The organism is Sagittula stellata E-37 (assembly GCF_039724765.1).
Classification (GTDB): domain Bacteria; phylum Pseudomonadota; class Alphaproteobacteria; order Rhodobacterales; family Rhodobacteraceae; genus Sagittula; species Sagittula stellata.
In genome coordinates this window covers 1,742,653-1,799,083 of record NZ_CP155729.1, presented here as the reverse complement: position 1 = coordinate 1,799,083, position 56,431 = coordinate 1,742,653, and the positions used below count along the sequence as shown (strand labels likewise).

Genomic DNA, 56,431 nt, shown 5'->3' with positions numbered 1-56,431 from the left:
CTCCGATCCCGGCGGCACCACCGCCGTAAGCTGTTGCGGCGCCAACCCCGGCATGGTGAGCTGGTTCGTCAAAGAGGCGCTTCTCCAGCTCGCCTCCGACCTAGGGCGCGACGCCACCGCTCCTGACGGGCGCGACGGCTGGGCGAAGCTGATGCGCGATCTGGGCGTGAAGGGCGTCCACATCGCCGAGCGTGACACCCAGATCTGCACAGAGCCGCGCCCCAAGGGTGTGTTCGTCAACACCTGGTCGGTCGATGGCTTCATCTCCGAAGGGTTCCAGCCCGCCGAACTCGGCTGGGGCACGCACGAGGAATGGATGCCGGAAGACGGCCACACCCACCTGTCCGGCTGTCGGTCGGCGATCTGGCTCAACCGGCCCGGCGCGACCACACGGGTGCGGACATGGTGCCCGAGCCTTGGCGCGCAGTTCGGGTTCCTCGTGACGCACAACGAGGCGGTATCGATCTCGGACTACTTTACGGTCGGGCCTTCCGATGCGCCGGAATACCGCCCGACGTGCCATTACGCCTACCATCCCTGTGACGACGCGGTGCTTTCGCTGCACGAAACCTTCGGCTCCGGCGAGATCCAGACCGAGAAGCGCATTCTTCAGGTCGACGATATCGTGGATGGCATCGACGAACTGGGCGTGCTGCTCTACGGCCACGAGAAGAATGCGCTCTGGTATGGCTCACGGCTGTCCAACGAAGAGACCAAGTCTCTGGCCCCCTACCAGAACGCGACGGGCATGCAGGTATCGAGCGCCGTGCTGGCGGGAATGGTATGGGCACTGGAGAACCCGCAGGCCGGGATCGTGGAAGCCGAGGAAATGGACCACGCGCGCTGCCTCGAAATCCAGCGGCCCTACCTTGGCCCGGTGGAGGCGCATTACACCGACTGGACCCCGCTCGACACCGTACCGGGCGCCTTCCCGGAAGACAGCGATCCGGACCATCCCTGGGCATTCCGCAACGTGCTGGTGTCGTCCTGACGGGCGCACCCGGCGCGGAAAAGCGTTGAACGTCGCGCCCTTTCGCGCAGAACACGGCACGTTTTTTCCCGGCTGGTCGTGTCCCGGTCGAACCCCGGGAAAACGAAACGGCCGGCGCAAGACGCGCCGGCCGTCATAGTTTGAGATGCTTGCGTCAGGCCCTGCGGCGCGCGGCGATCAGCATCCCGGCGAGGATGGAAACCGCTCCAATCCCCATAAGCCAAGGCGTCAGTGCGCTGTCGTGCGGATGAAGGTGGACGCCGTCGTGGGCCAGTACCGGCGAGGCACAAACGGCCAGAAGCCCGAAGCCAAGGTGTTTCATGTTTCGATCTCCCGTTTCCGTTGCAAAAGAAAATCCCTGATATCGGTGACGGACTTTTCGTCCATCGACACGTAGACTAGGGACATGTTGGTGCGCTCACGGACCATCTGGCCCGGAAACGGCAGATAACTCAGTTCCCGCGAGCCGAAGGACGGCGAGGCGGTGCCCACCTGCCAATCGGTCTTAAGCTCCACGTCCACCAGCTTCAGCGCTTTGGCGCCGCCTGCCCCTGGCCGTTCGAAGGGCACGCCGGCCAGCTTCAGGTAGCTGGTCTTGTCCTTGGCCTGCATGAAGCCCTCGATGAATTGCACGGCAAGCACCTGAAGATCGGCGGCCTCGTCGTGGTCGTGCATGTGGGAATGCAGGTGGTCGGGATGCGGATGGTTGTGGCCCGGCCCATGTGTATGGCCGTGGTCGTGGTGTTCGTAGTGATGATGATGGTGGTGGCCATGCGGGCCGTGATCGTGTGGCATCGCGAACCTCAGAAATGCGGTTTTCTGTTGGACCAGCGCTTGCCCTCGAACGCGCCGTGCGGAATTGCCACCGGCTTGTCGATGTGCGTCTTGTGTGCGCCGAGCTTGCCGTTGGCAACGAGTCCCCCCAGCACATCCACGATCACCCGCGTGCCCATCAGGGCCGTGATGTCCGAGGTGTCATAGGGCGGCGAAACCTCGACCAGCTCCATGCCGCAAATACCTTCCGCGGCAATGCCCGACGCCAGTGCCAATGCTTCCCGAGGCAGGAAACCGCCCGGCTCCGGCCAGCCTGTGCCCGGCACGAACCCGCAGTCGATCGAGTCGATATCGAAGGACATGTAGACCATGTCGACCCCGTCCCAGGCCATCTCCAACGCCATTTCGATGGTCTTGTCGACGCCCATCTTTTCCATGTCGCTCATGGTGATGATGTTGGTTTCACGCTCGCGCGCGACCTTCACCGCCTCGCGCGGGACCTGCCAGCCGCCGATGCCGATCTGAACGAGGTTCTTGGCCGGCACATTGGGCAGGTTGGTGGAATGGAACCACGGCGTCGTGTGCATCCGCTCGTCCAGGTCCTTTTCCTGGATGTCGGCATGGCGGTCGAAGTGCACAATGCCGATCTTCTTCGACGTACATTCCGCGATGCCCCGCACGCAGGGAAACCCGATGGAGTGGTCGCCGCCGATCATGATCGGGAGGGAGCCGGAAGAGAACACGTGGGACACGGCGCGGGAAATCTGGTCGAAGCTCTTCTCGATGTTCGCCGGAATAGTGAAAACGTCGCCCGCATCGCACAGCGTCATCTGCTCGCGCAGGTCGACTCCGATCTCGTAGTTGTAGGGCGTATAGAGCGCCGAGATCTTCCGCACCCCCTGCGGCCCGAACCGTGTGCCGGGCCGATAGGTGGTGCCGCCGTCGAAGGGAATGCCCAGAACGGTGGCGTCGTAGTGCGCGACCTCAAGCACGTCCTCGGCGTAGGGCGCCTTCAGGAAGGTGTTGATACCGGCGTAATGCGGCAACTCGCCCCGCGCGAAGGTCGGGATCGACTTGTCGTCGATGCTGTCGGCGCCAGTCAGACCCATGCGCAATGCCCAGCGGCGTTCCTCGTCCCAGCGGCCCTCAGGCAGCTCGCCCTCCTTCTGCATGGCCTTCCATCCGGCCAGCTTTGTCAGGTCCGGGTGGTGGTGCCTTTTCTCGCGCCCGGTGTGACGCTCGGACATTGCACGGGGATCGCGGCCGCAGGCCTCGGCGTGGTGAAGCTCAGAAAACATCTCTGTCTCCGTCTCTTACCCCTGTCAAAGGGGTGACTTGTTCCGGGCCTTGGCGTCGTCCCGTGCAAGGGGCCCGGCGGCCTGCACGGTGGGTTCGTCGTCCTCGTCGGGAAGCTGTGTCATCCCTGATAGCCACGGGATGCCGTCCAGCAGGTCCTGGTGCGGCTCGTGCCCGTTCGAGGACTCGAGGTCGTGGGTGATGGTCGCGCCAAAGCGATGAGGACGTTCGGGATCGCGGCGAACCTTGTCGAAAATCAGGACGCGGTCGCCCAGCTTGAACGCCTCTTCTATGTCGTGCGTGACCATGAAGACGGTCATGTTCGTCCGCTCGCGCAATTCGGTCAGGAAGTCGTGCATCGACAGCCGCGTGCCCGGGTCGAGCGCGCCGAAGGGTTCGTCCAGCAACAGGATGCGCGGTTCCGCGACCAGCGCCTGCCCGATGGCAAGCCGCTGCTGCATGCCCCCGGACAGCGTCGCGGGATAGTGCAGCGCTACATGGCCCAGCCCGATCCGGTCGAGCGTGACCTGCGCCCGCGCACGCGTGTCCTTCAGCCTTTTGCCGAAGAACCGCCCGAACGGGGTGCCGAAGCTCTCGGCGGCGACCACGTTGTCGCGCACGGTCAGGTGCGGAAAGACCGAGTAGCGCTGGAAGACGACGCCCCGTTCGCGCCGCGGTTCCTGTGCGGGTGCACCGCCCTCGATGCTGATCTCGCCCTTGGTGGGCTGTTCGTCCGCCAGCAGCATCCGCAGAAAGGTGGATTTGCCACAGCCGGATGCCCCGATGATCGAGATGAAGGCGCCCTTCTCGACCTCCACGTTGACCCGTTCGAGGATCGGGCGGTCGCCATATTGCTTCCAGACATTTTTTGCGACGACGAAACTCACAGCCCTGCCTCCAGCCACGGGAACGCCTTGCGCGACAGCGTCCGCAATCCCCAATCGATAAGGAAAGCCAGCAGGGTGATCCACGCCACGTAGGTCAGGATCACGTCCATCGCGAGGTACCGACGCACGAGGAAGATCCGGTAGCCGAGCCCGACGTCAGAGGCCACCGCCTCGGCTGCGATCAGGAACAGCCAGGCGGAGCCGAGCGACAACCGCACATTGGCGATGAGGCGCGGCAACACCTGGGGCAGCGCCACGCGCAGCGCGATCACGAAGGTCGAGGCCCCCAGCGTCTGCGCCTTGACGATCTGTTCGTGCGGGATGTCCAGAACCTTCTGCGACAGGTCCCGTGTCATGAAGGGCGTTATGCCGATGACGATCAGAACCACCTTCGAGGTCTCCCCCAGCCCGAAGACGATGAAGAGGATCGGCAGCAGTGCGAGCGGCGGGACCATGGAGATCACCGCCACGAAGCCGGAGAACGTCCGCCGGACGTAGGGCAAAAGACCGATCCCCATGCCGATCACCAGCGACAGGGTCGCCGCGATGGCCACCCCGCCCAAGAGCCGGATCAGCGACGCCCAGGTGTCCTTCCACAACAGGATTTCGCCGGTTCGCCTGTCGCCTTGGGTAAACAGCCGTACCGCCGTGTCCCCGATGGTCGAGGGCGCGGGCAGCAGTTTGTCCGCCGGGTTGGCCGTCAGGCGGATGTCCGATGCGACGGCATAGGCTATGACGACCAGCACGAAGGGCAACGCTGCCAGCGCAAAGGCCGTCGGGCGTGAGGGGATGCGGTTGATGAGCCTCATGGCTGTCAGGCCCCGGCGCGATGCCCGGGGCCCATGTCCTTACAGTTCGCCGTCCGCGGCCATCTGCATGTAGGTCGTGTCGAAACGGAACTTCACGTTGTTCTCGTCCCCGGTCACCGACCCGTCCGGATAGGCCACACCGACGAAATCGGCAGAGGGCGCGCCTTCGCCCAGAATGCCCTTATCGAACAGGAATTCCGCAACTTCCGTCATCGTGCCGGGCAACTCGGGTGACGACGCCTGCGCCACGGCTTCGGCCGGATCGTAGAACATCTCGGTCGCGGCCAGTTGCGCCTTGTAGCCCTCAAGGTCGGTGCCCGACGCTTCGGCCAGTTCGGTCAACACCTCTTCGTCACCCGCCGCCATCAGGCTCATGACTTCGTACCATGCGCCCGCCACCGCTTTGCCGAAGGCCGGATTGTCGGCCAGCGTCTCGGTATTGACCACCATCAGGTCGAGGATCTCGCCCGGGATCATGGAGCTGTCGAAGACCGAATTCGCCTTGTCGCCCGTGGCAAGGATTTCCGACACCAGCGGGTTCCATGTCACCACGGCCTCCACGTCAGACGTCGAATAAGCTGCGATCATGTCCGCGTCCGACGTGTTGATGACCCCGTCGAGGTCACGCTCGGACAGGCCCACGGTGTCGAGCCCGCGCGCCAGCAGATAGTGCGACACCGACAGCTCCACGAGGTTGATCGGCTTGCCCTTCAGATCGGCAAGCGTGCCCTCGCCCTTCAGGATCACCGCGTCGTTGCCGTTGGAATAGTCGCCCACGATCAGCGCGGTGGTGTCCACGCCGCCGCCCGCCGGGATGGACAGCGTGTCCATGTTGGTCGCGGATACCCCGTCGAACTGTCCTGCCGTGTACTGGTTGATCGATTCCACATAATCGTTGATCTGCACGATCTCGACGTCGATGCCGTATTTCTCCGCCCACTTGTCCATGATGCCGGAGGTTTCCAGATAGCCCCACGGCATCCATCCGACATAGATCGACCAGGCGAGCTTGAACTCCGTCTTCTCCTCGGCCGCCAGTGGCAAGGCCGTGCTCGACAGCAGGGCAGCAGAGAGCGCGGCAGCGGTCAGAATGGCTTTGGTCATAAGTCTTCCCCGTTGTGCGTCCCGCCGTTTTCAACGTGCGTTTCACCCCGCTGGCGGAACAAAGAGATCAGGCGCGGACGAAACCGACGCAGTGAAGTCTCCCGGGATTTTGCCCCGCCGTGTGCCCTGCGGGAGTTTGCCCGCCGGGTGGCATTTCTCGGACCGAACCCGCCGTATGGCGGTGGAACCCTAAACGCCCTGCCCCCTCATCAAGCGACAGTCACCGGCGCTGCGGCAACAGATCCGACGACCGGACAGGGGCATTTGCGCCCACGGCACAATAAAGCGGCGAGTTTTTCCCACGCTCGCCCAAACCTTGAGCAATCACCGTCCGATGATACGGGAGGGGCGCGCGACTCCGACGTGCCGATCACGACCCATTCGCCGAAACAGGCATGTATGGTTGCGGAAAATGCCCCACAGGCCCACTGCGACTCGGGCGTGTGGGCCGCGCCACACTGCCTGTTGCGTGGGCAACGGACAGGAGGCCAAAGCCGGTGCACGACCGGAACCCGTCAGGAATTCAGGACTTTCCATAGCCCCGGTCCCCTTCGCCGGTTCCGCTGCGCCCGGACATGTGCCAGACTGACCACAATTCCATTTACGCATTTTGTGGTGACCCAAGATGACAAGCAAAGCTGTTGAGGCAGACCCCGCCCTGCCGCGACGTGCATTCATTGCCGCAGCGTTGTCCGCAGTGGTCGCCGGAGGCGCGGTCGCGCTCGCCATCATCGGGCAGACCACCATCGCAAGGACCGAGAGCTTCCGCTTCTCGCGCGGCACGTCGCTGGCAAACGGAGAAGAGGAACGGCTGCGCGGTGTCCTGGCCTCTGCTCTGCCCGATGACCGAAAGCATGTCGTCATCGTGGGGCACACCGGCACGACAGGCGATGCCGACGCCAACCTCGAACTGAGCGAAAAACGCGCCCAGGTGGCCGCGCAGATAGCCCGGGCCATGGGTCTGCCGGACGACCGGCTGACGGTAACCGGGATCGGCGGGTCCGCGCCCCTGCCACAGGACGACGGCGAAAGCGACCGGGCGCACCAGTCCCGAATGGCGCGGGTCGACGTGACCGTGCAGGTGCGTAGATGACACCCGGGCGTTCCCTCCGGCTTGCGGCCATGCTTGGCGCACTTGTGGCAGCGGGGTTCGCCTGGTTCGTCAGGATGCCCCTGCCCTTTCCCGGTTTCTCCGCCGCCGCAGCAGCAGGGCTTGCCGCGTTAGCGACGCTGGCCATCGCGGCGTGGATGCCTGCCAGTTGGCTATGGTCCGAAGCCGAACGCCTGCGCATGGCGTTCCGGGCGCGGCATGGCCTGTCCGACATGGCCGCAGAGCGCGCACTCGACATGATCACGAAGGCCCACCTGCGGGCGGCCAAAATGCGCGCCTCTGCCGCCGTCATGCGCGAGGACATCGCGGGCGAGGTCGATCGTCTCGCCGACCGGCTCGACGCCGCCGCGCGCGAGATCTTCTACAGCCCTGACCGCCAGCGCGACCTCTCGGCGGTGCTCCTGCGCTCCGAACTGATCGAGGAAGCCGCCGCCGCCCATGCCGCGCTCCGCCGTCGCAAGCACACGTCAACGGAGGACGTCTCGCGCGAGAAGCTGCGCGCCGCCGTCAACGCGATGAACGCCGCCTTCGACCAGACCGATCTTCTTGCGGCCCGCGGCCTTCTCGAAAACGTCGAGGTCGCCTCGGATGTCGCGGAACGCCTGCTGACCCCGGCGCGCCACATGATGCCAGCGGACGAAGCAAACACCCCACATTGAACCGGAGGTTTTCTTTCATGAACACATTTTCCTCTGCCCTCCTCACCGCCCTCGTGCTTTGCGGACAGGCCGCGCTTGCCGCGCCCGGAGACCGGCTGGCCGAGACGGTGACCGACGGGGTACGCGACTGCCCATCGGGATGGATCGAAGAAATGCCACTGATCGCGTGGGGCGCCGATGGCGTGGTCGCCTATGCCAACGGCGCGTCGCTCGAAAACGACGGTGGGATGCTGGGTGACGCCGGTCTGCCGCTGTCGCTGACCGTCGAGGACAGTTTCGAGGCGCAGCTCAGGGCTTACCTCGCCTGCGAGACGCCCTACCTGCGCGGCACGCTCGGGATGCTGGCCTCCGCCACACCGGTGACCGAGTTCGACGCGCGGACCGAACAGATCGTCTTCTTCAAGCACTCGTTCTCGGCCGGGGACGGCATCGTGGCGGCGGACGGGATCGACCGTATTGCCGACCTCAAGGGCAAGCGCATCGCCATCCAGGCCAATGGACCGCACGTCGATTTCGTCGGACGTATCCTTGCGGATGGCGGCCTGTCCTTCGATGACGTGGAAATCGTCTGGGTCGCGGACCTGACCGGTGACGGCGACACGCCCTCTGCCGCCATGGCCGACGGACGGGCCGACGCCGCCGCCGTCATCCTGCCGGACGCGCGCTTCCTGACGTCTGGCGGAACGGTCGGCACCGGCGCCGAAGGTTCCATCAAGGGCGCCACAATCCTGATCTCGACGCAAGAGGCGGCTTCCGTCATCGGCGACTACATCGCCGTCCGCGCCGACTACTTCGACGCTCATCGCGACGACATCGCACAGATGGTCAACATCTTCTTCCGCGCGGAAGAAGAGATGCGTGCCTTCATGGCACAGGACGGCAGCCCGCAGCAGGCGGAGATGGCCGACCTCATGGCCAATGAGTTCCTTGGCGGTCTGCCCCGCGAAGAAGGCGTCTTCCTCTGGCAGGACGCGATCACGGACGGCTGGTCCGGCAACGCCAAGCACTTCGGCGATCCGGCAGAGCCGCGTCGTTTCGACGTCCTTCTGGGAGAGGTCAATGTCGCGCTCCGCGGTGCCGACCGGCTGGATTCACCCGCCAATCTTGCGACGGCGGAATGGGACTACACCGCCCTGACCGACGGGTTGACCAACCTCGACGAACGCCAGGTCGCCGCCTTCAACCCGGAGGCCGCCGCAGCAGCGGTGCAGAAGTTGCGCCGCACCGGACAACTCGACGCCAACACGAAGATCGACTTCGAGGTGTATTTCGAACCCGACAGCACGACCTTCCCGATCGAGCTCTATGCCTCCGACTTCGAAGAGATCCTGCGCCTCGCGTCCACCTATTCCGGGGCGATCATCACGGTCGAGGGCCACTCCGACCCGCTGCACTTCCTTCGGCGTGAACAGGACGGCGCGGACAATGCGGAGCTGCGCGCGATCCGGACCTCCACTCAGAACCTCTCGCTCGACCGGGCGATTGCGGTGGTGGATGCGCTGACACAATACGCGGCCGACCTGGGCGTAAAGATGAACCGCGACCAGTTCACGGTGGACGGCGTCGGCATTTCCAGTCCGCTCCACAATCCACCGAAGACGGAGGCCGAGTGGCGGGAGAACATGCGCGTGGTGTTCCGCGTGCTGACCGTGCAGGCCGAAGCCACCACCTTTTCACCGCTGCAATGAGGAGGAGACGACATGAAAATCGCCAAGATTGCCATTCCGGCCGGGATCGTCGCCATTGCGGCCGTCGTGATTTTTCGCAGCCAGTCGAACTTGGACTGGGTCACCATCACACATGATCCCGTCCCGCCCGACTGGGCGGCCATCGCCGCCTGGCCGTCGCTGGAGGCGGATCTGGTCGACGCCCTCCCGGACCCGAACCGCCGCATAACCGCCATCGTTCTGGATGACAGCGGGTCCATGGGATCGGACATGGAGGCCGCGAAGCAGGCGGTCGTCGATGCCCTGAGCGCCATGCAGGACACCGACCGGGTCGCGGTTGTCGCGCTCAACGCCGGTGTCGTGCTCCCCTTCGCATCTGTCGCCGACGCACGACGGACATTGCCGGCAGCTCTTGCTCCGATCCGCGACACCGGGTCCACGCCTCTCACACGCGCGATCCTCGACACGCAGGCGATGCTTGAGGCAGAGGCAAGCTCCGTCCGGGGTTTCGGCACCTTCCGAATGATCGTGACCACCGACGGCGCCGCCGACGATGGCGAGGCGTTGCAGCGGGCCATCGAGGACCTTGCCGCAAAGACACCGATACAGCTGACAACCATTGGTATCGGCATACGCGGCAACCATGTGTTGCGCCGCGCGGACCTTGGCAGTTTCGTCGATGTCGCCAACGTGGCGGCGTTGGAAGGCGCGCTTCAGGCGGCGGTGGCCGAGAATGACAACTTCGCCGCCATCACCGAGTTCACAGATGGGGAGGGCTGACCCATGGGCCGACGCATCGACCTGAACTGGGACGAATGGAACCCCGGGCTCGATACCGACGAGATGACCATCGCCGGCGTGCTCGCCACCCTGCCTGCGGCCGAACCCCAAGACGTCCCCGAGATCATCCGCCGCTACGAGAACCCGGAAAGCCCGGAGGCCCTGCCCGGCGCGATATCCTTGCCGCGCCACGACTGCATCCACGTCCTTCTGGGGCGTGGGCTACACGTCCAGGACGAAGCCTTCGTCATCGGCGCCACCATGGGGGCAGCTTCGGACATAACCGACGAGGCCATCGACACGTTCATTCGCGTGTCGACCACGGAATACCCGAAACACTGGCGGTTCGAAGAGGCGCACATCGCCTCCTTCCGGCTGGGCGTCGGATTTTCCATCGACAACCTGCCGGGCCGCAACCTTCACCTGATCCCCTTCGAGCAGGAGCCGTGGCAGTCGATGCCGGTGCGCGAAGCCCGCAAGACGCTCGGTATCGTCAAAGAGGAGTTGCGCGCCTACTTTCGTATGGCGGAGATGTACGTGCCGGGCACACGCGCGTCCCGGCGGCTCGATACCTCTGCGCATCGGGACGACGTGCGCATCGGTCACCGCGAAACGGACTGAGGGATACGGGGGCGTCGCGCCCCATGCATGGCCCGGCCACGCATCGAATCTGCGCCTCCGGTCAGGTCGCGTGTGCCTGTCGGGAAGCGCGGTCACGGTTGTCTCCGGAAAAATGGGCTGCGCCGTTTCGAATGGCACAGCGCGAGACAATCGCGGCACGTATGCCGAGCGACATGCAAAGGACGCTGGGCGAATAATGGGGCGGCGGGGCCAAGCCCCTGCCGCCCTCTTCGACGTCTTGACGGACTGCGCGGTCACTCACCCCCGGCAGCCGTGCCAACCATGCGCAAAATTCGCATGGCGTGTCCCGCAAACGCATACTCGGCAAGAACGAAACAACTCAACCGATGCGTCACGAAACGTGACACGCCGAAGCAACCCAAATAACTTCAACCAACAAACGCGCCACGCACAGGCGCCGCTGAGGCGGGCCCCGCGGATGGACACGCATCCGGGGGCGCGCGGAAAATCAAATGCCGTCGTCGGTCCACGCAACCACAAAGACCATGTCCTGGTAGTCCATGTCACCTCCGCCAGTCAGGTCTTCGATGCCGACACGCAGGCCGCCCCCGCCATCGACAGCACCGGAGAGGAAATGCTCCGTACCGTCGGCGTTCAGACCCACTTCCGAGAAATAGGTGGTGAGACCCGTGTCGACTCCGCCCTCCAACAGGTTGCCCGATGCGTCGATGGAAAGTGGACCGGACAGCCCTGCCGCCGCCGATGCGGCATTCTGGATGAAGAAGAATTCCAGCACACCGTCGTCCACGATGTTGGACATCGTCGCGGTTGCCCCGGCCCCTGCGGCCTTGGCGTCGGCGAAAAGGACCTGGACGTCGGAAATGCTGCCGTCTGCGCGGCGCACGTAGGCCCCGATCGCGTTGTCGTAGGCTGAGGTCGATGCATCGAGTGTGACCGTGTAGTCGCGCGTGCCGTTGCCGGTGAAGAACCCGTCCGGACCGAGTCCGTTGACCATGCCACCCGACACCGCGGTGCCTTCGCCAAGGTCGCTTCCGTTGCCCTCCAGTTCATCGAGCAGAATCAAGTCAAACCCGCCGCCCGCCGCTTCGGCCAGGACAAAGCTGTTGGCGGCAAGATCCGCCGTCACCTGGAACTGGACGCCACCGAATGTCACGCTCCCTGTCGATGCGTCCACCACAAGGTCGGATGGATCGAGCCCGGTCGCATCGGTCACCGTGATCCGCCCGCCCGGCTGCAGGCCGGTGATCGTCGTCCCGTTCAGGGCGGCGAGCGTCATAGGCGCGGGGGGCGGAGCGGCGTCCACCTGCACGAAAACTGTCCCTGTGTCGGTGTCCGTGCCGTCTGAGACGCGGAAGACAAAGCTGTCGCTGCCCGAGAATCCAGCGTCGGGCGTGTAGACCGCAGACCCGTTGGCCGACACCGTGACGCTGCCGTTGGCCGGGCCGCTGTCCAGTGCAAAGACAAGCGTGTCCCCGTCCGCATCGAAGGCCGAAAGCGCGGTGGTCAGGGCGTTTCCGGAAACGACGGTGCCACTGCCGTCCTGCGCCACCGGCACGTCCTGCGCGCCCGCGACATTGACCGTGACAGAGGTGGTCACCGGCGCATTGGTGCCGTCGCTCACCGTGATATCGAAACTGTCCGACCCGAAGAAATCGGCGTCCGGCTGGTAGCTGATCGCACCGCCGCTGGTGATCGTGGCCGTCCCGTGCGCCGCCGCCGTCGCCCCAAGCGCATAGGTCAGCGCGTCGTTGTCGGCATCGGTCGCTGTGGCCTGCCCGGCGATGGCGGTATCCTCGGTGCCGTTCAAGACGACAGCCCCCGGCACCGGCGCGGTGTTGGTCGGGTTCCCGCCCGAGCCTGCCGTCACGGTGAAGACCGCCGTGCCCGATACGCCCGTGTTCACACCGTCGGACACTGTATAGGTGAACCGCGCGGTGCCCACCGGGCTGATCCCAGGATAGCCCGGCGTGAAGGTAAAGCTGCCATCGGAATTCACCACCGCGTTGCCCACGATCTGCCCCGCGTCGTTCAGCGCCGGGATCAGGTTCGCCACGAAGGTCAGGGGGTCGCCGTCCGCATCCGTCGCGATCAGCTGCCCGGTGAAAGGCGTGTTCTCGTCCGTCGTGCCGGTAAAGCCCGGTGTCACCGGAGGCGTGTTGCCCGCCACGATGCCATTGCCGATCTCGATCACGGTGGAGCCACCCAACTCGTCGATCACGAGGCCGCGCCCATCGGGCAGGATGACCATTTCCTGCTGGCCACGCGCTTCGGGACCCGACAGCGTGTAGGCGTCGGGATGATAGGACGGGCCGACCGGATCGCCCGCGGCGTCGAAAAGCTGGATGCGGTATTGCGTGGTGATGGTCCCCACGACGTCGTCGCTCTCGTACCCGATGGCAAAGCCGCCGTCTGCCAGCGCGAACACCGTCGGCTCGAACTGCGCCATGGACTGCGCGTCCGGATTGCCCAGGAACGGACCCTTGGCGATTGTCCCGTCAGAGTTCAGGATCACCACGTGGATGCCGCTTTGCGCGTTGGCCGTGTTGCCCTCCAGCGAAGACCCTTCTTCGCCCCATGCCACGACAAAGCGGCCGTCCGTCAACTCCGTGACCCCTGCCCCGGCATCGACGTAGTAGGCGTAGCTCGGGGTCGCCGGCGGGCCCGCGATGTCGAACTCCTGCGCCAGCGGTGCCCCGGTCAGATCGAAGAACTGACCCTTGATGTTGGTGTCCGCGCTGGCCCGCGCGCCGTAGGCCGTGATCACCATGAGCCGTCCGTCGGACGTTTCGAGGATTTTCCAATCGTCGGTGCCGCCATAGCTGCCGCTGGTCCCGACGATTGCGCCGGTGGAGTCGATCACGGTCACACCTGCCTCAGACACGACGGCCGCATTGCCGTTGGACAGCAGGACACTGTCGTATGCGAGGATATACTGGCTGTTGGACGGCACGGCGACTGGGGCTCCCGGCGTGCCATTGGCCGAAACGGTGACGGTGTAGTGATCCATCACGGGCGGATAGATCGTGTCGACGATGCCATAGTGCAGCACGATCTCGCCTGTTGGGGTGGGCGTCGCGGCAAAGACCATCTGCGGATTGCCGTTTGGCCCGACGGCGGTCGTATAGGCTGGGTCCATGAGCGTCGGCGGCACGATTTCTGTGCCGTCGATGTCGCGGATCATGTAGTACGCCGAATTGTAAACGCCGGTGAACCCGTCATCCAGGCTGGGGATCTGGTCGGCGAGCGGGTTACGCGTCACCCACCAACTGGACAGCACGCGCCCGTTGCCGAGATCGAAGTAGCGGATGTCGTTCGGGCGCGCGGTCCCGTTGACTTCGTAGAACCATTGTGTCGCCCCGAAGGCGATCGTGTCTTGCGGCGTAGGCATGGTAAATCCGTCTCAAAATCAAGTCTGCGGCAATGACGAACGGGTCCGCTTCCACACGGGCGAAGCCTGAGAAATCAGGTGGATGGACTGCTCGGTCCTGCCTAAGCAGGACGGTTAACGGACTCCGCCGAGCACCGCATCACCCTCAAGGGTGAATGACGACGTTTATCCATCGTTTTCCGTATCTTCGATCAGTCCTGCCAAGGCTTGCAGGACGCGGTCCGCGTGTAGCCACAGCATGCTGTTCGCGCCGCCTTCCACGATGTCCACGGGGTCGTGGCCATGCGCCTTTGCCCACTCCTCGACAAAGCTCACCTCCATGACCGGATCGGCGCTCCCGTGCAACCAGCGGATCGGAACGCCCAGTGCCTTGTAGTCGCCGCCCCAGTCCGCCATCGCCGCGCGCCCGTCCGTCACCATGTGCCGCGTGCCCTGCGTGATCATGTGGTGCACGCTGCGGCGGTAGAGGTCGAGGATGTCCGGCCGCTTCAACGCTTCGATGTCGGCGTGCGAGCCCTGGAAGTACTTGTTCAGGTAGGCGACATGGCCGATCCGGTTGAACTGCGCGATCCCGATCCTGAGCAACATCGCAAACATCGACGGCGTGTAGCGCGCCGCGATGGCCGCGACCCGGGTCTGACGATTCATGTGGCGGACGTGCCGCGCGTCGTCGATGGGAATGCCCGCGCTCACCATCAGCATGCCCCGGCAGCGGGGCCCCAGCGCCCGGGCGATCCGGCAGGCATGGCTGACTCCGCCCTGGTGTGCAACGATCAGAACCGGTTCGCCGAAACGCGCTTCGGCCAGCGCCAGAGCGTCAGCGACGACCACGTCGTCATAGGCGTCCCAGTCGCGCGGCACCGAGGATTGTCCGAACCCCGGGCGCGACGGTGCCAGCACGTCGAGACCCATGGACGAAAACCCGTCGACCAACGGTGCGTTGAAATAGGGACCCGTGATGTAGCCGTGCACGAAGAGCACGGGCATTCCCCCAACACGGCCGAACTGGCGGTAGGCCAGGCGCCGTCCCTCCCCCACGTCCAGCCGCAGGGCGTCGGGCATCGCGGGCACATGGGCCTCTGCCTCCGGCACGATGCCGGGCTCCGAAAACAACGCCATCTGGTTCAGGATCGCAATCAGTTGCGGCATCCGGGCAAAGCCTGTCTTGCCCAGGATCGCCTTCGCCTGGCTGCGGATCGTCTCGACGCTCCGCCCCCGCAGTTCGGCGATTTCCGCGTGGCTCCGACCGCGCAGGATTTCCAGCAACACCTCGGATTCGGAGGTCGAAAGACCGAAGGCGCCCTGGATGAGGGGCAGGCTGTCGTCGCCCCAGGCAACCCGCGCGATCGTCACCGCCAGCCCGCTGCACGATTCGCCGCTGTCCGGGTCCACGTGCTGATGCTGGGTGATGCGCGCGACGAAACGCTCGCCATCCGGCATCTCAAGCACGGCGGCATCGGTCTCCATCGGTACATTGCGCCGGGTGTCGGCCAGCATGCGGCGCAGAAGCGCCGCCGTATCGCCGGAAAAGCGCAGGTCTTCCAGCTCGCAGGGGAAGGTCAGGCCGAACAACGATGCGGCGTTGGAATTGCCGATGCAGGTTCCCGAAGGGTCTATCACCAGCGCCGCCAACCGGTTCTTCACCAGAGCTTCCGGCCGCGTCCGAACGTCGGTTTCCTGCGCTTCGAGCATCCTCTGCAGCCGGGCCGAATGGGACTCGATCAGCGGATCGTGCAGACCTTGCCGGACGTGCCACGCAGGCAACGGATCGGAGGCGGAGGCAAACAGATAGGCCGCCGCGCTGTCGATCACCTCGTCGAAGTTGCCGGGATCGAAAGGGGCCTCATACGCCGCATCGAGGAACTGCAGCAGCTTGCCGCTGATATCGGGCGGCGTGGCATCCTGGTCTTTCATCGTTCTCGCATACACGTCACATGAGTTCCGACAACTATGCGGCGTTCTCAGGGACTTAGCAATAAGCAAGGGCCAGATGCAACATTCGTCGCGGCGGAAGCGCCGCTGGCCCGGTCCAGCACCGAGAACCGGAGCAGCGACCTGCGAAGCCGGGGCGCGGCGGCCGATCTGCCGGTTTACGCCGTTTGAAGGTGCGACCCGTCCGCGCCGACCGATCGCGATGCGAAGCACCTTGCGCGCCTCAATCCGATGATCGCAGAGCCGCCGGGCAATCGCGCAAGCGGCACGCTGCACCCCATCAATGCAACCGTCAGGCGAGGTCGGTCAGTCCAAACGCTCCCTGCCCGCCCGCAGAAAGCGGATCGCTCCTTGCCATTAGTGGATACTACCGACGGCTCCCGGCCAACGGGCGCGGGACACTGCGTCATTTCAAAAACTGTCACGGCGGTTTCGCAATTCAGGAGGACAAGGAAGCGTTTCGTGCCGAACTAGAATTTGACCATTTGGTCCGGCGCGCGCATTCTGACCGGAACAACAGTACACGACAGAGAGGATATCCCATGACCAGAACCCTTATGCTGGCCACGACCGTGCTGGCGGGTCTCGCTTCCGTGGCGCAGGCCGACACGCTGCGCCTCCTGACCTGGGGCGGATACGCGCCCGACGATGTCGTCGCCATGTTCGAGGAACAGACCGGCCACACGGTCGAGGTGACCAAATCGAACAACGAGGAAATGATCGCCAAGCTGCGCGCCACCGGCGGCGGCGGGTTCGACCTCGCGCAGCCCAGCCAGGACCGCGTGATGGGCCCACAGATGGAGTTCGGCATCTACAAGCCGATGGATGTCTCCAAGCTGGATCAGGACCTCTTCATCCCCTCGATGCTGAAGGCCACGATGGAGAACACCACCGTGAACGGCGACGTCTACGGCGTGCCGCATGTCTGGGGCACCTCGGGCCTGGTGCTGAACACCGCCGAGGCAGGCGACGTGGTCAAGGATTACACCGACCTCTGCGCGCCCGAAGTGGCGGGCAAGGTGTCCTACCGCCTCAAGCGCCCGACGCTGATCGGCTTTGCCTTTGCCATGGGCGAAGACCCCTTCGCCGCCTACGGCGATGAGGCGAAGTACAAGGAAATCATGGAAAAGGTCGAAGCCAAGCTGACCGAGTGCAAGGCCAACGTCAAAACCTACTGGGGCGGCGGCGATGAGTTGATGAACCTGGTACGCTCGGGCGAAGTGACCGCGTCGATGGCCTGGGACACCGGCGGCTGGAAGCTGAACGACGACAATGCCGACATCACCTTCGTCGCGCCCGCATCCGGCGCGCTGGGGTGGATCGACACCTTCGTGCTGCCCGCCAAGGGGCAGGCCGATGACGTGGCCTATGAGTGGATCAACTTTGTCATGCAGCCCGAAATCGCGGCAAAGATCACCGATGCTGTCGGTAACTTCACCGCGTCCGCCGGCGCGGACGAATATGTCGAGGACAGCCTGAAAGCCAAGTATCAGGCCAGCTTCCCGCCCGAAGCGGTCGACAACATCAAGTGGTATCCGCCCGTCCCCGCCGGCCTCGAACAGATCGAGGGCGAAGTGCTGGATCGCGTCCAGGCCGCCAACTGATGACACCGGGCGGTCCCTGCGCGGGGCCGCCCCACTCAACGGACTTCACATGACCCCTGATCTGGAATGCGCCGACCTCGTCAAACGTTTCGGCGATACGACCGCTGTCCACAACGTCTCTTTCTCGGTGCCGCCGGGCAGCTTCTTTTCGATCCTCGGGCCTTCGGGCTGCGGCAAGACCACGATCATGCGGATGATCGCGGGGTTCCTCGACCCCAGTTCGGGCGATATCCGGATCAAGGGCGGCTCGGTGCTGGACACGCCCCCGAACAAACGCCCGGTGAACATGGTGTTCCAGCATCTGGCCCTTTTCCCCATGATGACGATTGCCGAGAACATCGGCTACGGGTTGCGCCGCCGCGGCATGGCCAAACCCGAGATCGCCCGCAAGGTCGATGAAGCGCTCGACCGGATTGGGCTGCCGGGCATCGGCGCGCGCAAGGTCGACGAGCTGTCGGGCGGGCAAAAGCAGCGCGTGGCCATTGCCCGCTGCATGGTGCTTGAGCCGGACGTACTGCTGCTGGACGAACCGCTTGGCGCGCTGGACCTCAAACTGCGCGAACACATGAAGGTCGAACTCAAGGCGCTGCAAGCCGCCTTCGACACCACCTTTGTCTATATCACCCACGACCAGTCCGAAGCGCTGGTCATGTCGGACCAGATCGCCGTGATGAATGCCGGCCGGTTCGAGCAGGTGGGCACGGGCCAGGACCTCTACTACCGCCCCGACACCCCCTTTGTCGCCGGTTTCATCGGCGAGTCGAACCGCTGGACCGGCCGGGTCGAACGGGCGGAGGCCGGCGCGGTGCAGCTGCGTACCGACAGCGGGCTGGCCATGCGGGCCACCGGGGCCACCCTGGCCGAGGGCGACAGGGCCGAGATCTTCGTGCGCCCCGAATCCATCCGGCTTGCCGCCAGTGCCGAGGCGCTGTCGGGCTTTGACAACCGGCTCGAGGGCACGGTGACGAGCCTGTTGTTCAACGGCGCCGCCAGCCGCGTGCTGGTCGAGGATGCGGCCGGCGAAACGCTCGAGGTGACCCTGCCGCAGTCCGGCGAATTCGCCGCGCTCAAGCGCGGCGACAAGGTGCATATCGGTTGGGGCGCGGGCCAGGCGACCTGCTTCGGGGCAAGCTGATGCGCAGCCAGTCCCGCATCGCCTTCTACCTGCTGCTGACGCCCCTTGTGCTGTGGCTGGGCCTGCTGATCATCATCCCGCATATCGACATGCTGCTGATCAGCCTGCGCGAACGCGTCAGTTTCGGCGTCTACGACCGCAGCCTCACGCAATACGAAAAGGCGCTGACCGAACCGCTCTACCTGCGGACCTTCGCGCGCACGGCGGTCATGTCGGTACTGGCGACGGCGATCACGCTGCTGATCGCCTTTCCGGTCGCCTATTACATCGCCAAGATGGCCAAGGGGCGGCTGCAACAGGTGCTTTTCATGCTCTGCCTGATCCCGTTCTACGTCTCGGAGCTGGTGCGCACCTTCGGCTGGATGATTCTGCTGCGCGAGACCGGGATCGTGTCGAACCTTTTGCAATGGACGGGCCTTGCCGATCAGCCGGTCGAGATGCTTTACACCGATGCCACGATGATGGTCGGCCTCGTCTATACCTCGATGCTGTTCATGGTGGTGCCGCTTGTCACGACGCTGGAAAGCCTGGACGACAGCGTGATCGAAGCGGGCTATGACCTTGGTGGTTCCGGTCTTTCGGTGCTGCGCGAGATCATCATCCCCCATGCCATGCCCGGCATCGTGTCGGGCTGCATCGTGGTCTTCATGCTGAGCCTCGGCAATTACCTGACGCCGACCATGCTGGGCGGCAAGGACAGCCTGTGGTTCACCGAGATGATCTACAACCAGTTCATCGTGCGATCGAACTGGGAACTTGGCGCCGCCTTCGGCTTCATGCTGCTGGTGCTGAGCTCCGTGATCGTCTGGGGCATGCTGCGCCTCACGGGCCGTACATTGAAGGAGACGATGGGATGATCCCGACGATACCTTCCTCGCGCGCCTTCCGACTGGTCTATGCCGGCTACGTGGCGCTCTTTTTCCTCTACCTCGCGCTGCCGCTGACGGTGGTGGCGGTCTTTGCCTTCAACGACAGCCAGTTCCCGTCGCTGCCCTGGGAGGGGTTTACCTGGAACTGGTTCTTCGGCGCCGAGCGGCCGCAGATCGGCGTTTTCCACGAACGCGGCATCCTGCGCGCGGTCGGCACCTCGGCCCTCGTGGCGCTCTGTGTGGCTGTGCTGTCGGTGGCGGTGGGCACGACCAATGCCTTCCTCTTCAACCGCTACGACTTTCGCGGCAAATCCGTGCTTTACGTGCTGATGCTGCTGCCGCTGGTGATCCCGGGGATCGTGCTGGGCATCTCGATCCTGGTGTTTTCCTCGACGCTGGCCAATGGCATCTGGGACCTGGCTCAGATGGACATCCAGGCGCTGCGGCCGGGGCTCTTGCTGGTGATCCTGGGGCAGTTCAGCTTTATCACCACGATCGCCACCCTTGTCATTTCGGCGCGGCTGCAAAAGTTCGACCGCACGCTGGAAGAGGCGGCGCTGAACCTTGGCGCGGACCGGCTGACGGCGGTGCGGACGATCACCCTGCCCTTCCTCGCGCCCGCGATGATCGGCGCCGTTGTCGTGGCCTTCCTGATGAGCTTCGAGAACTTCAACACCACGCTCATGCTGGTGGGCTCCGACGCGCCACTGACCATCGCCATGTTCGACCGGCTGAAAGAGGGCTCTACTCCGCTGCTCAATGCCGTGTCGCTGCTGCTGATGCTGGGCTCGTCGCTGCTGGCGCTGCTGGTCATTCTGTTCCAACGACGTCCCTGAACGCGCCACTCCGACAATACGACCGCAGCATTCCAATGGGTTGTGGCGGAGGCTCAGGGATTCGAACCCTGGGGACGCTCTCACGCCCAACGGTTTTCAAGACCGCCGCAATCGACCACTCTGCCAAACCTCCGTGGCGGGCATCGATACCCCCTGAAAAACGATTCTGAAAGCACGCACGACGGAAAAACCGCGCATTGGAACGATGCAGGCTTTTCAGACCGATCCCAAAACGTTACTCTCCAGCGGAACAAGGGACGTCAGAGCCCGATCAGAGGCAGATCAAAGCTGTTGCCGGATAACCGGTGCGGCGCCGCGTAACACGCGGCACAAGAGGCACGAGGCACAAGATGAGCAGTCTTTCTTCCAAAGGCAGAACCCTGCGAGCGTCCGTGATGGTAAGCGCCCTGTTGGTCGTAACCGGATGTTCCGAGGGGCAGATGCCGGGTTTCCTCAAGCCCAAGGGCGATGGCCAGCAGGTGTCGCGCGCCGCATCCGCACCGGGAGGCGCCCTGGCGACCGAGCGGGACGTAGAAGCGCCGGAAATCTTCTCGGCCAAGGAAGCGGGTCTCTGGGACGGACGTCCGTCGCTGGGCGGAGTCTGGGTCGCACACCCCGACGTCGAAGAGCCGGAACGCACGATCATCCGCAACACGGCGAACGGCAAGTTCGTCATCGGCGCATTGTTCCGCAAGGAGCGGTCGTCGCCCGGTCCGCGCATTCAGGTGTCCTCCGACGCGGCCGCGGCCATCGGCATGCTGGCGGGCGCACCGGCCAACCTCGACGTCGTCGCGCTGCGCCGCGAAGAGATGAAGGCACCGGAAGACGCCCAGGCCGACCCCTTGGCGATGGCAGCCGGCGGCGCCCTGCCTTCTGCTCCTGACGTGACCGAAGGCGCACTGGACCCGGTGCTGGACAGCGCCTCGCGCGCGCTCGACACCGCGTCGTCCACGGCTGACGACAGCATCATGCCGGTACAGACGGCGGCACTCGAACCCGCATCGGCCGCGGTTGCGCAACCCGCAGCAGCGCCGAAGCCCCCTGCGGCCTCGAAACTCGCCCGACCGTACCTGCAGATCGGCATCTTCTCGGTCGAGGAGAACGCCAACAACACCGCGACAGCCATGCGTCAGGCAGGCATGCTGCCCACCGTCAAGCCCGGCACGATGAAGAGCAAGCCGTTCTGGCGCGTTGTCGTTGGCCCTGCACAGACCGAGGCGGAGCGCGCGCAGCTCCTGAAAACCATCAAGTCGTCCGGGTTCGAAGACGCCTACGCCGTGTCCGACTGACGATGCGGGCGCCCGGTGCCTCTGTCCGGGCCACGCTGTCGACCGTTCACGAGACGAACCGTGCTGACAGGGCATCCGCGGCCCTTTTTGCCTTCCGTATCATCGTCATGCCCACGCGATCGGCCGGAGCTTGGGCCAACCGGTCGCGGAGACGTGTCCAGCTCTGGCCGGCTTCACAGGCGATCCGCCGCCACCGCCGGGTGACACAGCCAGCCACATGAGCGATAAACATCCCTGAGCAGAATCGAGCATCTACTCCGAGGCCCCCATGCGAAAAACGACACGCCGCCTTCTCGCCGCCGGCACCGCCATTCTTCTGGCCACGCAGGCCGCAGCATTCGACACGAAGGCCACCGCCGCGCACGTGATCGACGTGACCACCGGCACGGTCCTTCTGGCGAAGAACGCCGACGAAGCCGTGCCGCCAGCCTCCATGTCGAAGCTGATGACCTTGTACATCACGTTCGAGGCGATCCGCGACGGGCGCCTCTCGCTCGACGAACGGCTGCCGGTCTCGGAACATGCCATGTCCTACACCGGCTCCACCATGTTCCTGAACACCAAGGACCGGATTCGGGTGGAGGACCTGCTGCGCGGCATCATCGTGCTTTCCGGCAACGACGCCTGCGCCGTCCTGGCCGAGGCGCTGTCCCCCGACGGCACGGAAGCCGGGTTCGCGCGCCTGATGACCCAGCGCGCCCACCAGCTTGGGATGACCAATTCGACGTTCAAGAACGCCTCGGGCTGGCCCGCCGACGGGCATGTCATGTCGATGCGCGACCTGACGCTTCTGGCGCTGCACATCATTCAGGACTTCCCCGAATTCTACCCGATGTTCGGCGAAAAGAAGTTCGAGTTCGACGGTCGTGCGCCTTCCAATGTGAACAATCGTAACCCGCTGTTGTCTCTTAACATCGGGGCCGACGGGCTGAAGACCGGCCATACCCAGGAAGCGGGCTACGGGCTGGTGGGGTCGGCGAAGAACGACCAGCGCCGGATCATCTTTGCCATGACGGGTCTGGCCACCGCCGGCGAACGTGCCGAACAGTCCGAAGCAATCGTGAACTGGGCCTTCCGGCAATTCGCCGAACAGACCATCGTCAAGAAGGACCAGCCGATCACGCAGGCCGAGCTTTGGCTGGGTGCACAGGACCACGTCGACCTCGTCTCCGAAAAGGATATCACCCTCCTCCTGCCGACCATGACAGCGGGCGGCGTCACGGCAGAGGTCGTCTACACCGGTCCGATTCAGGCCCCGGTCAACAAGGGGCAGAGGCTCGCCGAACTCATCATCCAGCCCGAAGGTCTGCCCGAAACCCGTGTCCCGCTCGTGGCTGCGGGCGACGTGCCCGCGGGCGGTTTCATGGATCGGATGCTGACCGTCAGCCAGGTCCTGCTGAAACGGTTTTCAGACACACCCGATACAACCGGGGACGCAGGCGCCTCGTGAACGGCCGCGGTCATAGCGGGCTGTTCCTGTCCTTCGAAGGGATCGACGGCTCCGGCAAATCCACGCAAGCCCGCATGCTGGCGGAACGGCTGTCCGCGGACGGGATGACGGCACTCCTGACCAGAGAACCCGGTGGCTCTCCGGGCGCAGAAGAAATCCGGGCCCTCGTGTTGCAGGGCGATCCGGATCGCTGGTCCCCGGAAACAGAGCTTCTGCTGTTCACCGCCGCGCGCCGCGACCACATGGAGCGGACGATCCGCCCCGCTCTAACTCGTGGCGAGGTCGTGATCTGCGACCGCTTTGCCGATTCCACCCGTCTGTACCAGGGACGCCAGGGGCTGCGCGATACGGTCGACAAGCTGCACAACCTAATGATCGGGATGGAACCGGACCTGACCATCATCCTCGACATGGACCCGGAGGCCGGATTGTCACGGGCGAAAGCCCGCGCCACCGCCGAAGAGAGGTTCGAAGACTTCGGAATCGCGCTTCAGCTCCAGATGCGCGCGGGATTTCTTGCACTGTCCGAGGAGTTTCCTGCACGAATCCGCGTGATCGACGGCAACAGACGGCCGGAATACGTCGCCGCCGACATTCACGCCACGGTTATGGAGGCACTGGATGCCAGACCGTGACGCCTTTGCGGTGACGCACCGCGCGGACCTGCCCCGGGGGCCATTCCGTCATGGCTGACCCTGCAGACCTGCCGGAGCCGGACGCCGTCGAGGGCGCACCCCACCCACGTACCACCCTAAACCTGTTCGGTCAGGCGCAGGCAGAGAAGGATTTCCTGGCCGCCTTCAACTCGCAACGGCTGCACCACGCCTGGTTGCTCAGCGGACCGAGGGGCGTCGGCAAGGCCACCCTCGCCTGGCGCATTGCCCGTTTCCTGCTGGCGACACCTCCACAAGAGGACGACGGGCTCTTCGGCGCGCCACCACCGCCGGCAACGCTCGATATCACTGAAGATCATCCCGTCTCGCGACGCATGCTCGCGCGGTCCGAGCCGGGCCTTTTCCTGCTGAGACGCGGCCCTAACGACAAGGGCGACAAGCTGTCGGATCTGATCCGCGTCGACGAGGTGCGCAAGCTCTTCAACTTCTTCGCTTTGTCCTCTGCCGATGGCGGCAGGCGCGTCGTGATCGTCGACAGTGCGGACGAAATGAACACGCAAGCGGCCAACGCGCTTCTCAAGATGCTGGAAGAGCCGCCTGCGCGTGCCACGTTGCTGCTGATCTCGCACCAGCCCGCCCGGCTGTTGCCGACGATCCGGTCGCGGTGCCGCACGCTCCGCCTCGGCCCGCTCGAGGAGGGCGACATGCGCGCCGCACTCGATCAGGCACGGATCGACATACCCGCGGAAGACACGTTGGCCATGACCATGTTGTCCGAAGGGTCGGTCGGCACGGCGGTGCGTCTTTTCAACCAAGACGGTCTCGCACTGTACCGCCAGATCCTGTCGGTACTGGGCAGCCTGCCCCGTCTCGACCGGCCCGCTATGCTGGCGCTGGCCGAAAGTTGTGCCGGCAAGGGGCGTGAGGACCGCCTGTCTTTGGCGCTCACCCTGACCGACCGGCTGGTGTCGCGTCTGGCAAGAACGGGCGTGACCGGCCACACTCCACCCGAAATCGTGCCGGGAGAGGCGGAGATCCTGCTTCGGCTTGCGCCCGACAAAGCGCGCGGACGCGCCTGGGCGGAGGCAATCCAGACGACAGGCGACAGGGCAAGGCATGCGCGCGCCGTCAACGTCGATCCGGCCATGCTCATTACAGATATGTTTCTGCACCTGCAGCATGCAGCATAAAAACGAGGGTTTCAGAGGGCTGTTTGAACCGCGCCGCAAGGGTGACGCAACGTCATCTTGAAAAAGACGTTAACGATTTGTTAACCTTTGTCATAATGCGAACCGAACGGCTTTGCTCGGGGGAAATCGGGGCGAGTCGGTCGAGTGTTAGTGTGTAAAATGGTTACCAACCGGCCGATTACACCCCCTCAATCGGCCGGATTGTGCAACCCAAAGTTGACACGCGCATCATTTCAACGACATGAACACTTCGTTTGCCCTTCGGACCGGGCCTGCGCAACGCCCCTCCGATACTCTGCCCGTCAGACCAGTCCGCCCCTTATAAAACGGTCCGCAAGCTTGGCGTAGGCCTCCGCCATGAGCCCGTCGCCCAGAGCCACCGGCGTCCCCGCATCGCCCGACACGCGGGTGTCGAGGTCGATGGGCAACTGGGCCAGCAGCGGAAGACTGAGCCGCTCCGCCTCTGCCGCGACTCCGCCGTGACCGAAGATATGACTGTCCTTGCCGCAATGCGGACAGGTGAAGACGGCCATGTTTTCAATGAGACCCAGTACTGGCACCTTCAGCGTGGCGAAGGCATCCAATGCTTTCTTGGCATCGAGCAAGGCCACATCCTGGGGCGTGCTGACCACGATCGCCCCGGCAAGCTGCGACTTCTGCCCCAGTGTAAGCTGCACGTCCCCCGTGCCCGGCGGAAGGTCGATCAGCAGCACATCAAGTGGCCCCCAGGCAACCTGCATCAACATCTGCTGCAGCGCGCCCATCAACATCGGACCCCGCCAGATCACCGCCTTTTCTTCCGGCAACATGGCACCGACCGACATGAGGGTGACGCCATGCGCGTGCAGCGGCTCGATGGTCTTTCCGTCCGGGCTGGCCGGACGTTTGGTGATACCGAACATGCGCGGCTGTGACGGACCGTGGATGTCCGCATCCAGCAACCCGACCTTCTTGCCCGCGCGCGCGAGCGCGACGGCGAGGTTGGACGAAACGGTGGATTTCCCCACACCGCCCTTGCCGGAGCCAATGGCGATGATTGCCTTGACCCCCTCCGGCTTCATCGGCCCGGCCTGCGGCTGCATGTGACCGCCCATCTTGAGCGACGGGGCAGGTTTCGAAGGGCCGTGCGCCGTGAGCGCAACAGAAACAGAAGTCACGCCGGGAATCGCCCGCACCGCCGCCTCCGCGTCCGCCCTGACCGCCTCCATCTGCTTCGCACGTTCCGGAGTGGGCGCCTCGATGACAAAACGCACCGCGCCGCCCTCGACTACAAGCGCCCGGATCATGTCGGCCGAGCCCAAGGTTTCGCCCTCCGAAACCTTTACCCGCGCCAAGATTGATTCGACGTCCGCTTTTTCCAAAGTCATCGCCCGATACCCTTCCTTTTGCCGCTTTCAGTGGCGTTTACCCCGCGTCGCCTCAACCGAAGACCGAAATGCTGCACACCAAGCTTGCTAAATAATAAGCAAAACTCGCATGTTGTATGCACATTCCGCATGGCAGCATTGTCGATGAGGGCGTTGTGCACCCGCAGCATTTGCTCCATCTTTGGATCAACCGAGGCAGCAACGCCAACAGAGGCACGTAATCATGGCACACGCAACCGAATACACGACGCAGCCCCAAAGCGCTTTGACCAGCTTCTCCGGGATCGTCGAAACCATCCGCGCACGCCGCGCACGTCGCAAGGTCTTCAACCAGACTTTCCGTGAGCTGTCGTCGCTCAGCAACCGCGAACTGGCCGATCTGGGCCTTGGCCGCAGCGAAATCCGTCGCGTGGCCTACCAGGCGGCATACGAACTCTGAATTCGGCTAGGGGCACTCCTCCTCCCGCCCCTTCCGTCTTAGGCGGTGCATCCTCTCCTCCTCCCTGGATGCACCGCCACAAGAAACAACGGGCCGACAGGCCCAGAGATGCAAGCCCCCTCTCCTCCTCCCTGGGGTCTTAGCATCAGCGGCGGCGCCTCTCCTCCTCCCTGGCGCCGCCGCGCAACGAACAAAGGCCTTCGGGCCAGACTATGCCTGACCCCTCTCCTCCTCCCTGGGGTTCGAGCATAAGCGGCGGTGCCTCTCCTCCTCCCTGGCACCGTCGCACCCTACAACGGCCTTCGGGCCAGACTATGCCTGACCCCTCTCCTCCTCCCTGGGGTTCGAGCATAAGCGGCGGCACCTCTCCTCCTCCCTGGTGCCGCCGCACTCCATTTCGGATCGAGGCCCCTCTCCTCCTCCCTGGGGCGCTCGTATACTCAGCCCGCGGTGCCCGTCACCGCGGGCTTTTTTCATGCCAGCCGGATCCCGATGTGGTTCTGCGTTGTTTCCCCTCAGGCCCCGGTTCCGCAAGAAACGGGTTCGCCCGGGCGGGCGGGCCGCCTTTCCGAAGGAAACAGGTCCGTCCCGACCGGCGCCAGGACGCCAAAGCCTTCCCCTTCCCGCCGCCATTCGGTAACAGACCCCAAAGAACACGAGGTCCCAACATGCCTTTGGAAAAGACATTCAACGCCGCAGAGGCAGAACCGCGTCTCTCGGCCAAGTGGCTCGACAGCGGAGCCTTCCGCGCCGGCGCCAACAAGTCGCGCGACGAGTCGTTCAGCATCATGCTGCCGCCTCCGAACGTGACCGGCGCTCTGCACGTGGGCCACGCCTTCAACCACACCCTTATGGACATCCTCGTCCGCTGGCACCGGATGCGCGGGTTCGACACCCTCTGGCAACCCGGGCAGGACCACGCGGGCATTGCCACCCAGCTTCAGGTCGAAAAGAAGCTGAAGGCGGAAAAGAACGTCCGCCGCACCGATATGACCCGGGCGGAATTCCTGAACCATGTCTGGGACTGGAAGACGCAGTACGGCGGCACGATCATCGATCAGATGAAGCGCATCGGCGATTCCTGCGACTGGGACCGCAACGCCTTCACCATGTCCGGCGCGCCCGGTGCGCCGGAGGCTGACAGCCGCGGCAACTTCCACGATGCCGTCATCAAGGTCTTCGTCGACATGTACCAGAAGGGCCTGATTTACCGCGGCAAGCGGCTGGTGAACTGGGACCCGCACTTCGAGACCGCCATTTCCGATCTGGAGGTGGAGAACATCGAGACGCCGGGCCACATGTGGCACTTCAAGTACCCGCTCGCGGGCGGGGCGACCTATGTCTACGTCGAGAAGGACGAGGACGGTAACGTCGTCTTCGAGGAAGAGCGCGACTACATTTCCATTGCCACCACCCGGCCCGAGACCATGCTGGGCGATGGTGCCGTCGCGGTGCATCCCTCCGATGAGCGGTACGCCCCCATCGTCGGCCAGTTGTGCGAGATCCCGGTTGGACCGAAGGAACACCGCCGCCTGATCCCGATCATCACCGACGAATACCCTGATCCGACTTTCGGCTCCGGCGCGGTCAAGATCACCGGGGCGCATGACTTCAACGACTACCAGGTGGCCAAGCGCGGCGGCATTCCGATGTACCGTCTGATGGACCGCGCCGGGTACATGCGTGACGACGGCGCGTCCTATGCCGAGGCTGCCGAGATTGCCATGGCCGTGGCCAAGGGCGACCGGACCCTGACAGAGGCAGAGACCGACCTCATCAATCTCGTGCCCGACCACCTGCGCGGGCTCGACCGCTTCGAAGCGCGCGAAAAGGTCGTGGCGGAGATCACCGCCGAGGGTCTGGCAGTGATGACGGAGCCCACCGATCCGCGCCTCGGCAAACCAATCAAGGCGCCGGTCGCTCCCGAAGAAGGCGGCGAGGATCGCTCAGAAGAACTCGTGCCGCTCGTCGAGTCCAAGCCGATCATGCAGCCCTTTGGCGACCGTTCGAAGGTGGTGATCGAACCGATGTTGACCGACCAGTGGTTCGTCGATGCCGAGAAAGTCGTCGGCCCGGCGCTGGACGCGGTCCGTTCCGGACGCATCACCATCATGCCGGAGTCGGGCGAAAAGACTTACTACCACTGGCTGGAGAACATCGAGCCTTGGTGCATCTCCCGTCAACTCTGGTGGGGCCACCAGATCCCGGTCTGGTACATCCCCGGCGAGGAAGACTGGTTCCCGATCTGCGCCGCGACCGAAGCAGAAGCGCTTGAAAAGGCCGTCGCCATGTCGGCCGAAGGCACGGAATTCCGCGTCGTTGCCGACGCCGCCGAGGCCGCCGAAGTGCTGGTCCAGCTGCGCGAGACCATGGACGTGGCCGACGAGGGCACGATCCGCACCTTCGACGGTCCGATGCAATTGCCGATCTTCCGTGACCCGGACGTTCTGGACACATGGTTCTCGTCCGGTCTCTGGCCGATCGGGACCCTTGGCTGGCCGGAACCGACCGAGGAGATGAAGCGCTACTTCCCGACGGACGTGCTGATCACTGGCTCCGACATCCTGTTCTTCTGGGTGGCGCGCATGATCATGATGCAACTTGCCGTGGTGGACGAGATCCCGTTCCACACCGTCTACCTGCACCAGCTCGTCCGCGACGAGAAGGGCAAGAAGATGTCCAAGACGACCGGCAACGTCATCGACCCGCTTGAAATCGTGGACGAATACGGCGCCGACGCACTGCGGTTCACCAATGCGTCCATGGCCTCCATCGGCGGCGTGCTGAAGCTGTCCGTGGACCGGATCGCGGGATACAGGAACTTCGGCACAAAGCTGTGGAACGCGTGTCGCTTCGCAGAGATGAACCACGTCTTCGACTCGCACGAAAGCGCCGCGGACCCGGCTTGGGTGGTGCCCGCCCAGCAGACGGTGAACAAGTGGATCGTCGGCGAAACAGCCCGTGTCCGCGAAACCGTCGACCTCGCGCTGAAGGAGTACCGCTTCAACGATGCGGCCTCGGCGCTCTACGGCTTCGTCTGGGGCAAGGTCTGCGACTGGTACGTTGAATTCTCCAAACCTCTGTTCGACGCGGAGAATCCCGCCGTCGTGACAGAAACCCGCGCCACCATGGCCTGGGTGCTGGACCAGTGCCTCATCATGCTGCACCCGATCATGCCCTTCATCACCGAAGAGCTTTGGGGCACGCTGGGCGAGCGGTCCAAGATGCTGGTGCACGCCGACTGGCCGACTTACGAGGCCTCTGCCGCGGTGGATGAAAAGGCCGATGCCGAAATGTCCTGGGTCATTGCGCTGATCGAGGGCGTCCGCTCTGCCCGCGCGCAGATGCACGTGCCAGCCGGCCTTTACGTTCCGACGCTGGTCAATGGCATGTCCGACGACGAACGTGGCGCGTGGCAACGCAACGAGGTGCTCATCAAGCGCCTCGCCCGGATCGAGAGCATGGACGAGGTCCGGGCCTTCCCGAAGGGCTGCATCACCATTCCCGTGGGGGCCGCCACACTCGCCTTGCCATTGGCCGACATCATCGACGTGGCCGAGGAAAAGGCACGGCTCGAAAAGACGCTTGGCAAGCTGGCGAAAGAGCTGGGCGGCCTGCGTGGACGTCTGAACAATCCCAAGTTCATCGAGTCCGCGCCCGACGAAGTGGTGGAGGAGGCGCGCGACAACCTCGCTGCGCGAGAAGCCGACGAAGCCAAGATCAAGGACGCCTTGGCCCGTCTCTCCGAACTGGGCTGATCGAAGGAGCGGCCCCGCCTCGGCGGCGCGGCCAATCAGCCCGTCGAACTGCTGTGACGCCGGTCAGACAATGGCCGGCGTCATGCGTATGAGGGTCGGCCCATCGGCGGAGAAGGCGGCGGTCAGGGCGTCCTGCAGCGCCGTCAGGCTGTCTGGCTGGACCGCCTGAGCCCCGTACGCGCGGGCAAGCGCCAGCCAGTCCGGATTGCGGGCCACCACGGAATTCGGTGCGATCTGGCTGCGCACCATGGCGTCCCGGATCTCGCCCAGTTCGGAGTTGTCCCAGACGAGGATCGGCAGCGGCAGGCCCAGTTCGACGGCAGTGCCGAGGTCTGGCAGGGTGTATTGCAGGCCATAGTCACCGAGGATGGCGCAGGTGGGCATTCCGGGCCGTGCCACGGACCCGCCGATCGCCGCCGGCAAGGCGTAGCCAAGCGTCCCGAATCCGTAGGGGTGATGCCAGTGTCCGGCGCGCGGCATGTCCCAGACCTCCTTCGCGCCGTAGGCGAACTGCGTCATGTCCGAATAGATCATGGCGTCGTCCGGCATGACCGCCCGAAGCGCCTCCGCAACTTCGACGATACCGGGGCGTTCCGACATTATTTCCGCCCGCCATGACGCGCGCTGCCGGGCGACAGCCGCCGCATCCCAGCGCGGGCGCCGGTCCTCTGTCCGGGCCGGGATCGCCACGGCCATCGCGTGCAAAAGAGCGCCGGCATCGCCACAGACCGCCATGTCGCCCGCCTTCAGGCCGGACAGGACCTCCGAGTCTATGTCCACGCGGATCATCTGGCCGCTGTGCCCTGGCTCGTCTCGCCACAGGTCGACCTCCGACAGTTCCGTCCCCAGCGCCACGACCAGATCCGCCTGGGCAAAGACCTCCGCACTGGAAGGGCGTGCGAGGGAGGAACCGAAGTGCAAAGGGGTGTCCCCCGGCACGATGCCCCGCCCCGCGTACGTCGTGAAGCTGGCCGCACCGGTCATGCGCAGCACATCCGCCGCGACCTCCGCACCGCCCCGCGCACCGCCGCCGAATACGAAGAGCGGTCTTTCGGCTGCCAGCACGGCGTTCACCACCTCCGTCATCCGGCTATGGGACACTTGGGGCAGACCGGTCGCCACACCGGGCGCGGGCGCAGGCGCCACGGCCTGCTCCAGGAGCGAGATCGGCACATGCAGGGCTTTGGGCCGGGGGCGCGCGGCCGCGAACTCACCCAGCGCGCGGTCGATGAGGGCATAGGCGGCTTCCGGCGAACGGGCCTCCTCCGACCAGTCGCAGACCGAGGCCCCCGCCCCGGTCTGGTTCAGCATCTGGTGCAACTGGCCGCGCCGCGCCGCCACTTCGTCGAGGCAGGATGCCACGGCCAGAACCGGCACGCTGTCGCTGTAGGCCTGTCCCAGCGCCGTCATCGCGTTGACGAAGCCCGGCCCGGTGATCAGGTAGCAGACGCCCGGCCGACCGGATGCCCGCGCGTAGCCATCCGCCATAAAGCCGGCCCCTTGTTCGTGACGCGCCAGTACGTGATGCAGCCCAGCTTCTTCGAGCCCGCGATAAAGCTCAACGTTGTGCACGCCGGGGATGCCAAACACGACCTCCACCCCGCGCGCCTTCAACGCATGGCTGATTTCCGCCCCAAGGGTTCGCATGTTAACCTCTCCAGAACCTGATGGTGAACAGGGTGAACACGACCAGCAACTCCAGCCGGCCAGCGAGCATGGCAAAGCTCAGCACCCATTTAGCGCCGTCCGACAACCCCGAGAAGTTGCCCGCGGGACCGATCTGGTCGCCCAGCCCCGGCCCGATGTTGGCCAGCGCCGTCGCCGCGGCAGACACCGCCGTGATGAAGTCGAGCCCAAGGAGGCTCAGAACCACCGAAAGCACGCCCAGCGACACCACGAAGAAGACGAAGAAGCTCATCACCGAGCTCATGACCTCGGGACCGATGGGACGGCCTTCGTAGCGCGGGATAAAGACGCCATGCGGGTCGCGGATGCGACGCAGCTGCACCCGTATGGAGGCGAACAGAAGCTGGTAGCGGAAGATCTTGACCGAACAGGCCGTCGATCCCGCGCAACCGCCGATCAGCCCGATGAAGAAGAACATCGCCACCAGAAAGGCGCCCCATTTCATGTAGTCGACGCTGGAATAACCGGTGCCTGAGATGATCGAGGTGATATTGAACAGCGCCTCACGGACGGCCTGTTCCGGGTGATGCGGAAACACCGTCAGAAGCGTGATCGTCGTGACGACGGACAGCACCACGATCACACCCACGAAAGCGATCACCTGGCTGTCGTGCAGCAACGCACGGTTGTTGCCGTTCATCATCTGGACGTAACGGACAAACGGCAGGGCCGCCAGGATCATGAACACGGAGGCCACATATTCCGCCGGTCCCGAAAACACACCGAAAGAGGCGTCGTAATTGGCAAACCCCCCGGTCGAGACGGTCGTCATCGCGTGTACCGTCGCGTCGAATGCGTTCATGCCCGTGAAGATGTAGGCGATCGCGCAGAACAGGGTCAGCGTTATGTAGATCGTCGAGATGGAGGATGAGATCTCGGTCGCGCGGGGCAGGATCTTGCCCATGGTTTCGAACGCCTCGGAGCGAAAGATCTGCATCCCGCCGACACGCAGCTCTGGCAGGAACACCATGGCCACGACAATGATTCCGACGCCGCCCAGCCATTGCAGCAGGCCCCGCCATAGCAACAGGCCCTTGGGCAGATCGTCGAGCCCAGAGAACACGGTGGAGCCGGTGGTCGTCATGCCCGACATCGCTTCGAAATAGGCGTCGGTGAAGCTGGCTTCGGTGGCGCCAAGCACGAAGGGCATGGCACCGAATACCGGCAACGCCGCCCAGACACCCGTGGTCAACAGGAATGTCTGCTGAATGGTCAGCCCCTCTTGCACACGGTTGGCACAGGCAAGCGCGATCAACCCGCCGGTTGTCATCGTGACGATCGCGCTTTCGAGGAAGACATGCCATTCCCCCCGCCCTTCCGCGAAGTCGACAAGCATAGGCAACAGCATGCAGGCGCCCAAAGCGGCCACCAGCAGGCCAATGACATAGGCGACAGGACGGATATCGAACATGACCGGAGCCTTGGGGCGCGCGCGCGACGCTGTCAAGCTGGGCCGCATGGCTCTCTCGCTCACGCAGGGCCTGTCACGGCAGGGCCGAGGTCAGCGCATCCCCGGTCGTGTTGGGCGATTTTTGGGTTGCCGTCTTCAGGATCGGAGAAGCGCGTGCCCCGGAAATGAGGGGCTATCCCGCCGTCGGCGCAAGTGTCGAACGGCGGCAAGCCGGAGGCTCCGCCGAACTTCCCCCCAATGTACCCGAGCAGGCGCGTCGCATTGTAGTGCCCCCGCGACCGCCCGTCAGCTTGCCCGAAGATCGCCACGCCCACGAAGGCCGCCGGCGTCCGGCAGCTTTCAGAACAGCATTGCCACACCGAGGTTTGCGCGCCCGTCAGATCGAATACGGACGTGCCGCGAAGGCGATGATCCTTTGGCTCGTCCATTCCGTTCCCCGCAAAGCGTCCCGCCAAGGTGCTTGGCCAGCGCCCCGGGGTCAAGCCTGAAGCAGGTCGCGGAAAACGTGTGGGAGGATGTCGTCGCGGGTCAATCCGATCCTTTCCAGATCGGAATCGCTGAGCGTTTCCAACTCGATGATCTGGCGCAGGCGGGCGCGTCTGAGGCTGCCGGGATTAAAGCCAAGCCCGCGCTCGGCGAGAAACCAGTCTATCTTGTTGTAGAGAGAAACATGCCCGATCCGGAGCTGCACATTGTCTCGAGTCATTCAGGAAACCTTCTCCAAACGGTTGCTGGTTTCCTCCCACGCGCCTCAACCTAGCGCTTTTCCGGTTCAGAAAAGGTAGACGAAGCGAAACACCCCGGTCGACATGGCCGAATGCGCAAAAAAACGCCCGCCTGAAGGGCGGGCGCATGGTCGTTTTGCCGGGTCCGGATCAACTGACGTGGAAAAGCGTGGAGAACAGGCGCGGGTCCAGGCTTTCGGCCTCGAACAGATCGCCTTCGGTCAACACGGACACCGCATCGTGGCTGTGCAGGCTTTCCTGATGGCTGGCGACCACGCGGAAATCTCCGACACGGGGATCGGCCAGCATCTGTTCTGCGAACAGACGCGCCGCGTCTTCGACGAAGATTGGGTTGGCGGCGTTGAGCTCTGCAAAGGCCTGCTCGTCCTCGCGCTTGACCATGACCTGCGTCTCCGTGGGAACGGCGCGGCGGCACATGTCGATCAGGTCCTCGAACCAAAGGCAGTCGCCCGGCTTCACATCGACCGACACACGCGCCACCGACCGTTGGGAATGCGGCGTTGCCAGTTGTCCACGCTCCCGCCGGGCATGTTCGGACAGCTCCAGCGAGCAGGGACAAGTGGACGAATAAACGTAGTCGAGGTGGATGATCTTGCAGCGTACGCCATCCTTTTCCACCAGTTCCAACGCGATGTCGTAGTACTGGTAACCCGACAAGCCCGACCGCAGGCTTTCGACCTTCACGGGGAAGGAGAACGCCATGTTGATACGCGCGTCGAAGCTGTCCAGATCCGCCTTGTAGTCGTCCAGCGCGGCTTCGATCACGCCGAAACTGAACGTCTCGTCCGCGTGGGTGTAAAAGGACCGCATGATGCGGCTCATGTTGATGCCCTTCTTGTCGGCATCGAGGCTGACGGTCCCGGTCACCGACGTTTCCAGCATCAGCGCACCGTTGTCGCGTGTGCGGTAACGGATCGGCAGACGGAAGTTCGAGATGCCCACGTGCTGGATCATGCGCTTTGCGCCGCGGATCAGCGAAGACGGGCCGTTCTGCAAGTCAGGCAGCGACGCGATGTAGTCCCCATCGGTCTGGAAGTCTTCGGGGAAGGCGCGGGACAGATCGGGATAACCGTCTGCCACCGCATCCGGCGCCAGATGTTTCAGCGCGGGATCGAGCGCGTCGATCTCGGAGTCGTGGGCTTTGCCCGTCCACTGGCGCAGGACGGCAAGCGCGGCCTCCGCGTCTTCGCGACTCAGCTTCCGGTCGATTTCGGGTGTGTGCACATTCATGAAGGGTTGTCCCCTGCCCATTACTTCCACCGCCTAACCTATGTCTGCGCGGCGGAAAATCCAATATCGACTAGTCTACGTGTCTAACCGCCCTCCGGTTCACTTTTAGAGCGACTTTATGCAGACTCCAACGCTTGAAGCAGGTCGGAAAGGATGTCTCTTGTGTCTTCCAGCCCGACGGACAGACGAACCAGACCCGGCGTGATTCCCAGAATGTCCTTCTGTTCCTGCGGCAGACGCTGGTGCGTGGTGGTCGCGGGATGGGTCGCGATGGTCTTCGCATCCGCGAAGTTGTTGGAGATGAGCACGATCTCGAGCGCGTTCAAGAAGCGAAAACACGCGTCCTTGCCGCCCTTGATGTCGAAGCACAATACAGTGCCCCCCGCCTCCGACTGCGACCGCGCCAACTCATGCTGCGGATGCGCGGCGTGCGTCGGATACCGGACATGGTTCAGCTTTTCGTGGCCGTTCAGTGCTTCCGCGAGCGCCATTGCCCCCTGCGCCTGCGCGCGAACCCGCAGTTCGAGCGTTTCCAGCGCCTTAAGGTGCGTCCAGGCGGTAAACGGGTTCATCGCGCCGCCCGAATGCTTCATGTAGGCTTCGATGGGTCCGCGGATCAGTTCCTTCGGGCCGCAGATCATACCGCCCAGCATGCGCCCCTGTCCGTCCACATGCTTTGTGGTCGATACGATGGAGATGTCGGCGCCGCACGCCCGGGCATAGGAATAGACCGGCGTTGCCATGGCGTCGTCGCACAGAACCAGCGCGCCCTTGGCATGGGCGACCTTGCAGACATGCGCGAGGTCGATCACCTCAAGCGTCGGGTTGGAAATGGATTCGAGGAAGACCAGACGCGTATCGTCTCGAACAGCCGCTTCCCATGCCGCGTTGTCCGTGCCGTCGATCAGTGTAACCTCGACGCCAAACCGGGCCAGCACGTCTTCCAGTACGTAAAGACAGGACCCGAAGAGGGCCCGGGACGCGACAACGTGGTCTCCGGCCTTGGTCAGCGCCATCAATGCGCCGTTCACCGCCGCCATGCCGGACGCACAGGCAAAGCCGTCCTCGAACCCGAGGTAGCCGGACAGGCGTTCTTCGAACATGCGCATGGTCGGGTTGCCGTAGCGGGCATAGATGAACTCGTCGTCGCCCGCCTTGACGAAACGGGCCTCGGCCGCCTCGGCCGTCTCGTAGACGAACCCCTGCGTCAGGAAAATCGCTTCCGACATCTCGCCCCATTGGCTGCGTTTCGTGCCGCCATGCACGAGCCGGGTGCGTTTGCTGCGTTCCATGTTGTTGATCCTTCCAACAAAAAAACCCCGTTTCGGCCAAGCGAAAGGGGGCTTTCGGCTGACCTCTTTAGCGGCTTTTGACAGGTCTGGTCCGTCGTACCAGAAGTGCCGAAACGCAACGCCTCACACTTCTGCCCGACACGAATGATGCCCGCCGTGGCCCGCAATCCGGTAACAAATCGCCACGCGGGCACGCATAGAGACGTTAAGGACACATTTCAAGAGCGTCACAGAGCGGTCACCGCGCTTTCATCAATCTTTCGCAGGCTGAAGCTACGGGTCATCCACAAGATGTAGTGGGACGCTGCCATGCCAATGCTACGCATCACTGTGACGGACGGCGAACCGCGCCTGCATGGCGCCACGACGCCGCTGTCGCCCACCCTGCGCCGGGCGCTGGCGGAAGACCCGGGGCCGGTGACCGTCATGGTGCACGGCTACAAATACCTGCCCGGCCACCCGAAGCACTGTCCGCATCGCACGATCTTCGCACGTGTGCCCTCTGTCACCGATCCCCGGGTTGTCAGTTGGCCAAGACACCTCGGCCTGCGCGGACAGCATGGCGAGGGGCTGGGCATTTCTTTCGGTTGGATGGCACGGGGCACGATCTGGGACGCCCACGCCGAAGCCTTGGTCGCCGGACATGCACTGGCGCGCCTCGTGGCCGAGATCCGACGCATCGCCCCCGCCCGGCCCGTGAACCTTGTCGCGCATTCGCTGGGCGCGCGTGTCGCCCTGACCGCCATCGGATACGGCAATCCGGGCGCGGTCAGCCGCGCCGTCCTGTTGGCTGCGGCGGAATACGCCGGGGTGGCCTGCTCGGCCCTGAGCGGCGCATCCGGCCAGGCAACGCAGGTATTGAACGTCACCAGCCGCGAGAACGACCTGTACGATTTCCTTCTGGAACGGCTGGTGCCGCCGACCATTCCGCAAGACCGGATGCTGGGCCACGGCACGCCCCGCCTGCCGAACCTCGTGACGCTGCAACTCGACGACCCGACCAGCCTGAAGACGCTGCGCGCCGCAGGATTTCCCATAGCGGAACCCCAGCGCCTGGTCTGTCACTGGTCGCCCTACCTGCGCGCAGGAGTCTTCCCGCTGTATGCTGCGTTTCTGTCGAATGACCTCCCCCTCGGACGGCTGCGCGCGCTCCTGCCGGAGACGGGAACCCCACGTTGGTCCCGGATCCTGCCCCGCCGTCCCATGCGTGCGCCTTTGGCCCTGCCCGCCGAATGACCAACCTCGCGTCCCAAATTTCGGGAGACGGCCATTTCCCGCTAAACAATTCGCCCGCAATGTGACTTTGGTTCGATCCGGATGTTGCGTTTGACCGCCAAGGCCACGCATCATTATGCGGACAGCAAGGAGCCCCAGCCAAAGTGTACGAATTCCTTTTCCAGGCCTCAGTATTCCTCGCCGCCGCCGTCATCGCGGTGCCCATCGCGTCCCGTCTGGGCCTTGGCTCTGTCCTTGGTTACCTGCTCGCCGGGATCGTCATAGGGCCCGGACTGGGGCTTGTGGCCAACACCGACGACCTGCGCCATTTCGCGGAATTCGGCGTGGTCATGATGCTGTTCCTTATCGGTCTGGAACTCGAACCACGGGCATTGTGGGACATGCGGCATCGGCTGATTGGCCTCGGCGGTTTGCAGATCGTGCTGACCACTGCGGCGATCATGTTGGGGTCGATCGCGCTTGGTCTGGCATGGCAGACGTCGCTTGCCATCGGTTTGACGCTGGCGCTCTCTTCTACCGCCATCGTGTTGCAGACGCTGTCGGAAAAGGGCCTGATGCAGACCAACGGCGGGCGGTCTGCTTTCTCCGTCCTCCTGACACAGGACATCGCGGTGATCCCGATGCTGATCGCCCTGCCCCTGCTGGCGGTCATGCCATCCGTCGCGATCAATCCGGATGGCAGCATCCGACGGGCAACGGACGCGGCGCATGCCGCCGATCACGCCGGTGACGGCCACGGCGCAGCCATGTCGCTGGTCGACGGGTTGGAAGGCTGGCAGGCGGCGCTGGTCACGCTCGGGATTATTGCGGTCATCATTCTGGCCGGGATCTACGGCGCCCGCCCTCTGTTCCGGTTTATCCACTCCGCGCGCCTGCAGGAGATGTTCACCGCCGTCGCCCTGCTGATCGTCATCGGCATCGCCTTCCTGATGACGCTGGTCGGTCTGTCCCCCGCGCTCGGCACATTCCTTGCAGGCGTTGTGCTGGCGAACTCCGAATTCCGGCACGAACTGGAATCGAGTGTCGAGCCGTTCAAGGGCCTGCTGCTGGGGCTTTTCTTCATCACCGTCGGCGCCGGGATCGATGTGGAGCGCCTTGCCGAAGAGCCGTTCCTTGTCGTCGCGCTCGCCGTGGCGGTCATCGTCATCAAGGGGGCCGTGCTGTATGGCCTTGGCCGCGCCTTCGGGCTGAGCCGCCGCGGCCTCTGGCTGTTCACCTTGGGGCTTGCGCAAGCAGGTGAGTTCGGCTTCGTCCTCGTCTCATTCGCACTTCAGCTCGACGTGTTCCCCGAGCCGCTGGCAGACCGGCTACTTCTGGTCGTCGCGCTCTCGATGATGATCACACCACTCCTCTTCCTGTTGTTCGATCACCTTGCGCGCAAGTTCCAAGAAAATGCCGAAACCGCCGAAGCGGACGAGATCGACGAGGAAGGCCCGGTCATCATCGCAGGTATCGGACGGTTCGGGCAGGTCGTGAACCGGCTGGTGCAAAGCTCCGGCTACCGGACAGTGGTGCTCGACCACGACATGCAGACCATCCAGCTCATGCGTCGCTTCGGCTTCAAGGGGTTCTTCGGCGACCCGACGCGCCCGGAGCTGCTGCACGCGGCCGGACTGGGATCGGCGCGGGTTCTGGTGGCTGCTCTGGACGATCACAAGGCCACGACCAAGCTGGTCGCTTACGCCCGGCGCATCCGGCCCGATCTGCACATCGTCGCCCGCGCCCGCGACCGCAACCACGTCTATGCGCTCTACCAGGCCGGTGCAGACGACATCGTACGCGAAATGTTCGACAGCTCTCTGCGCGCGGGCCGTTACGTGTTGGAGAATATCGGGATGAGCGAATATGAGGCCGCCATCGCCGAAGAGACGTTCTACCACCATGACCGCAACACGGTCCGTGAACTTGCCAAATTGTGGAATCCGGGCGTGCCTGCGTCCGAGAACGAGCCCTATATCGCGCGTGCAAAAGAGCTGGAAAAGGAACTGGAGACAGCCCTGTTCACGGCGCTGGACGAGCGCGGGAAGAAGGACGTGGCCTAGGCCGGCAGTGTCTTGCCGGCAAACGGGCCGGGCAAGTCAGGTTTCAGCACAAGAAAAAAGCACCCCTCGCGGGGTGCCTTTTCAAATTGGATATCGGTCAGACGTTACGCAGCGCGCAGGCCCAGGACCTCGTCCACCTGCTTGGCGGCAGCGGCTTCATCGCCGGTCACAGCCGCGACCTCGCGGGTCAGACGCTCCAACGCGGCTTCGTAAAGCTGACGCTCGGAATAGGACTGCTCGCGCTGGTCGTCGGCACGGTGCAGGTCGCGCACCACTTCGGCAATGGCAATCAGGTCGCCCGAGTTGATCTTCTGCTCGTACTCCTGTGCGCGGCGCGACCACATCGCCCGTTTCACCTTGGCTTTGCCCTTCAGCGTCTTCATCGCTTCGCTCACCACGTCAGGAGAGCTGAGCGAACGCATACCGACTTCCGACGCCTTGTGCGTGGGAACGCGCAGGGTCATTTTGTCCTTCTCGAAGGAGATCACGAAGAGCTCGAGGCTGATGCCGGCGATCTCCTGCTCCTCGATCGACACGATCTGTCCGACGCCATGCGCCGGGTACACCACATAGTCGTTAGGACGGAATTCGGCTTTTTTCGCTTTGGTCATATATTTCATTCCTCGCAGCACCGACAGGACAAGCGCAGGGTGGAGATAGCAGAGACACAAAAAGTGCGCGGCAATCATTGCGATTCCCGTTCACCCGGTCGTATCGTCGATTATCAGGCCCCCAGAGGCAGTTCAGGCATTGAGCCCTGCGCAAGATGTCATCACGTAGACCAAGTTTATAACATAAAATCGGCCGCACTCCTAGCATCCTGCCTCGCCTGAGAATAACGCACAAAAACAATGCGTTAAGTCAATCATCGAGCCAGGAATGGAAAAAAGTCGCCGAATCCGCGAATCATCTGGCCACGCCCGCAGGTCATGCCCACGGACCGCGTTGCCGGGCACTACATGGGTGCGGAGGTTGTCAGCCGCCCTCGCCCGGCTTCTCCGAGAAGTACTTGGTCACCTTGTCAGTCTCGCCGTCGCGCTCTTCGGCTTCGGGCAGCGGGTCCTTCTTGGTGATGATGACAGGCCACTCCTCAGAGTACTTGCGGTTGAACTCGACCCACTTTTCCATGTCCGGCTCGGTGTCCGGACGGATGGCGTCAGCCGGGCATTCCGGTTCGCAGACACCGCAGTCGATGCACTCGTCAGGATGGATGACCAGCATGTTCTCGCCCTCGTAGAAACAATCCACCGGGCAAACCTCGACACAGTCGGTGTATTTGCAGGCGATACAGTTGTCGATGACGACATAGGTCATGAGCGATCCTCACTCGGGCATGTTTCCGGTCTGACTAATCCAGCACTGCGGATCAATCAAGCGCAGAGGACCTCGACTTTTCGTACTGCCGCCGGTCCTTCTTGGTGGGCCGCCCGCCCTGCTCGATCACCGGCGCGGACGGGTCTCGTACGCGCGGCGCTGGCGGGTCCAGATCTTCATAGAGTTCGCGGGCTTCGGGCGCCGGGCCGCGCCGTGTTCCGTGCGCCAGAACGCGGATGACCCTGACGTCATTGCCCTGTGTGAAGGTCAGAACATCGCCTGCGGTCAGGCCGAACGCGGGCTTGGCGATCGGCAAGCCATTCACGCGAACCCCGCTGGCGACCACCTTGGCCGCCAACGAGCGAGTCTTGAAAAAGCGCGCATGCCAGAGCCACTTGTCGATGCGGATCTTTGGCTGCGGAGCGTCGGACACTCAGTCTTTTCCCTTCAGCCCCATCAGGGCCGCTGCAAACGGGTTGTCCGGGTCGATGGGCTTGTCCTTGCGGGGAGGACGGGATTCGAAGGTCTTCGGACCACGGTCGCCTTTCGGCCCGCCCTTGCCCTTCGGACCACCCTTGCCCTTGGGTCCCTTGCTGCGCGGCTTGTCGCCACGGTCGTCGCGACGGCCGCCACCCGCACCCTGCGCATCGCGGCGCGGCTTGCCGCCGCCCCGACGCTGCTGGTTGCCGCGGTTTCCGCCCCAGGTGAAGGTGTAGAACACTTCCGTCTCTGCACCCGCGACGGCAGCATCCGGCGCCTCGCCCGGCAGGATTTCCTCTTCAGGCGTTTCAGGAACCGCATGCTCGTTGCTTGCGGCATCCATCTCTTCCGCCGGTTCGGCAGAAACCGGCGCCTCGCCCTCGTCCTCAAGCTGGGCCACCGGTTCGGCCACGTCGGCAGGCTGCGGCGCTTCGTCTGCGCCCGGTTCCAGCGTTGCGGGCGTCTCGGCGGCCACGTCCATCACCGGTGTATCTTCCGGCAGGTGGGTGGCCTCGCCTTCGACCTGCTCTCCGGTTTCCGGCTCCAGAACCGCGTCGACCGCCTTGACCTTGCTGCGTTCACCCTTCTCGGCACGGTAGCCCAGACCCTGCATCAGGTCGGCAAACTGCTCCAGCGTCATGCCGGTGATCGACAACATGTCGGCCTTCGCCTCGAAGCCGCCACGCGAATCCTCGCTGCGGAGCATGTCCGCAAGACGCTCCAGCATGTCGATCCGGATGGCGCGCGCGCCTGCCTTGCGGTAACCCGCCAGCGCGTAATGCTGCGCCGGGACCTCGTCGATGTTGGGAACGGTCACCAGTCCCGGCGGCGGCGCCTCGGGGAATTCGTCCAGACCGTTCGACAGCGACCAAAGCACAAGCCGCAGGCGCGTCGGGGCGGGCTTCAGAAGGAGCGGCATGAAAATGGTGAACTGACCGAACCGCACACCGTGCTTGCGCAGCGAGCCGCGCGCATCCTGATCCAGCGACTTGACCTCGTCGGCCACTTCGGCGCGAGGGATGACGCCGAGCGACTCGACCAGCCGGAAGGCGAAACCGCGCGCCAGACCGGTCAGGGTCTCGTCGGCCTCCATCTTCAGGAGCGGTTCGAACAGCGCCGCGATCTTGCGGTCCATGAAGTGCTGGAGGCGGCGCTCGACCTTGGAGGCCACGTCCGGCCCCGCCTCTTCATCGACAAACGCGATGACTCGCGGCTTCAGAGGGGCATCGCCCTTCACCAGCTTGCCCACCGCCTGATCGCCCCACATGAGGCCACCCTGCTCGGTAAAGTCGATCTCCGTGTCGGGCGCATTGTAGAAGCGGTCCGCGCGCAGGTGGAAATGCGGCGTCAGGGCCTGCAGGCTCGCCTGCCGCAGCGTCTTTGCCTCCTGCCCCTGCGCGTCCTTGTCCTGACGGAACCGGAACCCCTCAAGCTTTCCAACCACGTGACCTTCGACGGTCACCTCACCCTGATCGTTCACATCGGCCAAGAGGGCCTCCTTCTGTTTCAACCGGCGAAGCAGAACACTGGTCCGCCGATCTACAAATCTTTGCGTCAACCGCTCGTGCAGAGCGTCCGACAAGCGATCTTCTACAGCGCGAGTGGCCTCGCGCCAATGCTCTTCGTCACGCGTCCACCCACGTCGTTGCGCCACATAGGTCCATGTGCGGATATACGCCAGTCGTTTCGACAATGTGTCAATGTCGCCATCCGTCCGGTCAATGCGTGCCACCTGCCGCGCCATGAAATCGTCCGGCACCTGCCCGCGTTCGTGCAGGTGCCCAAAGATAACGCCCAGCAGCCCCGCATGTTCCGCAGCGCTGATGCCGCGGAAGTCGGGCACCCGGCAAACGTCCCAAAGGAGCCGGACCGACTCGACACTCGACGCCCGGGCACTCACCTCGGCCTCCGACGCGAGCCCCCGCAGAGCGCGCAGATCGTCGGCTTCACGCGCCTTCGACAGGATCTGATGGTCGGGAGAGACCTCCAGCGAATGCTCCAGCGCGTCGATAGACGCGAAATTCAGGGCCGCGCTGCGCCATTGCAGCTTTTTCAGCGGCGTGAAGGAGTGGTTGCAGATCGCCTCCACCACATCCTCGGACAAGGGCGACGCTTCGCCGGTGACGCCGAAAGTGCCGTCGGACATGCCGCGACCGGCGCGGCCCGCGATCTGGGCCAGTTCGTTGGGCATCAAGGGGCGCATCCGCCGCCCGTCGAACTTCGTCGTCGAGGAAAACGCCACGTGGTCGATATCGAGGTTGAGCCCCATACCGATGGCGTCGGTGGCGACGAGGTAGTCGACTTCGCGATTCTGGTAGAGTTCGACCTGCGCGTTCCGCGTCCGGGGCGACAGGGCACCCATGACCACGGCCGCCCCGCCCTTCTGCCGTTTCAGCAGTTCGGCGATGGCGTAGACGTTGTCCACCGAGAAACCGACGATGGCCGTGCGCGGCTGCAGCCGGCTGATCTTCTTCGACCCGGTGTAGACAAGCTGCGACATGCGCTCGCGCCGGACGAACTCCACGCCGGGCACGAGCTGGGCGATCGGGCCGCGCATGGTGTCTGAACCCAGAAAGAGCGTCTCGTGCGTGCCGCGCATCCGCAGCAGGCGGTCGGTAAACACGTGCCCCCGTTCCGGATCGGCACAGAGCTGGATCTCGTCGATGGCGACAAGATCCGCGCCCATGCCCTCGGGCATCGCCTCGACCGTGCAGACCCAGTACTGGGCACGGGCCGGCACGATGCGCTCCTCGCCGGTGACAAGCGCTACAACCGAAGGGCCGCGCGCGGCCACGATCCTGTCATAGACTTCGCGGGCCAGCAGACGCAGCGGCAGACCTATGACACCGCTCCTGTACGCCAGCATCCGTTCGATGGCGTAGTGCGTCTTGCCCGTGTTGGTCGGGCCTAGAACGGCCGCGATCCGTGCTCGCTGCGCCATGCGCCTCTCTCGGACGATCCCGTCTTACAGGGACACACCCTTAACCTTGCGTTCCAGCCGCGTGAGAGCATTCTCGACGTCTTCGTCATGCGGCCTAAGCTCCAGTACCCGTTCATAGGCCCGGTAGGCAAGCACCTCATGGCCGACCTGTTCGTGGATCGCAGCCACGCCGCGCAGCGCACCGAAGTGGTCCGGGTTCAGCGCAAGCACATGCTCCAGCGCGTCCATCGATTCGCCCAGGCGTTCTTTCTCGAAGAAGGCCAACGCCAGTCCATGCCAGCCCTCGGCGAAGTCGGGCGCGTGATCGGTGAGCGCCCGGAAATGCTCCAGCGCCGCATCGGTATCCTCGACCTCCAGCGCGTCGCGGCCACGTTTTAACAACAGGTCCATCGCCGGAGAGCCGGTCTTCGACCACTCCGTAATGATCTGGTTCTCAAGCCGCTGTGCCGCGGTTTCCGATTCCGCACCACGAAGCTCCGACATGAGCTCGTCGAGGCGCTCATCCGCAGATACCGCGAATGGTACGGAAATCATGACTGTGGCTAGGATTGCCGTGACGGTATTTTTGAATTCCATGTCACCCGTGCTCATTACCTGCCATGAGTGTAGCGCCCGTGCGCCGAATTTGAAGCGCACGATTTAGAGAGAAAGCACCAAGGAGTCTCTTATGAGCGAAGTTGTGACCAAGGCGGTGGCCGCCCTGCAGGAAAAGATGGGCGGCGAGTCCTTTGATGGCTCTGCGAAATTCGTGATCGAGGACGAAGGCAGCGTGATCATCGAGGGCGACACGGTGCGCGAGGGCGACGATGCCACCGACGTGACCCTGACCGCAGACCGCGACACGTTCGAGGCCATCCTTTCAGGCGACCTTAACCCGACCGCCGCTTTCATGGGCGGCAAACTGGCGGTCGATGGCGACATGTCGGCCGCCATGCGCCTTGCCGGAGTGCTTGCCTGATGTCCCTGACCCCCGCGCCCTTCTACGCCGATCTGTCCGAAGGTCCGGAAGGCTCCCGTGCCTTCTGGATGGAGGCACCGGATCTGCTGAGGCTGCGCATCGCGCATTTCCCGTCACGGGGAACGCGGGGGACAGTTCTGCTCTTTCCCGGGCGGACTGAATACGTCGAGAAATACGGCCGCACCGCTGCAGCCCTGGCCGAGGCGGGATACCACACCCTAGCCATCGACTGGCGCGGACAGGGGCTGGCGGACCGGATGCTGGAAGACCCGCGCACCGGCCACGTCGGCCTGTTCGAGGACTACCAGCACGACGTCGCGGCGATGAAGGCCATCGTGAAGGTGCTGGACCTGCCCAGGCCGCTGCACTTGATCGCCCACTCCATGGGCGGCTGCATCGGTCTGCGGGCGGTGATGAATGGGCTGCCGGTGGCCTCTGCGGTATTCACCGGACCGATGTGGGGCATCCGCATCGCCAACCCGGTCCGGCCCGCGGCCTGGGCGATCAGCCGGGTATCGAAATCCGTGGGCCTCGGCCACGTCTACGCACCCGGTACGGGCGCGGACAGCTACGTCGCCTCGGCCGACTTCGAGGACAATCTGCTGACCCGCGACCCGGACATGTGGGACTACATGCGCCGCCAGGTGCTGGCCCATCCCGAACTGCAGCTCGGGGGCCCGTCCCTGCACTGGCTGCATGAGGCCCTGGCGGAGACCCGGTCGCTGGCCCGGCGCCCGTCGCCGCAACTGCCCTGCATCTGCTTCTGCGGCTCCAATGAGCGCATCGTCGACGTCGACCGCATCCGCACCCGCATGACGAACTGGCCCGGAGGGCGGCTGGACATGGTGCCCGCCGGTGAGCACGAGGTCATGATGGAAGTGCCATCGACCCGCGAGCGCATCGTGTCGGAGATGGTCGCGCTGTTCGACAGCGCCGGCGAGGCGCAGGCCCTGACTGCCTGACTGAGCGCACCGATAAGGTTTCGCCGCGCCGACCCGCGCGGCCCGCGGCCGCGCAGCGGGGCTCTGCCCCGCACCCCGAGGTATTTTCGCCAAGATGAAGATGGGGCGCCGTTTGGGCAAACGGACCTTCGGCACTGGCCTCGGTCTGGCGCCGGGTTAGATTTGCGCCATGACCGAGCCCGTCCTCACCTTCACCGACCGCGGGATCTATTGCCCCGCCGGCGATTTCTTTATTGATCCCTGGCGGCCGGTGGCGCGGGCCCTGATCACACACGGGCATGCGGATCATGCGCGCCCGGGGCATGGCTCCTACCTGGCCACCGAAGCGGCCCTGCCGGTGATGCGTCACCGTCTGGGTGAGATCAAGGCGGACGGGATCCGATACGGGGACGCGCGGCGTATCGGCGACGCCACCGTGTCCTTTCACCCGGCGGGGCATCTACCGGGGTCCGCCCAGGTGCGGGTCGAGGTCGGAGGGCAGGTCTGGGTCGTCTCCGGCGATTACAAGACCAGGGACGACGGGTTCTGCGAGCCGTTCGAGCCCGTGCGCTGCCACGCGTTCATCACCGAGTGCACCTTTGGTCTGCCGGTCTTTACATGGGCGCCACAGGCAGAGGTCGCCCGCGAGATCAACGCATGGTGGCAACTGTGCGCGTCAGAGGGCAGGACCGCGCTTTTGGGTGCCTACTCCCTGGGCAAGGCGCAGCGGCTTTTGTCCCTGCTCGATCCCATCGGGCCGATCCTGACACACGGCGCGGTGGAGGCGACGAACGAAGTGCTGCGCGGCCAGGGATGCGCCCTGCCCGACACCACACATATCACACCGGATATCGACCTGAAGGCGTTTCGGTCTCCGCTGGTGATCGCGCCGCCTTCTGCGCTTGGCGGCCCATGGGCGCGACGTTTCAGAAATGCGGCAACGGGTTTCGCGTCGGGCTGGATGCGGTTGCGGGGCATTCGCCGTCGCAGGGCCATGGACCGGGGGTTCGTGTTGTCGGATCACGCCGACTGGCCCGGGCTGCAGGAGGCGATCGAGGCCACGGGCGCGGAAACCGTTTATGCGACACACGGATACACCGAGATCTTCGCCCGCTGGCTGAGCGAGCAAGGCTATGACGCCCATGTGGTCCCGACAGAGTTCGGCAACGAGGCGGACGATGTGGAGCCGGTTGCATGAAGCGTTTCACGCGACTTTTCATCGCTCTCGACCAGACCACAAAAACGTCCGTGAAGACAGCGGCTCTGGCCGATTACTTCCGACATGCGCCCGATGAGGACAAGCTTTGGTGCATCGCGCTGTTTTCCGGCCGCCGGCCCAAACGTGCCGTGAACGCCACCGAATTGCGCGGGCTTGCGGCGGAGCGCGCCGGCATTCCGCTGTGGCTGTTCGAGGAGAGCTATCCCATCGTGGGCGATCTTGCGGAGACCATCGCCCTGGTCCTGCCGCCACCGCAAAACGACAGCGATTTCTCGTTGAGCCACTGGATCGACGCGTTACGGGACCTCAACCGCCTTCCACTTGAAGAGCGCAAACCGAAGATCGTTGCAGCATGGGATCAGCTCGATACACCGCAGCGGTTCCTGTTCACCAAGCTTCTGACCGGCGGGTTCCGGCTAGGGGTCAGCCGCAAGCTGATGACCCGTGCCCTCGCCCAGGCCACCGGGCAGGACGAGGCCGCGCTGGCGCTGAAGCTGATGGGGAACTGGACGCCGGACACCACCACGTTCCACGACCTCGTCGAGCGGGACGATCCCGCCGCCGACGCATCGCGCCCCTATCCCTTCTACCTGGCCTACCAGCTTGAGGATGCGCCGGAGACGCTGGGCGCGCCGGAAGACTGGCAGGCGGAATGGAAATGGGACGGCATACGCGGCCAGCTGATCCTGCGCGACGGGCAACACCATCTGTGGTCGCGGGGCGAGGAGTTGTTGACCGACCGGTTCCCGGAGTTTGCACGGGCGGCGGATTTCCTGCCGGACGGTTGCGTCTTCGACGGCGAGATCCTCGCGTGGCGTGACGGTCCCTTGCCGTTTGCGACGCTGCAACCGCGCATCACCCGCAAGACCGTTTCCAGGAAACTGCTGAAAGACGCGCCGGTCACGCTTTTGGCGTACGACCTGCTCGAACACGAGGGCCGTGACATCCGCGATCTTCCGCTGGCGGAGCGGCGGGCACGGTTGGACAGCCTGCTGACGGGCCTGCCCGGCGACGCCCCTTTGCGCCTGTCACCAGCGCTGCCGTTCGACACCTGGGACGCGCTGGCGAAGACCCGCAGCACATCGCGTGAGCATCGCTCGGAAGGGGTGATGCTGAAGCGGCTGAACGCACCGTACCTGTCGGGGCGCAAGAAGGGCGACTGGTGGAAGTGGAAGCTGGACCCACTGACGGTCGATGCGGTGATGATCTATGCGCAGCAGGGCCACGGACGGCGCGCCAACCTGTTCACCGATTTCACCTTCGCCGTCTGGAAGGGCAACGAACTGGTGCCGTTCACCAAGGCCTACTCAGGCCTGACGGACAAGGAGTTCGATGAAATCACCCATTGGGTCCGCCGCAACACGTTGCAGCGGTTCGGACCCGTAAGGCAGGTGCGCCCGGAACATGTGTTCGAGATCGCCTTTGAAGGCATCCAGGCCAGCCCCCGCCACAAGTCCGGAATTGCGTTGCGATTTCCACGCATGGCCCGGTGGCGGCGGGATAAGCCTGTGGCTGAGGCGAACACACTGGGCGACCTTCAGGACATGCTGTCAGCCTATGGCTGAATGACGGGTGCGCCACGCCGTCTGTGGGCAAAAAAACGTGCCGTTCCGGTCACATACAAAGACCCGAGGGCCGCGCCGATCTTCCCTCCGCTGTCCGCCCATGGCTTTATTTCATTCGTCCAAGACGGGGGCCTAGAATGCAGCGAATCCTCGGGCTTTTTGTCGCCCTATCCATGGCCGGGCCGATGGCCACTCAGGCGGCAGAGCCTGAACAACCGTCGTCCTTTGGCGGCTTCAGTTACCACGGAACGCTGTCCATCGGCACCACGGACATGAAGCCCGGACCGGGGATCGGCTTTGCGGATGTGAGCTTTGCAGTGCCACTGACGTCCCGCGTGCCGCTTACCTTCGAATTCGGCACATACCTGTTTTCGCTCGACGGCAAGCGGCCGCATGAAACCTACGGGGCCTTCGCATGGGACAGCCGGTACAAGCTGGGGGCGTTGCGCCCGGCTTACGACGCCGTTCTTCCTTCGGTGTTCGAGGACACCGCACCCTTCCTTGCCTACAGCCGGGCCGAATACACGCGCGCCTACAACACGGTGGAGGCCATGCGCCGCACCGCTGTTCCGTGGGGCCTGTCCGCCGAGGGCAGCACGGGCAGTCTCGACTGGATCGTCTCGGTGCACGACGCCAGCAAGGGCAGCTTTCGCTCCGCCTCTGCGGCGCTGACGTGGAACGGGAACAGCTACCGGCTGATGGCCGCTGTGGAAAGCGTCTGGACGCGCGACAACGAACACGTTGCCACGAACTCAAAAGTCGGTGGCGCGTACCTTTTCGACGGAGGCGAGATCGGGCTGGCATACCTCCACCCAGAGGCCAACCAACGCCCCGATGCCGTCGCGTGGCACATGCGCGTGCCGCTTGCCGACCGTCTCGGACTCGACGTGATGGGAGAGTTCACCGAGGATGCGACGGACGAGGCCTACGGGATCGCGGTGGACTACAGCTTCAAGGAATTCGGCAAGGTGACGTTCGCGGCCACCGATGGGGCGCTTCACCCCGGGCTGCACGCCACCTACACCTACAAGTTCTGACAGGAGGCGCGCGCCCCGTGAGGGACGCACCATCTCAGTTTAGCTGCATTTTGCGTCGAATGCAGCCTGCCCCTGGCCGACACCGGTGACCGTGACGGTGCAGTTCTGATCGCCGGAACTTACTTCGACGCTGTCGCCCACCGCCACGCGCTGCGTCGTGACACCGTTGACCGCGATCCGCGCCACACCACTCTGATCGTCGACCGACGACAGGAAGACGCGCACGGCCCCATCGGCCAGGCTGACGGCGTTGCCGGGTTTCATGCCGTTCTCGGGCGCTTCGCTCGCTGCCGCCTGCTGCTCTGCCTCCTCCTGCGCCGCCCCCTTGCAGTCGGAACCCAGTGTAACCCCGTCATCTGTCAGCGCCATCACCGACACCGCGCAGGTCTGTTCCCCGACGCTGGCGTGCGTTGTGCCACCCGCACCCAGCATCGACGACTTTCCGTTGATCGACAGCCGGGCCGAGCCGCTCTGTGCATCCAGCCGCGAGACAAAGACCCGAAGCGCACCGTCCGCGAAGATCGCGGTTTCGCCGACGCCCATCGGCTCGCTCAATTCCGCGGTGTCGCTTGCGCTCATGGCTTCTGCCGAGCCGTTTTCGCCCAAGGCGGAACCCCCGCCCGCGGCCGCGACTGCGGAGGCGGCGATACGCGCGCTTTCCTCGATCCCGTTCGAAATGTCCGAAAGCGCCGTCTTCATCGCTTCCGTCTGGCTTTTCGACGTGTCCGAGATCTTTGTGCTCAGGGCCGTCTGCATTTCGTCCAGCTTGGCCGACATGCCCTCGGTCGAGGCACGCACCCCCTCTGTCAGCGCCGACGGGTCGACCTTGCTGTCGTTGACCGCCCGCTCCAGCGTCCCAAGCCGTTCCTCCAGCCGGGCAAGGGCCTCCTGCGTGCTGCTGGCGGCCTGGGCCGATGCTTCCTGCGCCGGGCTGAGCGACCGTCCAATCGCCTCTGCCATCTTGCTTTCGCTCACGGCTCCGCCGACGGCGACGCCTGCCAAAAGGCCCACGAGAACGCCACCGACGCCAAAGACCACGTTTTTGTTCGACATGCTGAAAATCCTCCCTTGAATACCGCGTGCCCCGGATTGATTCCCCGGGTGTCCTTTCTCAGTGTAGGGCGATCCGGCCGCGCGTCTCCAATCCTTTTGGCTATGCCCGCCGCCCAAATATCCGGCACCTCGCCTTGCCTTCCCCGTGATGCGGCCCCTATGTCTTGCTCAAATGGCAAACAGAGGTACTCCCATGCGCATGACCGCCCCCCGTCCCGTCTTCGATGCCAATGCCAGCGCAGGTGGCAAGGACCTGGGCCCGCTGCCGGAGTGGGACCTGACCGATCTTTACCCGGCCCCCGACGCGCCGGAACTGAAACGCGATCTCGACTGGCTGGAGGATGCCTGCCGCAGCTTCGCCACCGACTACGAGGGCAAGCTCGACTCGCTGGACGCGAAGGGTTTCCTCGACGCGATCCACCGCCACGAAAAGATCGAGGGCATCGCCGGGCGGATCATGTCCTTCGCGGGCCTGCGCTACTACCAGATGACCGTCGATCCGGAGCGTGCGAAGTTCCTGTCGGACATGCAGGAAAAGATCACCGTCTACACGACGCCGCTGGTCTTCTTCACGCTGGAACTGAACCGGCTGGAGGACGACTTCTTCGACAGCCGCTACGCCGAGAACGCGGACCTCGCCCGCTACAAACCAGCCATCCGTCGCATCCGCGCGATGAAACCCTACCAATTGTCCGACGAGATGGAGAAGTTCCTGCACGACCTGGGTGTGGTCGGCGACGCGTGGGAGCGCCTCTTCGACGAGACAATCGCAGGGCTCACCTTCACCATCGACGGTGAAGAGCAGAACATCGAGTCGACCCTGAACCACCTGACCGATCAGGACCGGTCGAAGCGCGAAGCCGCGGCCCGTGAACTCGCCCGCGTCTTTGCCGCCAACATCAAGACCTTCGCGCGTGTCCACAACACGCAGACCAAGGAGAAGGAGGTCATGGACCGCTGGCGTGGGATGCCCACCGCGCAGACCGGCCGCCACCTGTCGAACGACGTCGAACCGGAGGTCGTGGAAGCCCTGCGCAATGCCGTGGTCGCTGCCTACCCGCGCCTCAGCCACCGCTACTACGAACTGAAGCGCAAGTGGCTCGGCGTCGACCGCATGCAGGTCTGGGACCGCAACGCGCCGCTGCCGATGGAAACCGACCGCATCGTCAAGTGGCCCGAGGCGCGTGGCATGGTGATGGACGCCTACACCGCCTTCGACCCCCGCATGGGCGAGATCGCGACCCCCTTCTTCGACAAGGGCTGGATCGACGCCGCGGTGAAACCCGGCAAGGCGCCCGGCGCCTTCGCGCACCCCACCGTGACCGACGCGCACCCCTACGTGCTGCTGAACTACCTTGGTAAACCGCGCGACGTGATGACGCTGGCACACGAACTGGGCCACGGCGTGCACCAGGTTCTGGCGGCGGATCAGGGCGAAATGCTGGCCTCCACCCCGCTGACGCTAGCGGAAACGGCCTCGGTCTTCGGCGAGATGCTGACCTTCCGCAAGATGCTCGAAAACGCCAAGGACCAGAAGGAACGCAAGGTCCTGCTGGCCGGCAAGGTCGAGGACATGATCAACACGGTCGTGCGTCAGATCGCCTTCTACGACTTCGAATGCAAACTCCACGAGGCGCGTCGCGGCGGCGAACTGACCCCGGACGACATCAACGCGCTCTGGATGTCGGTGCAGGCGGAATCGCTGGGCGAGTCGTTTGATTTCATGGAAGGCTACGAAACCTTCTGGGCATACATCCCGCACTTCGTGCACTCGCCCTTCTACGTCTACGCCTATGCCTTCGGGGACGGCCTCGTGAACGCGCTCTACGCCGCCTACGAGGAACAACCCGAGGGGTTCCAGGACAAGTACTTCGACATGCTGAAGGCTGGCGGATCGAAGCACCACAAGGAGCTGTTGGCGCCCTTCGGACTGGACGCCACGGACCCGGCGTTCTGGGACAAGGGCTTGTCGATGATCGAAGGCTTCATCGACGAACTGGAAGCGATGGAGGACTAGGCGCGACCTGAGCCGAAGTCGCCACTGCCGCGGCTATTCCATCACCACCCGCGACACCACGCGCCCCAGCACTTCGACGCAATTGCCGAGATCGACCGGCGCCGAAAGGTACGCCTTGCGGCACAACTTACCGGCAAAGGCCAGGTCGATCTCGCCCATGCGTCCCATGACGTCGAACCGGACGATCTCGACGCTGGGGCCCTGGCGCGCGCCGCGGCTGGTCCAGAACGGCCCGCCCAGCCGCTCGGGGACGTAGAGGATATCGACCGACATGGGCGCCACCCCCGGCGCGTACCAGCCCGGAAAGCGGACAGTCAGGCTCATGACATCGGCACTGGAGAAATCCGGCTCCACGTGCCCCTGCAACTGCAATTCCGCCAACCACTGGTCCTGCCGGAACGCCGCCGTCGCGATCTGGCCCCCGGACCGGTCGAACGCATAGAGCCGCCACTCCATCGGTGCCCCGTCCACCCGGGCCGTCATCACCCCCAGTTCCTCGGCGCAGGCCGGCAGCGGACCAAAGCCAACCGCCAGGCACAGGGGCAGGACCCGGACCGCCGAAAAGCACCCCCACCTCTGCAAGACGGGCCACGTCATGCCCAAGACCTCACTTTAACTGGCTGTCCTTCGACCCCCGCCGGTTGTACCCGGCCCGCGCCTTGAATACACTGTCACGCTCGGACGCACACTCCACGCAGAGCTTTACCCCCGGCAGCGCCACGCGGCGCTTTTCGGGGATTTCCTCGCCGCACTCCGCGCACGCGCGGAAACTCTCGCCCGACGGGCCGCGGCGCGCCTTCAAGCGCTCCAGTTCCTCCTGGATCGTCGCTTCCATCTGTTCGTTTTCCGCGCCGTCGCGGCTCCATCCCCCCGCCATCGTGCACCTCCGTCCGCATTTCGGCCCTGAGGCACCCACTCCAGCACGCCTCGACATTCCAACGCAAGCGCCACGGTACCGGTTGCACGCAGAGAAATCCGCCACGTCAGGCCAGCCGCCGGAAAACTTGAAACCGGAACGTCGCGTCGCACGTATCTATTGCGAACCGCATTGCAGGAACGCCACCGATGATCCGCACCGCCACCCTCCTCCTGAGCCTTCTGGCAACGCCGCTTTTGGCGGCGGGCTTCACCTTCAACGGCATCGACGGTGGGACGCTCGATCTCGGCGATTGGAAAGGCCAGCCGGTCCTCGTCGTCAACACCGCCTCGCGCTGTGGTTTCACGCCACAATATGATGGATTGCAGAGCCTTTACGACCGGCACAAGGAAGACGGTCTGGTTGTCCTTGCCGTACCCTCCGACGACTTCCGTCAGGAACTCGCGACCGCCGAAGAGGTGGCCGACTTCTGCGCCGTGAACTTCGGGCTAACCCTGCCGATGACGGACATCACCTCTGTGCGCGGCGCAACGGCGCATCCGTTTTACCAATGGGTCAAGCAGCAATACGGGTTCGAGCCGTCCTGGAACTTCAACAAGGTGCTCGTCAGCCCTGAAGGCGAGGTTGTTGCAACCTTCGGGTCGACGACCAAACCGTTGTCGGAACCGATCGTCTCGGCGATCCAGCCATACCTGAAATGACAACGGGCGCCCCCTCAGGGCGCCCGCTGCACGAAAATGGGCGATTGGCGAATGATCAGGCCCTGAGCAGGGCGTAGATCTCGTCCTTCAGAACGGCCCGCTCCTTGCGAAGCTCATCTTCGGCCAATTGCTCCATCGGTTCCACGTTCGTGGCCGCGCGGTGCACCCGGCGGTTTACTTCGTGGTACTGGTCAGCCAGCCGCGCGAAATGTGCATCGCTGGTCTTCAGTTCACGGAGTTTCTCAGCGTATTCCGGAAACTCTTCGGAAAGCTCGTGGGGGGTATGCGACATGTGCGTCTCCTGTCGTTCTTGCGTCAGAACAGACACTAAAGCCACCCTGCCCCACCCACCTTGATGCGCATCAAATATGCACGTTTTTCGGGCTCAGCGTTTGGCGCGGCGCCACCCGGCATCGCGTGCCTCGGATTCCGAACAGAACCACCGTTCGCCCAGCGTCTCGGTGATGACCGTCGCGTCATAGTCGCGCTGGCCGGGAACATGATAGATCCGGGTTCCGCCAGAGCGGCTGATGTTGCCCTTGATCCGGCACCCCAGCGGGCTCTCCTGCCCCAAGGCGCCTGTCTTTGCGCGCGCCTCCCGCTTTAGTGCCCGATACCGGGCCGGACGTTCGAAAACCATTCCGTGCAAGCCCCGTTCCGCCGCGCGAGCCGACGCTTCATCGCCAAGATAGTCCCGAGAGTACTTGGCGTAGGCCAGCGCCAGACCTTCCGCCACCAATTGCCGCCCGACATCTTCGCCGTGCACGAAACACTTCGCCACCACGCGGCCATAGCCATCCATGTCCACCTCGGAACAGCGTGCGTTTGCCCCTTCGTAGACCGACCGGACTTTGTCAGACACCCATGCGCCACAAGGCCAGGGACTGACACCCTTTGCACCGCACATCTGCGCGTTCTCCGGAGTGTCGATGCCGTGGAGCCGGACGCGCGTGTCGCCAACGACAAGGGTGTCGCCGTCGATCACGTGCACCTTCCCTGCGACCTCAGCCTGGGCGGGCATTGCAAGGCACAAGAGGAGGGCAATCATTGGGCGCAACATACTTCTGTACATCGGGACGCCGCCAGCCAAGTCAATAACCTGTGTTAAAGAATGATTAAGACTGCATCTGCGG

At 64.3% G+C, this 56,431-nt stretch carries 51 protein-coding genes, 1 tRNA gene and 1 riboswitch (2 of these 53 running past the window's edge); of the genes, 25 read left to right on the top strand and 27 right to left on the bottom strand.

Annotated elements, in window-relative coordinates; genetic code table 11:
- On the top strand, nt 1-991 hold the 3' portion of the coding sequence (locus tag ABFK29_RS08620) for a homospermidine synthase (RefSeq protein ID WP_040604277.1). It extends 446 nt beyond the left edge of the window; 991 of the gene's 1,437 nt are visible here — the last part of the coding sequence; its start codon lies beyond the left edge, outside the window; the stop codon is at nt 989-991.
- A 154-nt stretch (nt 992-1,145) separates the two neighbouring features.
- Here ABFK29_RS08620 and ABFK29_RS08615 read toward each other — a convergent pair whose 3' ends face one another.
- From ABFK29_RS08615 to ABFK29_RS08590, 6 genes are read right to left on the bottom strand one after another with little or no spacing between them, the layout of a single operon-like run.
- Nucleotides 1,146-1,313 carry a hypothetical protein gene (locus ABFK29_RS08615; protein ID WP_005857068.1) on the bottom strand — a complete coding sequence of 56 codons (168 nt, stop codon included), beginning with the start codon at nt 1,311-1,313 and terminating at the stop codon, nt 1,146-1,148.
- The gene (locus tag ABFK29_RS08610; RefSeq protein WP_005857067.1) at nt 1,310-1,786 is read right to left on the bottom strand and encodes a hypothetical protein; all 477 of its coding nucleotides are present in this window, start codon (nt 1,784-1,786) and stop codon (nt 1,310-1,312) included. The genes ABFK29_RS08615 and ABFK29_RS08610 overlap by 4 nt, the downstream gene beginning before the upstream one ends.
- Nucleotides 1,787-1,794: 8 nt before the next feature.
- Entirely contained in the window at nt 1,795-3,063 is a 1,269-nt protein-coding gene (locus tag ABFK29_RS08605) for an agmatinase family protein (protein ID WP_232281525.1), read from the bottom strand.
- A gap of 24 nt (nt 3,064-3,087) precedes the next feature.
- Entirely contained in the window at nt 3,088-3,948 is an 861-nt protein-coding gene (locus tag ABFK29_RS08600; RefSeq protein WP_005857063.1) for an ATP-binding cassette domain-containing protein, read from the bottom strand.
- On the bottom strand, nt 3,945-4,757 hold the full coding sequence (locus ABFK29_RS08595) for an ABC transporter permease (RefSeq protein ID WP_005857061.1): 813 nt from the start codon (nt 4,755-4,757) through the stop codon (nt 3,945-3,947). The genes ABFK29_RS08600 and ABFK29_RS08595 overlap by 4 nt, the downstream gene beginning before the upstream one ends.
- A gap of 39 nt (nt 4,758-4,796) precedes the next feature.
- A complete protein-coding gene (locus ABFK29_RS08590) occupies nt 4,797-5,861 on the bottom strand; it encodes a putative urea ABC transporter substrate-binding protein (RefSeq protein ID WP_005857059.1) in 1,065 nt (354 codons plus the stop codon).
- Between the two features lie 96 nt (nt 5,862-5,957).
- Nucleotides 5,958-6,065, bottom strand: a riboswitch (guanidine-I (ykkC/yxkD leader).
- A 421-nt stretch (nt 6,066-6,486) separates the two neighbouring features.
- Here ABFK29_RS08590 and ABFK29_RS08585 point away from each other — a divergent pair.
- Genes ABFK29_RS08585 through ABFK29_RS08565 form a run of 5 tightly spaced genes read left to right on the top strand, consistent with a single transcriptional unit; the run spans nt 6,487 to nt 10,699 of the window.
- Nucleotides 6,487-6,954, top strand: coding sequence for an OmpA family protein (locus ABFK29_RS08585; protein WP_005857057.1), 468 nt, complete (start codon nt 6,487-6,489; stop codon nt 6,952-6,954).
- Nucleotides 6,951-7,631 carry a hypothetical protein gene (locus tag ABFK29_RS08580; protein ID WP_157136419.1) on the top strand — a complete coding sequence of 227 codons (681 nt, stop codon included), beginning with the start codon at nt 6,951-6,953 and terminating at the stop codon, nt 7,629-7,631. The genes ABFK29_RS08585 and ABFK29_RS08580 overlap by 4 nt, the downstream gene beginning before the upstream one ends.
- Before the next feature lie 17 nt (nt 7,632-7,648).
- Nucleotides 7,649-9,319, top strand: a complete 1,671-nt coding sequence (locus ABFK29_RS08575) for an ABC transporter substrate-binding protein (protein ID WP_005857053.1) — start codon at nt 7,649-7,651, stop codon at nt 9,317-9,319.
- Nucleotides 9,320-9,331: 12 nt separating this feature from the next.
- Entirely contained in the window at nt 9,332-10,078 is a 747-nt protein-coding gene (locus tag ABFK29_RS08570) for a VWA domain-containing protein (RefSeq protein WP_005857051.1), read from the top strand.
- 3 nt (nt 10,079-10,081) lie between these two features.
- Nucleotides 10,082-10,699 (top strand): hypothetical protein, encoded by a 618-nt coding sequence (locus tag ABFK29_RS08565; RefSeq protein WP_005857049.1) that lies wholly within the window; start codon nt 10,082-10,084, stop codon nt 10,697-10,699.
- Nucleotides 10,700-11,168: 469 nt separating this feature from the next.
- Here ABFK29_RS08565 and ABFK29_RS08560 read toward each other — a convergent pair whose 3' ends face one another.
- Nucleotides 11,169-14,069, bottom strand: coding sequence for a DUF4114 domain-containing protein (locus ABFK29_RS08560; protein WP_005857048.1), 2,901 nt, complete (start codon nt 14,067-14,069; stop codon nt 11,169-11,171).
- A gap of 165 nt (nt 14,070-14,234) precedes the next feature.
- Entirely contained in the window at nt 14,235-15,983 is a 1,749-nt protein-coding gene (locus ABFK29_RS08555) for an alpha/beta hydrolase (RefSeq protein WP_005857046.1), read from the bottom strand.
- Between the two features lie 560 nt (nt 15,984-16,543).
- Here ABFK29_RS08555 and ABFK29_RS08550 point away from each other — a divergent pair.
- Genes ABFK29_RS08550 through ABFK29_RS08535 form a run of 4 tightly spaced genes read left to right on the top strand, consistent with a single transcriptional unit; the run spans nt 16,544 to nt 20,445 of the window.
- Nucleotides 16,544-17,605 carry an extracellular solute-binding protein gene (locus ABFK29_RS08550; RefSeq protein WP_040604276.1) on the top strand — a complete coding sequence of 354 codons (1,062 nt, stop codon included), beginning with the start codon at nt 16,544-16,546 and terminating at the stop codon, nt 17,603-17,605.
- Between the two features lie 49 nt (nt 17,606-17,654).
- Nucleotides 17,655-18,740 carry an ABC transporter ATP-binding protein gene (locus tag ABFK29_RS08545; RefSeq protein ID WP_005857042.1) on the top strand — a complete coding sequence of 362 codons (1,086 nt, stop codon included), beginning with the start codon at nt 17,655-17,657 and terminating at the stop codon, nt 18,738-18,740.
- On the top strand, nt 18,740-19,597 hold the full coding sequence (locus tag ABFK29_RS08540) for an ABC transporter permease (protein ID WP_040604328.1): 858 nt from the start codon (nt 18,740-18,742) through the stop codon (nt 19,595-19,597). The genes ABFK29_RS08545 and ABFK29_RS08540 overlap by 1 nt, the downstream gene beginning before the upstream one ends.
- Nucleotides 19,594-20,445, top strand: coding sequence for an ABC transporter permease (locus ABFK29_RS08535; RefSeq protein ID WP_005857038.1), 852 nt, complete (start codon nt 19,594-19,596; stop codon nt 20,443-20,445). The genes ABFK29_RS08540 and ABFK29_RS08535 overlap by 4 nt, the downstream gene beginning before the upstream one ends.
- A gap of 43 nt (nt 20,446-20,488) precedes the next feature.
- Here ABFK29_RS08535 and ABFK29_RS08530 read toward each other — a convergent pair.
- Nucleotides 20,489-20,578: transfer RNA gene (locus ABFK29_RS08530), tRNA-Ser, on the bottom strand.
- 262 nt (nt 20,579-20,840) lie between these two features.
- On the opposite strand from ABFK29_RS08530, the gene ABFK29_RS08525 reads away from it, so the two are divergent.
- From ABFK29_RS08525 to ABFK29_RS08510, 4 genes are all read left to right on the top strand, one after another.
- A complete protein-coding gene (locus ABFK29_RS08525) occupies nt 20,841-21,734 on the top strand; it encodes an SPOR domain-containing protein (protein WP_005857036.1) in 894 nt (297 codons plus the stop codon).
- A gap of 268 nt (nt 21,735-22,002) precedes the next feature.
- On the top strand, nt 22,003-23,184 hold the full coding sequence (locus tag ABFK29_RS08520) for a D-alanyl-D-alanine carboxypeptidase family protein (protein ID WP_005857031.1): 1,182 nt from the start codon (nt 22,003-22,005) through the stop codon (nt 23,182-23,184).
- A complete protein-coding gene (tmk, locus tag ABFK29_RS08515; protein WP_005857029.1) occupies nt 23,181-23,819 on the top strand; it encodes a dTMP kinase in 639 nt (212 codons plus the stop codon). The genes ABFK29_RS08520 and tmk overlap by 4 nt, the downstream gene beginning before the upstream one ends.
- A gap of 50 nt (nt 23,820-23,869) precedes the next feature.
- On the top strand, nt 23,870-24,988 hold the full coding sequence (locus tag ABFK29_RS08510) for a DNA polymerase III subunit delta' (protein ID WP_005857027.1): 1,119 nt from the start codon (nt 23,870-23,872) through the stop codon (nt 24,986-24,988).
- A gap of 302 nt (nt 24,989-25,290) precedes the next feature.
- Here the strand turns inward: ABFK29_RS08510 and ABFK29_RS08505 are convergent, their stop codons facing one another.
- Nucleotides 25,291-26,355 carry an Mrp/NBP35 family ATP-binding protein gene (locus tag ABFK29_RS08505; RefSeq protein WP_005857025.1) on the bottom strand — a complete coding sequence of 355 codons (1,065 nt, stop codon included), beginning with the start codon at nt 26,353-26,355 and terminating at the stop codon, nt 25,291-25,293.
- A 223-nt stretch (nt 26,356-26,578) separates the two neighbouring features.
- Between ABFK29_RS08505 and ABFK29_RS08500 the strand changes: the two genes are divergently transcribed.
- Entirely contained in the window at nt 26,579-26,794 is a 216-nt protein-coding gene (locus ABFK29_RS08500; protein ID WP_005857023.1) for a DUF1127 domain-containing protein, read from the top strand.
- A 668-nt stretch (nt 26,795-27,462) separates the two neighbouring features.
- Nucleotides 27,463-30,552 (top strand): valine--tRNA ligase, encoded by a 3,090-nt coding sequence (locus tag ABFK29_RS08495; RefSeq protein WP_005857021.1) that lies wholly within the window; start codon nt 27,463-27,465, stop codon nt 30,550-30,552.
- Between the two features lie 63 nt (nt 30,553-30,615).
- Here ABFK29_RS08495 and ABFK29_RS08490 read toward each other — a convergent pair whose 3' ends face one another.
- The 6 genes from ABFK29_RS08490 to ABFK29_RS08465 form a co-directional block, all read right to left on the bottom strand.
- Nucleotides 30,616-32,199 carry a thiamine pyrophosphate-binding protein gene (locus ABFK29_RS08490; protein ID WP_005857019.1) on the bottom strand — a complete coding sequence of 528 codons (1,584 nt, stop codon included), beginning with the start codon at nt 32,197-32,199 and terminating at the stop codon, nt 30,616-30,618.
- A gap of 1 nt (nt 32,200) precedes the next feature.
- Nucleotides 32,201-33,649, bottom strand: a complete 1,449-nt coding sequence (locus ABFK29_RS08485) for a TrkH family potassium uptake protein (RefSeq protein ID WP_005857017.1) — start codon at nt 33,647-33,649, stop codon at nt 32,201-32,203.
- Nucleotides 33,650-33,708: 59 nt separating this feature from the next.
- Nucleotides 33,709-34,077, bottom strand: coding sequence for a hypothetical protein (locus tag ABFK29_RS08480; RefSeq protein WP_005857006.1), 369 nt, complete (start codon nt 34,075-34,077; stop codon nt 33,709-33,711).
- Between the two features lie 50 nt (nt 34,078-34,127).
- Nucleotides 34,128-34,355, bottom strand: coding sequence for a hypothetical protein (locus ABFK29_RS08475; protein WP_005857004.1), 228 nt, complete (start codon nt 34,353-34,355; stop codon nt 34,128-34,130).
- A 169-nt stretch (nt 34,356-34,524) separates the two neighbouring features.
- Complete coding sequence (gene folE2, locus ABFK29_RS08470; protein WP_040604274.1) at nt 34,525-35,625, bottom strand: GTP cyclohydrolase FolE2; 1,101 nt, start codon at nt 35,623-35,625, stop codon at nt 34,525-34,527.
- Nucleotides 35,626-35,741: 116 nt separating this feature from the next.
- Nucleotides 35,742-36,917, bottom strand: a complete 1,176-nt coding sequence (locus tag ABFK29_RS08465) for an aminotransferase class I/II-fold pyridoxal phosphate-dependent enzyme (RefSeq protein ID WP_005857000.1) — start codon at nt 36,915-36,917, stop codon at nt 35,742-35,744.
- A 309-nt stretch (nt 36,918-37,226) separates the two neighbouring features.
- Here ABFK29_RS08465 and ABFK29_RS08460 point away from each other — a divergent pair, with 309 nt between their 5' ends.
- Nucleotides 37,227-38,153, top strand: coding sequence for an esterase/lipase family protein (locus ABFK29_RS08460; protein WP_040604273.1), 927 nt, complete (start codon nt 37,227-37,229; stop codon nt 38,151-38,153).
- Between the two features lie 143 nt (nt 38,154-38,296).
- Nucleotides 38,297-40,195: a monovalent cation:proton antiporter-2 (CPA2) family protein gene (locus ABFK29_RS08455; protein WP_005856996.1), complete on the top strand. Its 1,899-nt coding sequence runs from the start codon at nt 38,297-38,299 to the stop codon at nt 40,193-40,195.
- 104 nt (nt 40,196-40,299) lie between these two features.
- Here the strand turns inward: ABFK29_RS08455 and ABFK29_RS08450 are convergent, their stop codons facing one another.
- The 5 genes from ABFK29_RS08450 to ABFK29_RS08430 form a co-directional block, all read right to left on the bottom strand.
- Nucleotides 40,300-40,806: a CarD family transcriptional regulator gene (locus tag ABFK29_RS08450; protein ID WP_040604327.1), complete on the bottom strand. Its 507-nt coding sequence runs from the start codon at nt 40,804-40,806 to the stop codon at nt 40,300-40,302.
- Nucleotides 40,807-41,170: 364 nt separating this feature from the next.
- Nucleotides 41,171-41,509: a ferredoxin FdxA gene (gene fdxA, locus ABFK29_RS08445; protein ID WP_005856992.1), complete on the bottom strand. Its 339-nt coding sequence runs from the start codon at nt 41,507-41,509 to the stop codon at nt 41,171-41,173.
- A 52-nt stretch (nt 41,510-41,561) separates the two neighbouring features.
- Nucleotides 41,562-41,942 carry an RNA-binding S4 domain-containing protein gene (locus ABFK29_RS08440; RefSeq protein WP_005856990.1) on the bottom strand — a complete coding sequence of 127 codons (381 nt, stop codon included), beginning with the start codon at nt 41,940-41,942 and terminating at the stop codon, nt 41,562-41,564.
- The gene (locus ABFK29_RS08435; RefSeq protein WP_005856987.1) at nt 41,943-44,930 is read right to left on the bottom strand and encodes a helicase-related protein; all 2,988 of its coding nucleotides are present in this window, start codon (nt 44,928-44,930) and stop codon (nt 41,943-41,945) included.
- 24 nt (nt 44,931-44,954) lie between these two features.
- On the bottom strand, nt 44,955-45,506 hold the full coding sequence (locus tag ABFK29_RS08430) for a tetratricopeptide repeat protein (RefSeq protein ID WP_232281524.1): 552 nt from the start codon (nt 45,504-45,506) through the stop codon (nt 44,955-44,957).
- A gap of 91 nt (nt 45,507-45,597) precedes the next feature.
- Between ABFK29_RS08430 and ABFK29_RS08425 the strand changes: the two genes are divergently transcribed.
- The 5 genes from ABFK29_RS08425 (at nt 45,598) to ABFK29_RS08405 (ending at nt 50,650) form a co-directional block, all read left to right on the top strand.
- The gene (locus tag ABFK29_RS08425; protein WP_005856983.1) at nt 45,598-45,888 is read left to right on the top strand and encodes an SCP2 sterol-binding domain-containing protein; all 291 of its coding nucleotides are present in this window, start codon (nt 45,598-45,600) and stop codon (nt 45,886-45,888) included.
- Nucleotides 45,888-46,850, top strand: coding sequence for an alpha/beta hydrolase (locus tag ABFK29_RS08420; RefSeq protein ID WP_005856981.1), 963 nt, complete (start codon nt 45,888-45,890; stop codon nt 46,848-46,850). Before ABFK29_RS08425 ends, ABFK29_RS08420 begins: the two co-directional genes overlap by 1 nt.
- A gap of 169 nt (nt 46,851-47,019) precedes the next feature.
- Nucleotides 47,020-48,027: a ligase-associated DNA damage response exonuclease gene (locus ABFK29_RS08415; RefSeq protein WP_005856978.1), complete on the top strand. Its 1,008-nt coding sequence runs from the start codon at nt 47,020-47,022 to the stop codon at nt 48,025-48,027.
- Nucleotides 48,024-49,613, top strand: coding sequence for an ATP-dependent DNA ligase (locus tag ABFK29_RS08410; protein ID WP_005856976.1), 1,590 nt, complete (start codon nt 48,024-48,026; stop codon nt 49,611-49,613). The genes ABFK29_RS08415 and ABFK29_RS08410 overlap by 4 nt, the downstream gene beginning before the upstream one ends.
- A 137-nt stretch (nt 49,614-49,750) precedes the next feature.
- Nucleotides 49,751-50,650 (top strand): hypothetical protein, encoded by a 900-nt coding sequence (locus ABFK29_RS08405; RefSeq protein ID WP_040604272.1) that lies wholly within the window; start codon nt 49,751-49,753, stop codon nt 50,648-50,650.
- A 39-nt stretch (nt 50,651-50,689) separates the two neighbouring features.
- On the opposite strand, the gene ABFK29_RS08400 is transcribed toward ABFK29_RS08405, so the two are convergent.
- Nucleotides 50,690-51,703: a hypothetical protein gene (locus tag ABFK29_RS08400; RefSeq protein WP_005856973.1), complete on the bottom strand. Its 1,014-nt coding sequence runs from the start codon at nt 51,701-51,703 to the stop codon at nt 50,690-50,692.
- Nucleotides 51,704-51,896: 193 nt separating this feature from the next.
- On the opposite strand from ABFK29_RS08400, the gene ABFK29_RS08395 reads away from it, so the two are divergent.
- Nucleotides 51,897-53,720, top strand: coding sequence for a M3 family oligoendopeptidase (locus ABFK29_RS08395; RefSeq protein ID WP_005856970.1), 1,824 nt, complete (start codon nt 51,897-51,899; stop codon nt 53,718-53,720).
- A gap of 33 nt (nt 53,721-53,753) precedes the next feature.
- Here ABFK29_RS08395 and ABFK29_RS08390 read toward each other — a convergent pair whose 3' ends face one another.
- Nucleotides 53,754-54,317 (bottom strand): hypothetical protein, encoded by a 564-nt coding sequence (locus ABFK29_RS08390; protein ID WP_005856968.1) that lies wholly within the window; start codon nt 54,315-54,317, stop codon nt 53,754-53,756.
- 10 nt (nt 54,318-54,327) lie between these two features.
- Nucleotides 54,328-54,597 (bottom strand): DksA/TraR family C4-type zinc finger protein, encoded by a 270-nt coding sequence (locus tag ABFK29_RS08385; protein ID WP_005856966.1) that lies wholly within the window; start codon nt 54,595-54,597, stop codon nt 54,328-54,330.
- Between the two features lie 188 nt (nt 54,598-54,785).
- On the opposite strand from ABFK29_RS08385, the gene ABFK29_RS08380 reads away from it, so the two are divergent.
- Complete coding sequence (locus ABFK29_RS08380) at nt 54,786-55,298, top strand: glutathione peroxidase (protein ID WP_005856964.1); 513 nt, start codon at nt 54,786-54,788, stop codon at nt 55,296-55,298.
- A gap of 55 nt (nt 55,299-55,353) precedes the next feature.
- Here ABFK29_RS08380 and ABFK29_RS08375 read toward each other — a convergent pair whose 3' ends face one another.
- The 3 genes from ABFK29_RS08375 to ABFK29_RS08365 all read right to left on the bottom strand — a co-directional run.
- Nucleotides 55,354-55,590: a YdcH family protein gene (locus ABFK29_RS08375; protein WP_005856962.1), complete on the bottom strand. Its 237-nt coding sequence runs from the start codon at nt 55,588-55,590 to the stop codon at nt 55,354-55,356.
- A gap of 93 nt (nt 55,591-55,683) precedes the next feature.
- A complete protein-coding gene (locus ABFK29_RS08370; protein ID WP_005856961.1) occupies nt 55,684-56,319 on the bottom strand; it encodes a thermonuclease family protein in 636 nt (211 codons plus the stop codon).
- 83 nt (nt 56,320-56,402) lie between these two features.
- Nucleotides 56,403-56,431, bottom strand: the 3' end of a protein-coding gene (locus ABFK29_RS08365) for a hypothetical protein (RefSeq protein ID WP_005856959.1). It continues 490 nt past the right edge of the window; only the last 29 of its 519 coding nucleotides appear in the window; its start codon lies off the right edge, out of view; it ends in the stop codon at nt 56,403-56,405.

What these genes read in the sequence shown, in the direction of transcription:
- ABFK29_RS08615 (WP_005857068.1), bottom strand. Translation starts at nt 1,313, where the DNA reads ATGAAACACCTTGGCTTCGGGCTTCTGGCCGTTTGTGCCTCGCCGGTA.
- ABFK29_RS08610 (WP_005857067.1), bottom strand. Translation starts at nt 1,786, where the DNA reads ATGCCACACGATCACGGCCCGCATGGCCACCACCATCATCATCACTAC.
- ABFK29_RS08605 (WP_232281525.1), bottom strand. Translation starts at nt 3,063, where the DNA reads ATGTTTTCTGAGCTTCACCACGCCGAGGCCTGCGGCCGCGATCCCCGT.
- ABFK29_RS08595 (WP_005857061.1), bottom strand. Translation starts at nt 4,757, where the DNA reads ATGAGGCTCATCAACCGCATCCCCTCACGCCCGACGGCCTTTGCGCTG.
- ABFK29_RS08590 (WP_005857059.1), bottom strand. Translation starts at nt 5,861, where the DNA reads ATGACCAAAGCCATTCTGACCGCTGCCGCGCTCTCTGCTGCCCTGCTG.
- ABFK29_RS08585 (WP_005857057.1), top strand. Translation starts at nt 6,487, where the DNA reads ATGACAAGCAAAGCTGTTGAGGCAGACCCCGCCCTGCCGCGACGTGCA.
- ABFK29_RS08580 (WP_157136419.1), top strand. Translation starts at nt 6,951, where the DNA reads ATGACACCCGGGCGTTCCCTCCGGCTTGCGGCCATGCTTGGCGCACTT.
- ABFK29_RS08575 (WP_005857053.1), top strand. Translation starts at nt 7,649, where the DNA reads ATGAACACATTTTCCTCTGCCCTCCTCACCGCCCTCGTGCTTTGCGGA.
- ABFK29_RS08570 (WP_005857051.1), top strand. Translation starts at nt 9,332, where the DNA reads ATGAAAATCGCCAAGATTGCCATTCCGGCCGGGATCGTCGCCATTGCG.
- ABFK29_RS08565 (WP_005857049.1), top strand. Translation starts at nt 10,082, where the DNA reads ATGGGCCGACGCATCGACCTGAACTGGGACGAATGGAACCCCGGGCTC.
- ABFK29_RS08560 (WP_005857048.1), bottom strand. Translation starts at nt 14,069, where the DNA reads ATGCCTACGCCGCAAGACACGATCGCCTTCGGGGCGACACAATGGTTC.
- ABFK29_RS08555 (WP_005857046.1), bottom strand. Translation starts at nt 15,983, where the DNA reads ATGAAAGACCAGGATGCCACGCCGCCCGATATCAGCGGCAAGCTGCTG.
- ABFK29_RS08550 (WP_040604276.1), top strand. Translation starts at nt 16,544, where the DNA reads ATGACCAGAACCCTTATGCTGGCCACGACCGTGCTGGCGGGTCTCGCT.
- ABFK29_RS08545 (WP_005857042.1), top strand. Translation starts at nt 17,655, where the DNA reads ATGACCCCTGATCTGGAATGCGCCGACCTCGTCAAACGTTTCGGCGAT.
- ABFK29_RS08540 (WP_040604328.1), top strand. Translation starts at nt 18,740, where the DNA reads ATGCGCAGCCAGTCCCGCATCGCCTTCTACCTGCTGCTGACGCCCCTT.
- ABFK29_RS08535 (WP_005857038.1), top strand. Translation starts at nt 19,594, where the DNA reads ATGATCCCGACGATACCTTCCTCGCGCGCCTTCCGACTGGTCTATGCC.
- ABFK29_RS08525 (WP_005857036.1), top strand. Translation starts at nt 20,841, where the DNA reads ATGGTAAGCGCCCTGTTGGTCGTAACCGGATGTTCCGAGGGGCAGATG.
- ABFK29_RS08520 (WP_005857031.1), top strand. Translation starts at nt 22,003, where the DNA reads ATGCGAAAAACGACACGCCGCCTTCTCGCCGCCGGCACCGCCATTCTT.
- ABFK29_RS08510 (WP_005857027.1), top strand. Translation starts at nt 23,870, where the DNA reads ATGGCTGACCCTGCAGACCTGCCGGAGCCGGACGCCGTCGAGGGCGCA.
- ABFK29_RS08505 (WP_005857025.1), bottom strand. Translation starts at nt 26,355, where the DNA reads ATGACTTTGGAAAAAGCGGACGTCGAATCAATCTTGGCGCGGGTAAAG.
- ABFK29_RS08500 (WP_005857023.1), top strand. Translation starts at nt 26,579, where the DNA reads ATGGCACACGCAACCGAATACACGACGCAGCCCCAAAGCGCTTTGACC.
- ABFK29_RS08495 (WP_005857021.1), top strand. Translation starts at nt 27,463, where the DNA reads ATGCCTTTGGAAAAGACATTCAACGCCGCAGAGGCAGAACCGCGTCTC.
- ABFK29_RS08490 (WP_005857019.1), bottom strand. Translation starts at nt 32,199, where the DNA reads ATGCGAACCCTTGGGGCGGAAATCAGCCATGCGTTGAAGGCGCGCGGG.
- ABFK29_RS08485 (WP_005857017.1), bottom strand. Translation starts at nt 33,649, where the DNA reads ATGTTCGATATCCGTCCTGTCGCCTATGTCATTGGCCTGCTGGTGGCC.
- ABFK29_RS08480 (WP_005857006.1), bottom strand. Translation starts at nt 34,077, where the DNA reads ATGGACGAGCCAAAGGATCATCGCCTTCGCGGCACGTCCGTATTCGAT.
- ABFK29_RS08475 (WP_005857004.1), bottom strand. Translation starts at nt 34,355, where the DNA reads ATGACTCGAGACAATGTGCAGCTCCGGATCGGGCATGTTTCTCTCTAC.
- folE2 (WP_040604274.1), bottom strand. Translation starts at nt 35,625, where the DNA reads ATGAATGTGCACACACCCGAAATCGACCGGAAGCTGAGTCGCGAAGAC.
- ABFK29_RS08465 (WP_005857000.1), bottom strand. Translation starts at nt 36,917, where the DNA reads ATGGAACGCAGCAAACGCACCCGGCTCGTGCATGGCGGCACGAAACGC.
- ABFK29_RS08460 (WP_040604273.1), top strand. Translation starts at nt 37,227, where the DNA reads ATGCCAATGCTACGCATCACTGTGACGGACGGCGAACCGCGCCTGCAT.
- ABFK29_RS08450 (WP_040604327.1), bottom strand. Translation starts at nt 40,806, where the DNA reads ATGACCAAAGCGAAAAAAGCCGAATTCCGTCCTAACGACTATGTGGTG.
- fdxA (WP_005856992.1), bottom strand. Translation starts at nt 41,509, where the DNA reads ATGACCTATGTCGTCATCGACAACTGTATCGCCTGCAAATACACCGAC.
- ABFK29_RS08435 (WP_005856987.1), bottom strand. Translation starts at nt 44,930, where the DNA reads ATGGCGCAGCGAGCACGGATCGCGGCCGTTCTAGGCCCGACCAACACG.
- ABFK29_RS08430 (WP_232281524.1), bottom strand. Translation starts at nt 45,506, where the DNA reads ATGGAATTCAAAAATACCGTCACGGCAATCCTAGCCACAGTCATGATT.
- ABFK29_RS08425 (WP_005856983.1), top strand. Translation starts at nt 45,598, where the DNA reads ATGAGCGAAGTTGTGACCAAGGCGGTGGCCGCCCTGCAGGAAAAGATG.
- ABFK29_RS08420 (WP_005856981.1), top strand. Translation starts at nt 45,888, where the DNA reads ATGTCCCTGACCCCCGCGCCCTTCTACGCCGATCTGTCCGAAGGTCCG.
- ABFK29_RS08415 (WP_005856978.1), top strand. Translation starts at nt 47,020, where the DNA reads ATGACCGAGCCCGTCCTCACCTTCACCGACCGCGGGATCTATTGCCCC.
- ABFK29_RS08410 (WP_005856976.1), top strand. Translation starts at nt 48,024, where the DNA reads ATGAAGCGTTTCACGCGACTTTTCATCGCTCTCGACCAGACCACAAAA.
- ABFK29_RS08405 (WP_040604272.1), top strand. Translation starts at nt 49,751, where the DNA reads ATGCAGCGAATCCTCGGGCTTTTTGTCGCCCTATCCATGGCCGGGCCG.
- ABFK29_RS08400 (WP_005856973.1), bottom strand. Translation starts at nt 51,703, where the DNA reads ATGTCGAACAAAAACGTGGTCTTTGGCGTCGGTGGCGTTCTCGTGGGC.
- ABFK29_RS08395 (WP_005856970.1), top strand. Translation starts at nt 51,897, where the DNA reads ATGCGCATGACCGCCCCCCGTCCCGTCTTCGATGCCAATGCCAGCGCA.
- ABFK29_RS08390 (WP_005856968.1), bottom strand. Translation starts at nt 54,317, where the DNA reads ATGACGTGGCCCGTCTTGCAGAGGTGGGGGTGCTTTTCGGCGGTCCGG.
- ABFK29_RS08385 (WP_005856966.1), bottom strand. Translation starts at nt 54,597, where the DNA reads ATGGCGGGGGGATGGAGCCGCGACGGCGCGGAAAACGAACAGATGGAA.
- ABFK29_RS08380 (WP_005856964.1), top strand. Translation starts at nt 54,786, where the DNA reads ATGATCCGCACCGCCACCCTCCTCCTGAGCCTTCTGGCAACGCCGCTT.
- ABFK29_RS08375 (WP_005856962.1), bottom strand. Translation starts at nt 55,590, where the DNA reads ATGTCGCATACCCCCCACGAGCTTTCCGAAGAGTTTCCGGAATACGCT.
- ABFK29_RS08370 (WP_005856961.1), bottom strand. Translation starts at nt 56,319, where the DNA reads ATGCCCGCCCAGGCTGAGGTCGCAGGGAAGGTGCACGTGATCGACGGC.